We start from the raw sequence: 57,335 nt of genomic DNA, 5'->3' as shown, positions 1-57,335 counted from the left end.
GCCGTACGGACCACCGCCGCCTGCTGCTCCATCGCGTCCCGGAGCTTCTTCGGGGTGATGTACACGACCGTGATGCCCAGGCGCTCCAGGTGCTCGCGCTTGCGGGCGTACTCGGACCACAGGGCGTCCTCGTCCTGGCGGGGTGCCCGGGTGTCCAGCTCCAACGCCACCGCCTGCTCCGGCCAGTACGCGTCCAGGCCGCCGAGGTGGGGGCCGCCGGGCAGGCGCAGGTCGACGTTCCAGACGGGGTCGGGCAGGCCGTGGACGTGGACCATCTCGTACAGGCGGTCCTCCGCGATCGCGCGGCCCTCGGCGAGCAGCGAGTCCACGGCGTCCACGACGTGCGGGCGGTTCAGCAGCTTCGCCTGGTTCAACTCCCGTACCACCGCCGCCGGTTCGCAGTGCCCGCCGCGGACCGCTTCCGTCAGCAGCCGGCGTACGGCGCCCGCGTCCGTCAGTTCGGCCACCGCGTCGGCCAGTGCGCGGGGGACCGGGGCCACCGGGAGTCCCGTCACCTGCTGCGGGGCGGGGAGCGCGGAGGTGCGCAGGATGCGGACACAGCCCGTGGAGCGCAGCCGGCGCAGCCGGGGGACCAGGACGTCGATCGTGTCCAGGGCGGTGAGCGGCGGCGTGGCCGAGAAGCCGTGCAGGGTCAGCGCCGCGAGGCCCGTGATCACCGCCTCCGGGTAGGCGGGGGCGTGCCCTTCGCCCGCGCCGGGCTGCGCCGGCACGCCCGGAGATCGTTCCCGCGCCGCGTACATCAGCACCGCGTGCAGGCGCTCCTCGCTGGTCGGGGGGCCGGGGTGGAGCAGGAAGACGCCGGGGAGGATCTGCTGCCAGGGGCCGCCGGGGCGGCACTGGTCGTTCATCTCGGCGGCCGGGATGCCGTGCGACTTCAACTGCGCGGCCGTCATGACACGCCGGTGCACCTCGGAGAGATGGCGCAGGGGGCGGGGGGAGAGCGGGGGGACCGGGGTGTTGTGGTTCATGACCCGGAGGTTCCCGCGTCTCGTCCGCCGATTAACCGCTGTTACACGCTCGTCGACAAAAGCGGACAACCCGGCACTAAAGGACGGGTGTTCGGATGCCGAGTAGGCATGGAAAACCCCTGGTCCGTTCGGGTTGGACCAGGGGTTACGGCTGCTATTGCCTGAATTCCGTAACGGTCACGCAGTGCCCAGACCGTTGGCCAAAGGTCTCATTCGGTTGACGCCGTCGACGCCGTGGAACGCCGTTCAGGACGCCTCGCTCGCCGAGTCGCACGCCTGCCCCCGCAGCCCCCGCGCCAGATCGTCCCGCGCCTCCAGCACCAGACGGCGCAGGGCCGGCGCCGCGTCCTCATGGGCGGCGAGCCACGCGTCCGTCGCGTCCAAGGTGGCCTGCGACTGCTGGAGCGACGGGAACAGGCCCCGGACCACGTCCATCCCGATCTGGATCGACCGCTCCGCCCACACCCGCTCGATGGCCGCGAAGTACTTCTCGGTGTACGGCACGAGCAGCTCGCGCTGCGACGGCTGACCGAACCCCGCGATGGTCGCCTCCACCAGGGCGTTGGACAGCGCGTCGGACTCCACGACCTGCGCCCACGCCTGCGCCTTCACCGCCGCCGACGGCCGCGCGGCGAGGCAGCGCACCTGGTGGCGCTTGCCGGACGCGGTGTCGTCCCGGGCCAGTTCGGCCGCCAGAACCGACTCGTCCGCGACGCCGTGCGCGGCCAGCGGCTCCAGGAACGCCCACCGCAGCTCCTGGTCGACGTCCAGCCCCTCGACCTTCTCCGTGCCCTCCAGCAGGCCCCGCAGCAACGCCAGATCCTCCGGGCCCGACGCCACCGACGCGAAGAACCGCGCCCACGCCAGCTGCTGCTCGCTGCCCGCCTCCGCGGCCCGCAGTTCCCGCAGCGCGCCCTCGGCCACCAGCCGCTCGCCGGCCGGACGCCACTCGGGCGCCACATAGTGGACCAGCGACGAGTTCGCCCACGCGTGCAGCATCTGCAGCACGCCGATGTCGGACTCGCGCCCCGCGAACCGCAGCACCAGAGCCACGAAGTCCCGCGCCGGCAGCAGCGCGTCCCGCGTCATGTTCCACAGCGCCGACCAGCACAGGGCACGGGCGAGCGGGTCGGTCAGCGCACCCAGGTGCTCCCGCAGGGTCGCCAGGGACGTCTCGTCGAAGCGGGTCTTGCAGTACGTCAGGTCCTCGTCGTTGACCAGCACCAGCTCCGGCGCCTCGGCGCCCGCCAGCTCCGCCACGACCGTCCGCGGCCCGTCGACGTCCACCTCGGCCTGCGAGTACCGCTCCAGCGCCCCGTTGGCGCCCCGCCGGTACAGGCCCACCGCCACCCGGTGCGGACGCAGCTCCGGGTGCGACTCCGCGGCCTCCTGCACCACCGCCAGCTCGTCGACCCGGCCCTCCGCGTCCAGCAGCACCTGCGGCGTCAGCGAGTTCACGCCCGCCGTCTGCAGCCAGGACCGCGACCACGCCCCCATGTCCCGGCCACTGGTCTCCTCCAGCACCGACAGCAGATCACCGAGGCGCGTGTTGCCGTACGCGTGCCGCTTGAAGTAGCGCCGCGCGCCCTCCAGGAACGCGTCCTGGCCGACGTACGCCACGAGCTGCTTCAGTACGGAAGCCCCCTTGGCGTAGGTGATGCCGTCGAAGTTGAGCTTCGCGTCCTGCAGGTCACGGATGTCCGCCGTGATCGGGTGCGTGGAGGGCAACTGGTCGGCGCGGTACGCCCACGCCTTGCGGCGGTTGGCGAAGGTGATCCAGGCGTCCGTGAAGCGGGTCGCGCCCACGTTCGCGAAGGTACCCATGAAGTCCGCGAAGGACTCCTTCAGCCACAGGTCGTCCCACCACACCATGGTGACCAGGTCACCGAACCACATGTGCGCCATCTCGTGCAGGATGACGTTCGCCCGGCCCTCGTACGACGCCCGTGTCACCTTGCCGCGGAAGATGTACTCCTCCCGGAAGGTCACCATCCCCGGGTTCTCCATCGCGCCGAGGTTGTACTCGGGCACGAACGCCTGGTCGTACTTCCCGAAGGGGTACGGGTAGTCGAAGTGGTCGTGGAAGAAGTCCAGGCCCTGCTTGGTGACCAGGAAGACGTCGTCGGCGTCGAAGTACGGGGCGAGGCCCTTGCGGCACATCGCGCCGAGGGGGATCTCCAGCGTCGTGCCGTCGGCGAACGTACGCGAGTAGGAGTCCGTGACGTAGTGGTACGGGCCCGCCACGACGCACGTGATGTACGTCGAGATCGGCTTCGTCTCCGCGAACCGCCAGACGCCGTCGGCGAGTTCACCGACGCCGTTGCTCCACACCGTCCACCCCTCGGGTGCCCGCACCTCGAAGCGGAACGGGGCCTTGAGGTCCGGCTGCTCGAAGTTCGCGAAGACGCGGCGGGAGTCGGCCGGCTCGTACTGGGTGTAGAGGTAGACCTCGCCGTCCTCGGGGTCGACGAAGCGGTGCAGGCCCTCGCCGGTGCGGGAGTAGGCGCACTGGGCGTCGACGACGAGCTCGTTGTCGGCGGCCAGGTCCTCCAGGGTGATCCGCGAGCCGTCGAAGACCTCGCTCGGATCCAGGTCCTTGCCGTTGAGGGAGACGGCCGTCACACTCGGCGCGATCAGGTCCGCGAAGCTGGTGGCGCCGGGCTCGGCGCACCGGAAGCGGATCGTCGTGACCGAACGGAAGGTGCGCGGCGCCCCGCTCTCGGAGTCCCCGTCGCCGATGGCGGAACGCACGTCGAGGGACACGTCGTACCCGTCGACGGACAGCAGGGCGGCCCGCTCCCGGGCCTCGTCGCGGGACAGATTCTCACCGGGCACGGGCGGCACTCCCTTGAAGTGGTGTTCAGTATGCGGACAGCCCCGATCCTGCCATGCGCACCTGACACACAGCAGCTGGGAATGGGCGGACCGACCAGCAGTGTTTCCCGGGGAAACGCTTCCCCTTGAGGAGAGACATGTCGGACAAGACCCCCGTCGACTTCTGGTTCGACCCCCTGTGCCCCTGGGCCTGGATGACCTCGCGCTGGGTGCTGGAGGTCGAGAAGGTCCGCGACATAGAGGTCCGCTGGCACCTGATGAGCCTGGCCGTCCTCAACGAGGACAAGCTCGACGAACTCCCCGAGGAGTACCGCGAGCTGCTGGAGACCAAGGCGTGGGGTCCCGTCCGGGTCGTCATCGCGGCACAGGAGGAGCACGGCGCCGAGGTGCTCGGCGACCTCTACACCGCGCTCGGCACCCGCATCCACAACAAGGAGGAGGGCCCCGGCAAGGAGACCGTCGCCGCCGCCCTGAAGGACGTCGGCCTGCCGGACTCCCTCCTGGAGCACTGGGACGGCACCCCCTACGAACCGCAGCTGCGCGCCTCCCACAAGGAGGGCATCGACAAGGTCGGCCAGGAGGTCGGCACCCCGGTCATCGCCGTCCCCGGCCCCGACGGCGAGCAGATCGCCTTCTTCGGCCCGGTCGTCACCCCGGCGCCCAGGGGCGAGGACGCCGCCAAGCTGTGGGACGGCACCCTCGCCGTGGCCTCCGTGCCGGGCTTCTACGAGATCAAGCGCACCCGGACCAAGGGACCGGACTTCAGCAACCTGTAGACGTCACGGGTCACTGCGAGTCGTCGGCTCCCGGATTCTGCAGATCCTCCGGGAGCCGGCCCCCGCCGCCCTGATGGCTCCAGGGCTGATACCACCGGCAGCCAGGAGCGGTACAGCGCCACAGGTCCGTGCGGTCCGTCCCGAGTGCCTTCCTTTCCTCGGGCTTCAACGGCGTGAACCTCTGCGTGCCGCCGCCGCCACAGGTCGGGCAGTGCTTGTCCCTGAAGAACATCAGCCCCTCCTCGCCATCACCGCCAGATCCGGGAAGTCGGTCACCACCGCGTCGACCCCCAGCCCGTAGTACAGCGCGTACTCCGCGAACGCGTCCCCGAAATCGTTCGCTCCGTCACCCCGGCGGAAGTCCGCCGGCAGGAACTGGTTCTCCGCCCGGAAGGTGTACGGCCCGATCCGCAGCCCCGCCGCATGCGCGTCCGCGACGAGGGACGTACCGGCGACCGACGACTTGTCCGGCCCTATCCAGTCCGCGTACGCGGCGATCCGCGCCAGGCCCGCCGGGGTCATCATGTCCTTGTACGTCGTCGGATCGCCGGACGAGACCAGGTCGTACGGCCCACCGGTGGTGCCCAGTGCCTGCCACAGCGGCACCTTCAACCGATACGCCGCCATCCGCTGCAGGCTCGTCGGCTCGAAGGACTGCACGACGCATTCGCGCGGGCCGAGGCGGTTACGGCGGACCGCCTCCGCGAGCTTCGGCTCCAAGGGGAGGCCGATCGAGCGGAAGTACGTCGGATGCTTGGTCTCCGGGAAGACGGCGATCGTACGGCCGTAGGCCTTGGACAGCCCGCGCGCCAGGTCCACCACCTCCTGGAAGGTGAGCACCTCCTCGCGGCCGTCGAACACGGTGTTGCGGTTGCGGACCAGCGGGAGGCGTTCGACCGCCCGTAACGTCTTGAGCTCGGCGAGCGTGAAGTCCTCCGTGAACCAGCCGGTGACCTGCCGGCCGTCCACCGTCTTCGTGGTGCGGCGGCCGGTGACCTGCCGGCCGTCCACCGTCTTCGTGGTGCGGCGGCCGGCGAACTCCGGGTGCCGGGCCACGTCCGTCGTCTGCGAGATCTCGTTCTCGTGCCGGACGACGAGGACGTGGTCCCTCGTCGGCACCAGGTCCGGTTCGATCCAGTCGGCGCCGGTCTGCACGGCGTACGTGTACGAGGCCGCCGTGTGCTCCGGGCGCCAGCCGGCCGCGCCGCGATGGCCGATGACGAGCGGACGACGCGGCCCGCCGGCCGCCTCAGCGGCAGCCGCGGGCAGGGCAGCGGTCGCGGGCACGGCAGCGGCCGCCGGGGTGGCGGCGGCCGCGAGCAGGAGGGCTCTACGTCTCGGGTTCATACAACTCCCTTTCCTCATACGGCCGTTCACGTGCGGGTCCGGGCGCGCGCCTCCCTCAGACGGGCCAGGTGTTCCTCGTACCCCTTCGCGTAGTACGCCGCCCGCCCCGCGTCCGGCTCGACGACCGCCGTCGGCCTCGTCCACGCCTCCACGTCCAGCGACACTCCGTACCGCTCGGCCGCCGCCAGCACCGCGCCCCGCGCGCCCACCTCGCCCTCGACGACACGCAGAGAACGCCCCAGGACGTCGGCGAGCAGCCGCATCCAGGCCGGGCTGCGGGTGCCGCCGCCGCAGACGGCCAGCGTCCCGGTCAGCCCCGCCGCCTGAAGACAGTGCCGGGCCGCGTAGCCGATGCCCTCGCAGGTCGCCCGGATCAGATCGGCCGGGGTCGACTCCAGGGAGACACCGGTGAGTTCGGCGCGCAGACGGGGCTCGACGAAGGGGGCACGCTCGCCGGACGGTGCGAAGTACGGGAGGACGCGTACGCCGTTGGCTCCCGGTGGGGTCTCCGCCAGCAGGCCGTCCACCTGGCCGTGCTGGACGCCCGTCGTCGACAGCACCCAGTCCAGCGCCGCCGTACCGACCATCGCGGGCATCGCACGCAGCCAGTGGCCGGGGCGGTCCGTGTTGATGTAGAGGCCGGCGGGTTCGCCGGTGAGGTCGAGGTCGGTGGTCGCGACCAGACTGGCCAGACAGGTGCCGACGATGAGGAGACCGTCGCCGGGTCGCGTGACCCCCGCGCCCAGGGCGCAGGCCGGGAGGTCGTACGGGCCGTTCGCGATACGGGTGCCGGGCGGAAGGCCCTCGCCCTCGTCCTCGCCCGCGGCGCGGATCCGTGCCGTTGCGATCGGGTCGCTGACGGGGGCGAGCAGGCCCCGGCGGTGGGTCAGGCCGAGCAGCTCGACGACCCGGTTGTCGTACGTCCGGGTGCGGGGGTCCAGGAACGGCATCGACGCGTCCGAGACGTCGGTCGTCGGGCCCGCTCCGGTGAGCCGCTGGAACACCATGTCCTTGCAGTAGACCGCCGCGCTCGCCTCGTTCAGCGCCTTCGGCTCATGGCTGTCCAGCCAGGCGAGAAGCGGGCCCGGACAGCCCGGGAACATGGCGCTGCCCGTGCGCCGGAACACCGCCTCGAACGTGCCGTCCGCCAGCCAGCGGTCGACCAGTTCATGCGCCCGGCCGTCCATCCAGGAGGCGGCGGGGCGTAGGGGGCGGCCGGCTGTGTCGACGAGCCATACGCCGTCGCCCTGGCCGGTGAGGCCGGCCAGGTCGACCGGGTCGGGGACGCGCGCGGTCACTTCTTGCAGTACGGCTACTACCGCCCCGTACACCTCGTCCATGTCCTGCTCGACGACGCCGCCGTGCAGGGCGAGGCCCACTGGGCGGGAGGCGACGGTCAGTTCGTCGCCCTCGGCGTTGAAGGCGGCGGCCTTCACCGTGGACGTGCCTACATCGATGCCGACGTACATTCCGCACCTACCTCTTTGGCTCGGTCGGCTGTGTGGTGCTTTTTGCGGCTGGTGTGCCGAATTTCTGGCTCGGTCGCCTTCGGGGCGCCACATGCCGGTGTCGAGACGGCGATCGTGCTCGGCCCTTCGGGCCTCCGCGCGTTCGCCGTCTCGACACCGGCGCGCCCCTGCGGCTCCCTCGCGGCCGGTGTCGTCGGCCCAGTGAGGTTGGTGGGCCGTCACCCGGCGTTGGTGGGAGCCACCGGCGTTGGTGGGCCGTCACCTGGCGTTGGTGGGGGTCACCGGCGTTGGTGGGCTCTCGCCCGGACCGGCTGGTGGCAACGGGCCTCACGTCAGGCAGTGTGCGAGGGGCTCACCCCGGACCCAGCGGCCCACCTCCGCCGCGGCGATCGCCGCCGCCTTCTCCGCCACCGCGCGGGACGCGCCGCCCAGGTGGGGGGTCAGGACCACCCGGTCGGCGAGGGCGTGCAGGCGGGAGTCCGGGGGCAGGGGCTCCTGTACGTAGGTGTCGAGCGCCGCCGCCGACACCTGCCCGCTCTCCAGCGCGTCGCACAGCGCCCCCTCGTCCAGCAGGGGGCCGCGCGCCACGTTCACCACTACAGCGCCGGGTGGCAGCAGGGCCAGCTCACGGGCGCCGATCAGGCCCCGTGTCTCGGCGGTGAGGCGGGCGTGCAGCGTGATAAGCCTTGATTCGCGGAGGAGTTGGTCCAGCGACCGCACCCGCAGGCCGTGGATCTCATGGTGGTGGACGTACGGGTCGTAGACCATCACCCGTGCACCGAAGGCGCACAGCACGCGGGCCACCCGGCTGCCGACCGCCCCGTAGCCGACCAGGCCGACGGGCAGGTCCTCCAGTTCCAGGCCGCTGTGCTCGTAGGTGTAGTACGTCGCGCCCTCCCAACTCCCTTGCCGGGCCAGGAGCTCGTGGGCCTGAGGGATGCGGCGCAGGGCCGCCAGCATGAGGCCGACGGTGAACTCGGCGGTGGCGGCGGCGTTGCGGCCGGGGGCGTAGCAGACGCGGACGTCGTGCCGCTTGGCCGCGTCCAGGTTGACGTTCACCGGGCCGCCCCGGCAGACGACGACCAGGCGGAGGTCGGGGCAGGCGGCCAGGACGCGTTCCGTCACCGGACCCATCTGCGTGACGAGCACCTGCGCCCCGGTGAGCGCGTCGATCAGCTCGTCCTCGGCGTCGCTCGCCTCCGTCACCTCGGCCACCGGGCCGAAGGGCTGCAGGGGCCAGCCCAGGGTCAATTCGTAGACCTGGCCGGTGAGTTCGGGAGCGAGTGCCTCTCTGATGAGCGACGGCAGGATGAAGTGGTCGCCCGCGGCCACCACACGCACAGCGTTCCCGTTGGTCATCGGAGTGAGTCTCCCGTCTCGGCGTCGAAGACATGGGTGAGGTGGGGGTCGGCGGTGACGTGGACGTGGTCGTCGTGGGCGAGGCGTACCTCGGGGTCGGTGAGGACGACCAGGGGGCGTTCGACGCCGGGCAGGGCGAGGGTCGCGATGCCCGATTCGAGGAGGGGCTCGTGGGCCACCACGCGGGCGGGCAGGCCGCCTTCGCCGGTCAGGGTCAGGTCCTCGGGGCGGATTCCGACCGTCACCTGACGGCCGGCGGCCACCGGCACCGGCAGGGGGACGTGTGCCGTGTCCGACAGGCGGGCGTGGCCGTCGTCGGTCGTCACGCCGGGGAGGAGGTTGATCGCGGGTTCGCCCACGAAGTCCGCCACGAAGACGTTGGCCGGGCTGTCGTAGATCTCGTACGGGGTGCCGAGCTGCTGGATCACGCCGTCCTTCATCACGGCGATCCGGTCGGCGAGGGAGAGGGCCTCCTCCTGGTCGTGGGTGACCAGGATGGTGGTGTGGCCGAGGTCGCGCTGGATGCGTTTGAGCTCGCGGCGGGTCGTGTCGCGCTGGGCCGCGTCCAGGTGGGAGAGGGGCTCGTCGAGGAGGAGGACGTCCGGCTCGCGGATCAGGGCTCGGGCCAGGGAGACCCGTTGTTTCTGGCCGCTGGAGAGGGCGGCTGGGCGGGCGTCGAGGATGGTGGTCAGGTCCACGCGTTCGGCGATGTCCTTGACCTTGCGGTCGACGTCCCCGCGGGCGGCCCGGTTCCGTGCCTTCAGGCCGAACGCCAGGTTCTCCGCCACCGTCAGGGGTGGGTAGAGGGCGTAGTTCTCGAACGCGACCCCGATGTTGCGCTGCTGGGCCGGGCGGGCGATCACTGATGTCCCGTCGACCAGGATGTCGCCGCCGGTCACCGTCTCCAGGCCGGCGATCATCCGGAGGGTCGTGGACTTTCCGCAGCCCGACGGGCCGAGGAGGCCCAGCAGTTCGCCGGAGCGCAGGGCCAGGTCGATGCCGCGTACGGCGTCCACCGCCGGGCGGCCCCGCGCACGATACGTCTTGCGCAGATCACGTAGCTCCAGCTCGGTCATCGCTGCCCTTCGTCACGGTCGGTGCCTTCGCGCAGACTTCGTAGGTGACCTTGTGCTCGTCCAGGTCCCGCAGTGCCTCCGCCGACGCCCCGTCGTCCACGAGGAGCAGGTCGAAGCGGGAGAGGGGGACCACCCGGTGCAGGGCGACCCGGGCGAGCTTGGTGTGGTCGATCAGCAGGACGTTGCGGGCGGCCGCGTCGAGCATGGCCCGCTTCACCGACACGATGTGCTGTTCCTGGTGGTAGGCGTAACCCCCGTGCACGGCCGACGTGGACGCGAAGCAGACGTCCACGCGCAGTTGCTCTATCGCCTCCACGCAGGACACCCCGAGGAAGGAGGAGTGCAGGGGGTCGTAGTCGCCGCCGAGGGCCATGAGGTGGATGCCGCGCTGGTCGGAGAGGACGTTGATCGCTTCCAGGAAATTGGTGACGACCGTGAGCGGGGTGACCTCGCCGAGGCGCAGCCTGCGGGCTATCTCCAGGGTGGAGGTGGAGTCGTCCAGCATGATCGCCATGCCGGGCTCGATGAGTTCGACGGCGCGGTCGGCGACGGCGGCCTTCTCCGCGCGCATCGTCTTCAGCCGGTACTGGACGTTGGACTCGAAGACACCGGAGGGCTGGGCCGTCACCCCGCCCCGGAACTTCCTCACGATGCCCTGACGTTCGAGCTCGTCGAGGTCCCGGTGGATGGTCATCAGGCTCACCCCGAACCGCTCGGCCAGCTCGGCGGCCGTCGCCGAACCGTCGGCGAGGACCTGCTCGGCCATGGCGGCCTGACGGGCGGCGGGGCCCTGTTGCGGGGTGCTGTTGCCGGCGTTCATGGTGTCTCGATCCGTCGTCCTGGGCGCTGCGGCCGGTCGGCCTCGAACAGCAGCAGGTTCTCAGGCCGGACCCGCAGGCGCACCGGATCGTCGGGCCGAAGACCGGTCGCGTCGCCGCGCGGGGCGACCAGCGACACGTGCTGCTCGCCGAGCCGGACGGTGACCTCCACGGACCGGCCGAGCACCTCGGTGACGTAGACCGTGCCGGTGAGCTCGTGTCCGGGGCCGCCCTCGCCGAGGCTGAGATCGCGGGGGCGGACGCCGATCAGGACGTCGGTGCCGGGCGCCGCCCCGGCTCTGATCGGCAGGTCGACCTTGCCGTCCGCCGAGCGGAAGCCGCCGTCCTGCGTCACCGTCCCCGGCAGCAGGTTGATCCGGGGGCGTCCGAAGGCCCGCGCCACCTCCGTGTCGTGGGGGCGGTACCAGATCTCCTCCCGGGTCCCCGTCTGCACGATCCGTCCGTTTCGGATGACGCCGATCCGGTCGCCGAGCGCGAGGGCCTCGACGGAGTCGTGGGTGACGTAGAGCGTGGTGGTGCGCTGGACCGCTCCGATCGCCTTCAGCTCGGCCCGCATCTGCTGGCGCAGCTTGGCGTCGAGGTGGGAGAGCGGCTCGTCGAGGAGGAAGGCGCGGGCGGGGCGGACCAGGACGCGGCCGAGGGCGACGCGCTGGCGCTGGCCGTTGGAGAGCCGGCCGACGGGGCGGTCCAGCAGGCCGGAGATGCCGAGGAGTTCGGCGATCTCGCCGATCCGCTCCCGGGCCTGTGCGGCGGGGAGGCGGTGGCGTGGGGAGCGGAGCGGCGAGGCGAGGTTGTCGTAGGCCGACTTGTGCGGGTACAGGGCGTAGCTCTCGAAGCACATCGCCACGCCGCGGTCGTACGGCTCGACGCCGCGCATGTCCCTGCCGTCGAGTTCGACCGTGCCGGCGTCGGGCTGTTCGAGCCCGGCGACGGTCTTGAGGGTGGTCGTCTTGCCCGCACCGGACGGGCCCAGCAGGCAGAAGAACTCTCCCTCGGACACGTCCAGTTCGAGACCGTCGAGGGCCGTGGTCCTGCCGTACGTCTTCCGGATCCCGCGCAGTGCGATGGCCGTGCTCATGACTTCACCGCCCCGAACGACAGGCCCCGCACCAGATACCGCTGGATGGTGAGGGCGAGCAGCAGGGGCGGTACGACGGAGACGAGGGCCGCCGCGGCCGTGAGGTTGTACTTGGGGCGGTCGCCGCCGAGGAAGGACAGGGCGCCGACGGTCACGGTCTGGGCCTCGTTGGAGGTGAGGATGAGGGGGAAGACGAAGTTGTTCCAGGCGAAGATGAAGGCCAGCAGGGACACGGCCGCCACGCCCGGTTTCACGAGGGGGAGCGCCACCTTCACGAAGGCCTGCTTGCGGGTGTAGCCGTCCAGCAGGGCCGCCTGCTCCAGCTCGGGGGTGAGGTCGGCGAAGTACGAGCGCATGATCCACACGATGAGGGGGAGCGTGACGAGCTGGAGCACCCAGATCATGCCGACGTACGTGTCGAACAGGCCCAGCTTCTGGTAGAGCACGAACAGCGGGATGATCACGGTCAGTTCGGGTGCGAACCGGAACGACAGCAGCGTGAACATCAGGTTCTCGGAGCCCTTGAACCGCCAGCGTGCCGACGCGTACGCCGCCGGGAGGCCGACGAGCAGGGACAGCGCGACCGCGCCCAGTGACACGACCAGGCTGTTGACGAAGAAGCGGACGAAGGGGATGCCCTCGCTGTCACCGAGGACCGTGCGGTAGCCGTCGAGGGTGGGGGAGAAGGAGAAGTAGGTGGAGAAGAGTTCGTTCGCCGGCTTCAGCGACAGGATCACCATCCAGGCGATCGGGAACAGCGCGAAGACGAAGTAGAGGATGAGGGCGGCGTCCGCCAGCCACCCCAACAGGCCTTTCCGCCAGGTCATTTGGCACTCACCTCCGCGGCCTTCCGCTGGATCTTGCCGAGGTGATTCACCAGCACCATCGCGGCCAGGTACACCACGGCCCACAGCACGATCGTGTAGCTGATCCCGAAGGAGTAGCGCTGGAAGCGGATGGCCTCCAGATACGCCCGGATCTGCAGGACCACGGTCGAGTCGCCCGGGCCGCCCTCCGTCAGGGCGTAGATGATGTCGAACACCTTCAGTGAGTCCATGAACCGGAAGATCACCGCGACGAGGACGTACGGCCACAGCATCGGCAGCGTCAGCCGCCGGAAGGTGTACCACCAGCCCGCCCCGTCGACGGCCGCCGCCTCGAAGGGGGACGTGGGCAGTGAGCGCAGCCCGGCCAGGGCGAGGATCGCCACGAACGGCGTGTACACCCACACGTCCACGGCGATGGACGACAGCAGCGCGCCGGTCGGGGTGTCGGTCCACTGGACCCCGCCCAGCCCGAAGGGTCTCAGCAGGTAGTTGACCACTCCGACCGACGGCTGGAGCATCAGCTTCCAGATGATCGCCGCGATCACCGGCGCGATCATCAGCGGCAGGATGAGGATCTTCTCCAGCACGCGCCCGACCAGCGTCGACCGGTGCAGCAGCAGTGCGACGGCCACGCCCAGCACCATCTCGACCATGGCCGCGCCCACCGCGTACAGCACCGTCACCCACGCCGAGTTCCAGAAGGCCTCCTGCGTGAAGACGGTCTCGTAGTTCTCGAACCGCACCATGTCCGGCTGCGGTTTGCTCGCCGAGAAGTCGAACAGCGTGTAGTACAGGCCGAGCCCGAAGGGGTAGAGGATCCCGCAGGTCAGCAGCAGGGCGGGGACGATCAGGACGTACGGGCGAAGCGCGAGCCGCCATCCCATCGGGCTAGCCCACCTTGCCGGCCAGGTCGCCCGCCAGCCCGTCCAGGACCGACTTGGCGCCCTTGCCGCCGTAGATCTCCTGGAGGGCCGCCGCCCAGCTGGTGGTCGCGTCGAAGAACTGCGCCTGCGGGGTGAACTGGATCTTCGTCTGGTCGACGACGGTCTCGAAGGTCTCGATGAAACCGGGCAGGTGCCTCATCTTGTCCTTGTAGGCGCCGTCGTCGGCGATCGACTTCCTCACCGGGTCGATGTGGTTGTGCGTGATCGCGCTCTTGCGCAGGTGCTCCTTGCCGGTCGCCCACTGCAGGAACAGCCAACTGGCGCTCTTCTTCTTGCTCTTGGCGTTCATGCCGAGCGACCAGATCCACATGTTGGTGGCGAGGGACCCGTCCGGTCCCTTCGGCCCGGGATGGAAGGCGATCTTCCCGGAGGCGGGACTCGCCCCCTCGACGGCCTGGAAGTACGCGGCCGTGTCCGCGTCGAACAGCATCCCGGCCTTCTTCGCGCCGAGGTCGCTGGAGCACTGGTACCAGGTGTACGACGTCCAGGACGGCGGCCCGCCCTGCTTGACCATGCCGGCCCAGTCCTCGGTGAAGGCGACGGCCTCCGGGGTGTTCATGGCGGGTGTGAGCTTCCCGCCCTCGACTGTGAAGTCCTTGAGTCCGTTGCGGGCGTACATGGTCATGAAGCCCGGGTGGATCGTCGCCCAGCTCCTCGATCCCCGTACGGCGATCCCGTACATGCCGTCGAAACCGGCGCCGGGGGCTTTGCGCTTGATCGTCCCCGCGAGTTCGCGCAGCTCGTCGAAGGTCTCGGCGGGTTTCAGCCCGAGCCGCTTGAAGACGTCCGTGTTGTAGGCGACGACGTTCGTCTCCCAGCCCCACGGCAGTGCGTACTGGCCGCCCTGGCCGAGCGGTGCGCCGGCCTTCAGGGACCACTGGTCGGCCTGGAGGAGGTTCGGGAAGAAGTCGGCCTGGTCCCATTCGGCGCCGGTGGCGGAGGAGTTGCGCATCCAGGGGCCGAGGTCCTCCAGCCAGCCGGGCGGACCGTACTGCCAGACCATGTAGGCGCCCAGCATGAAGACGTCGTAGGAGGCGCGTCCGCTGGACAGGTCGACGGTGAGCTTGTCGAAGTAGTTGTCCTCGGGGAAGACGTCGTACTCGACCTTGATGCCGGTCTTCTCGGTGAACGACTTCAGGTCGGCGACCAGCGCGTCCGTGTACGGGTGCTTGTTCAGCAGCGCCTTGACGGTCGTGCCCTTCTCCCGCTTCCAGTCGAAGGAGCCGGTGACGTCGTCCGCCGCCGAGCCGTCGCTCTTGTCGTCGTCACCGCCGAACCCGGCACCGCAGGCCGCGAGCAGCGGGGTCGCGGCGGCCGCGGCGGCGAGGGCGAGGAAGCGGCGGCGGTCGTGCACGTGCGTGTCCATCCGTGACCTCCACGTGGGGTTCGGCCATACGGGTGCTCCGGTTAACACGGCGAGTCGACTCGTTAACAGAGGGTGGAACGGCGGAAGTTGGCCGTCAATCCCTCGCGCACGCGAAAATCTCAGTGCAGAGTGAGAAGTTCACGGATCGGATCGCGATATGCGGGAGGTTCCGGATGGCGGATGAGCGAATTGAGGACGAAGCCTGGCTCGGGATCGACCTGGGCACCCAGAGCGTCCGCGTGCTGCTGGTGACGGGCGACGGCACGGTCCTCGGCAGCGGCTCGGCCCCACTGGCCGGGCGGCGGGACGGGGTGCGGCACGAGCAGGATCCGGCGGAGTGGTGGGACGCGCTGTGCTCGGCGTCCCGGGCCGCGCTGCACGGGCGTTCGCGGGTGCGGGTCGGCGGGCTCGCGGTGTGCGGGACGTCCGGCACCGTGCTGCTGACGGACGGGGCGGGGCGGCCGATGAGCCCCGCGCTGATGTACGACGACGGCCGGGCGACGGCGGAGGCGGCGCGGGCACGGATGGCGGGCCTCGCGGTGCAGGACACCTGGGCACTGCCGAAGGCCGTGTGGCTGACCGAGGCCTACGGGCAGGGGCGGATCACCCACCAGCCGGACCTGATCGTGGCCCTCCTCACCGGCGAGCTGCCCCCGGCCGACTCCAGCCACGCCCTCAAGACCGGCTACGACCTCGAGCGCGACGCCTGGCCGTCCATGCTGCCCCGACTGGGCCTGCCCGACACGGCGATCCCCGACGTCGTACGGCCCGGCAGCCGGCTCGGCGAGGTCTCCCCGACCGCCGCCGAGACCACCGGCATCCCCACCGGCACCCCCGTCATCGCCGGGATGACCGACGGCTGCGCGGCCCAGATCGCCTCCGCCGCCCTGCGCCCGGGTTCCTGGAACTCGGTGCTCGGCACCACGCTGGTCCTCAAGGGGGCGTCCCCGACCCCGGTCCGGGACCCGACCGGCGTGGTCTACAACCATCGGGCGCCGGACGGGAGTTGGCTGCCAGGGGGTGCGTCGAGTGTGGGGGCGGGTGTGCTGACGGCGGCGTTCGCGGGCGCGGATGCGGCGGCCATGGACGAGCTCGCCGCCGCGTACGAGCCGTCCGGCGCGATCACGTACCCCCTCGTGTCACCCGGCGAGCGCTTCCCGTTCCTGGCCCCGGACGCCTCCGCGCTCCTGCTGGGCGAACCGGAGTCGGACGCCGACCTGTGGGCCGCGCTCCTCCAGGGCGTCGCCTTCACGGAACGCCTGTGCCTGGACTATCTGCACCACCTCGGCGCCCCCCTCGACGGCCCCCTCACCTTCACGGGCGGCGCCGCCCGCAGCCCGTACTGGAACCAACTGCGCGCCGACATTTTGGGCCGCCCGGCCCGCGTTCCGCGGCAGACGGAACCGGCCCTGGGGATGGCGGCATTGGCGGCGTACGGCGCGGGCGCGGCGCAGCACCTCTCGGACGCCGCGGAAGGCATGGTCCGCCTCGGCCCGACCATCGAACCCCGCCCCGACCGCACGACCCGCTTCGCGTCATCGTACGCCCGACTGATCGACGAGCTGGCGGCCCGGGGCTGGCTCCCACCCCCGGTCGCGGCGCACGCGCACGCTCGCCTGGACGTGGATACTTCGGCTTCATGAACCCACCTCCGCTGCGGGCCCCGGCCTGCGATCGGTCGGCCGACGTAGCCCACGAGCTCGGGGCCTTGGGTTCGATGGCGGCTGCGGGTTGTCGGTGGCTGGTCGCGCAGTTCCCCGCGCCCCCAAGGGCGTTGCAGCACCGTCGGCTGCTCAGCCCGCGCAGCCTGCGGCCAGCCGCCCCACCCAGCCTGCGGGCAGCTGACGGTCCCGGCCTGCGGTCAGCCGTCCCGCCCAGCCTGCGGGCAGTCGTGCCGCTGGGGCGGCTCCCGACCCAAAGAGAGGCGGCACCCGGCAAGCGCGGGCGAGCGTCCCCACCCCTGCCCCAGCCCCACGCCGGTTGCCAGGCCAGCACCCAGCACCGCAGCCACCCCTCACACCCCACCGGACCACCCATGACCACTGCCACAACCCTCCTCCTCGCCCGCCACGGCCAGACCATCTGGCACGCCGAGAACCGCTACGCCGGCGTCAGGGACGTCCCCCTCACCGACACGGGTCGTGCCCAGGCCGAGGCGCTCGGGCGCTGGGCCGCCGGCCACCCGGTGGACGCGATCTGGACCTCGCCCCTCTCCCGTGCCGTCGCCACCGCCGACCCCGCCTGCCGGGCCCTCGGCATCACCCCGCGCCGCGAAAACGACCTGCGTGAATGCGACTTCGGTGTGCTGGAGGGCCGTACGCTCGCGGAGTTCGCGGCGGAGGACCCGGCGGCCGCGGAAGCGTTCCGCACCGACCCGGTGGCCCACCCGTTCCCGCAGGCGGAGAACCCTGCCGCCGCCGCCGAACGCGGTGCCGCCGCCCTGCGCCGCATCGCCGCGGCCCACCCCGGCGGGCGCGTCCTCGTCGTCGCCCACAACACCCTGTTCCGGCTGGTGCTGTGCACCCTGCTGTCGATCCCGGCGGGGGAGTACCGCAGAGTGTTCCCGAGGTTGCGCAACGTGGCGATCAGCGAACTCCGCATGAACACCGACGGATCCGCCGCACTTCTCTCCCTCAATGTGCCCTGCGAGCCCGATGTGCCGTAGCACCATGGGCGCATGACGGAGATCGACACCTCGGTACCGCACTCGGCCCGCATCTGGAACTACTGGCTGGGCGGCAAGGACAACTACCCCGTGGACGAGGCGGCCGGAGACGCCTACACCGCCGTCTTCCCCGGCATCGTCACCATCGCCCGCAGCAGCCGCGCCTTCCTGGGCCGCAGCATCCGGTACCTGGTCACGGAGGCGGGCGTACGCCAGTTCCTCGACGTCGGCACCGGACTCCCGACCGTCGACAACACCCACGAGGTCGCCCAGCGCCTCGCGCCCGAGTCGAGGATCGTCTACGTCGACAACGACCCGCTGGTCCTGGCCCACGCCCGCGCCCTGCTGACATCGACCCCGGAGGGCGTCACGGCGTACGAGGACCTCTCCCTCTACGACCCGGACAAGATCCTGGCCGCGGCCGCGAAGACGCTGGACCTCACCCGCCCCACGGCCCTGATCCTCAGCGGCATCCTCGGCCACGTCGCCGACTACGACCAGGCCCGCGACCTCGTCCGCGGCCTGCTGGCCGGGCTGCCCTCCGGCAGCTACCTCTCCCTCAACGAGGGCTCCCGCGGCACCGACCCGGCCTACGAGCAGGCCCAGGACGCCTACAACGAGACCGGCGCCGTCCCGTACTTCCTGCGCCCGGTCGACCAGATCGCCGCGTTCTTCGAGGGCCTGGACCTGGTGGAGCCCGGCATCGTCTCCGTCCCCCTGTGGCACCCCGAGCCGGGCGACGAGGCGCCGCAGCCCATCGGCCAGCACGGCGGGGTGGGCCGCAAACCCTGACGCCCGCCCGGCAACGGGAAGCCCCCGCGAGTCACGTCCTCGCGGGGGCTTCCTTCCTTCCGCCTGCCGTTCGTGAAGGGTGAGAAGACGATCACGAGGCAGGGCGCCTTGTTGCAAGTATTTCGCAATAACAAGCTAGCAGCAAAAAGCCCCCCGTGTGGATCACACGGGGGGCTTCGGTTTCGCCGCGAGGGCATCAGCTCTTGGCGCGGTTCTTCTGCCACCCGTACCCGACCACCGCCAGGAACAGCGTCATCCCGCCCGTCGAGTACAGCTGCACGCGCGTGTCCGGCTCCCGGGCCATCAGGACGAAGATCGCCGCCATGCCCGCCAGCGCGACCCAGGTCAGCACCGGGAACGCCCACATCCGCACGACCAGCTTCTGAGGCGCCTCACGCTCCAGCCGCCTGCGCAGCCGCAGCTGGGAGACCGCGATGAAGATCCAGACGACGAGGATCACCGCGCCGATCATGTTCAGCAGCCAGGGGAAGACGTCGTCCGGCCGCCAGTAGCTGAGCACCACGCACACGAAGCCGAACACCGAGGACGCCAGCACGGCGATGCGCGGGACGCCGCCCGCCACCCGGCCGAGGGCCTTCGGGCCCTGTCCACGCTGGACGAGCGAGTAGGCGATGCGCGAGGAGCCGTAGATGTTGGCGTTCATGGCGGAGAGCAGGGCCACCAGCACGACCACGTTCATCAGCTGACCGGCGCCGGGGATGCCCAGGTGGTCGAGGGTGGCGACGTACGGGCCCTTCTCGACGATCTCCTTGGAGTCCCAGGGGACGAGGGTGACGACGACCGCCATCGAGCCGATGTAGAAGAGGGCGATGCGCCACATGGCCGTGCGGACGGCGCTCGCCACGCCGCTGACCGGGTTCTCCGACTCGGCCGCCGCGATGGTGACGGTCTCCATGCCTCCGTAGGCGAAGACCGAGGCCAGTAGGCCGATGATCAGGCCCTCGCTGCCGTGGGGGAGGAAACCGCCCGCACCGGTGAGGTTCGCGGTGCCCGGCGCGTCCGTGCCCGGCAGGACACCGGCGATCGCCAGGCCGCCCAGGACGAGGAACAGGCTGATCGCGCCGACCTTCAGCGCCGCGAACCAGAACTCGAACTCGCCGAAGTTCTTCACGGCGGCCAGGTTCGCGCCGCAGAACACGACCATGAACAGGGCCACCCACGCCCACTCCGGCGTGTGCGGCAGCCACGTCGTGACGATCTTCGCGGCGCCGATGCCCTCCAGGCCGACGGCCGTGCAGAGCAGCACCCAGAAGGACCAGCCCGCCGTGAAGCCCGCCCAGGGGCCGATCGCCCGCTCGGCGTGCGCGGAGAAGGAGCCGGAGGAGGGGTACGCGGCCGACATCTCGCCCAGCATCCGCATCACCAGCATCACGAGGAGGCCGGAGAGGACGTAGGCGACGACGATCGAGGGGCCGGCGGCGGCGATACCGGCGCCGGACCCGACGAACAGGCCCGCGCCGATGACACCGCCGAGGGCGATCATCGACAGATGGCGCTGCTTGAGGCTGTGGGACAGGGTGGCGTCGTCCGCTTGTGGCGGCGTCTCGACCGTGGGGGTGCTGGGCATGGGCGCGGCTCGTCCAATGCGTGAGATGGGCAAAAACGCCCACAGTCTGGGCAGCCTCTCCGCTCATAAGGAGAGGCTGCCCACTATTCGGACGCCCCCGGTACGGGCCGTGACTATGCGGCTACGGATGTGTAGTGCGAGGCGTCGCCCTCGATCGAGTAGCTCTCCTTGCCCTCGATGCCGACCGGCACGTCACCGGCGACGGTCACCCGGTGCAGGCGGCGCGGCAGACCGTCGTAGTTGTCGATGGCGTAGTGCTGGGTGATGCGGTTGTCGAAGAGGACCAGCTGGTTCTCCGACCAGCGGTGCCGCAGGACGTTCTCCGGCCGGGTCACGTATGCCTGGAGCAGGTCGAGGATCTTGCGGGACTCGCCCGGCGACAGCCCCACGATCCGCTGCGCGAAGCCGCCGATGAACAGCCCGCGCTCTCCGGTCAGCGGGTGGACGCGGACCACCGGGTGGACCGTGCGGTACTTGATCGATGTGAACTCGGCACGCTGCGCGGCCTGTTCCTCGTCGACCTCCTCGTCCGGTACGGCGTAGTCGTAGTCGTTGGTGTGCTCCGCCCACAGCGTGTCGGCGAACTGCCGCAGCGGCTCGGGCAGGCTGCGGTAGGCGGCCGCCGAGCTGGCGATCAGGGTCTCGCCGCCGTACGGCGGGACGGTGATGCTGCGCAGGCTGGTGGCCTGCGGCGGGCTGAGGACGAACGTGACGTCGGTGTGCCAGTGGTTGGCGGCGCGGCCCCGCTCGCTGTCGACGGGGAGGACGTTCGGGACGCCGTCGACGGAGGACACCGTGGGGTGGGCGGTGGTGAGGTCGCCGAAGTGACGGACGAAGGCCTGCTGGCCCTCGTCGTCCAGGCGCACGTCGTCGAAGACCAGGGCCTTGTGGACGTCGAGGGCCTCGCGGAGTGCGGCGACGGTGTCCTCGTCCAGGGGCTGGGAGAGGTCGACGCCCGAGACGCGGGCGCCGATGTGCGCGGTGACCTTGTGGATCTCGATACCGGACATGTGCGGTTCCTTTCAGGCGAGGGCGGGTGCGGGTGCGGGGCTGAGGTACTGGTTGGCGGGGCGGGGTAGGCCGTAGCGCTCCCGGAGGGTCCGGTGGCGGGAGCCGTATTCGCTGCGGAGCAGACCGCGGGCGCGCAGGATCGGGACGACGTGGTCGACGAAGGCGTCGAGGCCGGAGGGCAGGACCGGGGGCATGATGTTGAAGCCGTCGGCGGCGCCCTGCGTGAACCAGGTCTCGATCGCGTCGGCGACCTGCTCGGGCGTCCCCGCGAAGGTGAGATGACCTCGCCCGCCGCCGAGCCGGCCGATCAGCTGCCGGACGGTGAGGCGCTCGCGCCGGGCGAGTTCGACGATGAGCGTGTAGCGGCTCCTGGCGCCCTCGATGGCGTCCTCGGGCGGCAGGTCGGCGGGCAGTCCGGCGTCCAGTTCCAGGGATCCGGCGGGCAGTTGGAGCAGCCGTTCGAGGTTGGCCACGCCGTGCGCGTGCACGATGTGGTCCTCCAGGACCTGCTCGGCCGCCCGCGCCTCGGCCTCCGTCGACCCGATCACCGGGACGATGCCGGGCAGCACCTTGATGTGCTCGGGATCGCGGCCGGTCGCCGCCGTACGGGCCTTGAGGTCGGCGTAGAAGGCCCGCGCGTCCTCGATCGTCTGCTGAGCGGTGAACACCGCCTCCGCGTACCGGGCGGCGAAGTGCTTCCCGTCCTCGCTGGACCCCGCCTGCACCAGCAGCGGGTAACCCTGCGGGGTGCGAGGCACATTGAGGGCGCCCTCGACACTGAAGTACGTCCCCTTGTGCCGCGGCGGATGGATCTTGGCGTCGTCGCCCCACACTCCGGCCGCCTTGTCGGCGACGATCGCGTCGTCCTCCCAGCTGTCCCAGAGCTTCAGGGCGACGTCCAGGAACTCGGCGGCACGGGCGTACCGCTCGGCGTGCGCGGGCTCGGCGTCCAGGCCGAAGTTCCGGGCGGCCTCGGCACCGGCGGTGGTGACGATGTTCCAGCCCGCCCGGCCGCCGCTGATGATGTCCAGCGAGGCGAACTTGCGGGCCAGGTTGTAGGGAGAGTTGTACGAGGTGGAGGCGGTGGCGATGAGGCCGATGTGCTCGGTGGCCGTCGCCAGCGCGGTGAGCAGCGTGAGCGGCTCCAGGGCGCCGGCGGGGCGCTGGCCCAGGTTGCCCCACAGCTGCGGCCCGTCGGCGAGGAAGAGCGAGTCGAATGTGCCGCGCTCGGCGACACGGGCCAGGTGGACGTAGTGGGCCAGGTCCACATGCGCGTACGGATCGCTCTCGGGGAGCCGCCAGGAGGCCTCGTGGTGGCCGGTGTTCATGAGGAAGGTGTTGAGGTGGAGTTGGCGGGGCATGGGGGTGTCCTTTGCTGACGAGTGCCGGTGCGGAAAATCAGCCCGTCTGGGGGTGCCCCCTCTGGGGGAGTTTGAGGACGAGGCCCTTTCAGGGCCGAAGCGGGGGTCTGGGGGCGGCAGCCCCCAGGAACGGGGTCGAAGGGGCAGAGCCCCTGGAGGATGGGACGGGTAGGGGCGGCGGGGGCGAAAGCCGCCTGACCGCACGACAGCCGCCGGTCACCGGACGTCTTCCGTCACCCCCAGCGCCGCAAGCAGCCGCAACCGGTACTCGCCGCGCGCCCCCGCATCGCGATCGTCGATGGCCAGATCGAGCCCGATCCGCCCCCGCTCCAGCACGAGCACCCGGTCGGCCAGCACGATCGCCTCGTCGACGTCGTGGGTGACGAGCAGCACCGACGGCCGATGGCGTTCCCACAGCTCACGAAGCAGGTTGTGCATCTTGATGCGGGTCAGCGCGTCCAGCGCCCCGAACGGCTCGTCGGCCAGCAGAAGTTCGGGCTCCCGGACAAGCGACCGCGCCAGCGCGGCCCGCTGCGCCTCCCCACCGGACAACTCACTCGGCCACGCCCGCTCACGCCCCTCCAGCCCCACCTCGGCGAGCGCCTCACGCCCCTTGCGCGCCGCCTCCTTGCCGTCGAGACCGAGGAGCACGTTGTCCAGGACCCGGCGCCATGGCAGCAGCCGCGAGTCCTGGAAGACGACAGACACCCGCTCCGGCGCGCTGAGCTGCCCGCTGCCGGCCACCTCGTGGTCGAGACCCGCGACGGCCCGCAACAGGGTGCTCTTGCCGGAGCCGCTGTGCCCGAGCAGAGCCGTGAACTGCCCGGCCGGGATGTCGAGGTCGATGCCGTCGAGGACCGTGCGTCCCTCGAACGACCTGGTCAGGCCACGGATCTGGACCGCGGGCCGGGTCAGCTGCTCAGTGTGCGGCGCCACGACAGCACCCTCCGTTCGATGATGCGGACCGTGCTGTCGGAGACGAGGCCGAAGACGCCGTAGACGACGAGGCCGACGAGGATGACGTCCGTCTGGCCGTAGTTCTGCGCCTGGAACATCATGTAGCCGAGGCCGCTGGTGGCGTTGATCTGCTCCAGGACCACCAGGCCCAGCCAGGACCCGGTCACCCCGAGCCGCAGCCCGACGAAGAAGCCGGGCAGCGCGCCGGGGACGACGATCTGCCGGATGAACTGCCACCGGTTCAGCCCCTGCACCTCGGCGAGTTCGACGAAGCGGCTGTCGATGCCGGACAGTGCGGCATGTGTGTTGAGGTAGATCGGGATGTAGACGACGATGGCGATGATCGCGATCTTGAAGGTCTCGCCGATGCCCAGCCAGAGGATGAACAGCGGGATCAGACCGAGGGTCGGGATCGCCCGGTTGAGGTTCACCGTCCCGTCGATCAGCGCCTCCCCGGTCCGGCTCAGCCCCGACGCCAGCGCGAGGGCGATCCCGGCCGTGAGGCCGAGGGCGAACCCGCTCCCGGCACGTTGCAGCGAGGTCAGGATGTCGTCGGGGAGGGTCCCCCCGGTCCACAGGTGGGTGCCGGTCTCCAGCACGGTCCAGGGCGCGGGGATCGCGCCGGGGTCCAGCGCTCCGGCGGCGGAGGCGGCGGCCCACAGGACGACGAGGAGGGCGGGCCCGGCGAGGCGGGCGGCGGGGATGCGTTTGCCGGGAGCGAGGGAGCGGCGCCGGCGGACGCGGTGGTCCGGCACCGGCTCCGGGTTCTGCTCCGGCTTCGCGAGGGGCGCTGCCGTACTGACACTCGTCGTGGTCATGGTCGTCACCTCCGGTATTCCGCGGGTACGGACTTCGCCGCGATGCCCTCGAAGCGGTGGTCGAAGAGCTCACCGACGTCGAACTTCTTCACGAACCCGCCCTCCGCGAGCAGATCCGCGGTCTCCTGCTCCCACTGGACGGCCTCGTCCCAACTCGGCGGGAACAGGGGCTTGTTGGCGAGCTCGGTGATGGACTTCGCCTGCGCGAGGGTCAGGTTCTGGGTCTTGACGTAGAACTCCTCGTTCCAGATGTCGGGGTGCTCGTACGTCCACACCTGGCCCTTGGCCCAGTAGGGGATGTACGCGGCGACCGCGGCGGCCTTCGCGGGGTCGTTCAGCACGGAGACCGGCGCCCACAGCAGGTTGAGCAGGTCGACGACATCGGTGGTGATGGTGCGGGCGCCCTTGGCCCCGTACTGGGCCAGATAGGCGGGCGCCTGGGTGTTGCCCAGCGGGGCGATGTCGACCTGGCCGGACTGCAGGGCGGTGAGGAACTGGTTGCTGGTCAGCGGGACCAGCTCCACCTCGTCGTACTTCAGGCCCGCCTTCTTCAGCGCCCGCAGCAGCACGACGCCTTGCGCCTGGCCCTGCGAGAAGGCGAGCCGCCTGCCCTTGAAGTCCTCGACCGACCGGATGTCGCTGCCGGGCTTGGTGGCGAAGAGGTAGTTGGGCTTGCGGGTGATGTTGATCGCGACGATCTTCGCGTCGAAGCCCTGGTAGTGCGCCTGGATCGGCGGGATGCCCGCGTTGTTGGCCAGGTCCAGGGACCCCGCGCGGAAGGCGTTGATGACATCGGGCCCGGCACCGATGTTGAGCCAGCCGCCGACCTCGAAGGGCAGCCTGCCCAACTCGGCCAGCTTGAACTGGAGTTGCTGGGTGTTCTGGAACGAGGCGATCTTCAGGCTGGTGCCGGCGGGAACCTTCTTGGCGAGCGGGGCGGTGGAGACCCCCTCGGCCGCGTCGGCGGCACTGCTCTCGGCGCAGCCGGTCAGGCCGGCGGCAGCGGCGGTGACGCCCAGCAGTGAGGTCAGGAACAGACGGCGATCGATGCCCGGGGCAGGCAGAGACGGCATGGCAGGACTCCGTAAGCCAAAGTGATGGGAACGCATGCGGAATTCCGGGCAGGGAAAAGCCAGGGCGGGGGAAATTCACGCAGGAGGAAATGAGCGCTTCAGGCGACGCTTCACGCGCGGCGACGTGTCAGCAACAAAGGGTGCGACAGCTCACGAACAGGCTCATGAGCAGGATGTTCCTGGTCGTCGGTGGCCCCTGTCAACATTCCGAGTTTCTGAATTAAATAGCCTCAGGTGAAGCGGCCAGCGGATCCCGGTAGAGCACGTCGAGCGCCACCGATCCACCGGCTACGGCGAGCACGGAATGCGGGAAACCCGTCGGCACGACGGCTGCCGCGCGTTCGTCCCCGACCCCCGCGCGCAACGCGGCGAGGCAGTCCTCCCGGTGCACGACTCCCACCTCGGTCACCACCACCGTCTCCGGGTTGAGCACGTCGAGCAGCAGCCCCACCGCCCGCCCGGTCATCCGCGCCCGCTCGGTCAGCAGCCGTACCGCCACCGGATCGCCGTCCGCCGCCGCGCGCACGACGTGCATCGGGTTCGCCCCGTCGATGACGCCGGCAGCGCGCGCCCTGCGGCACAACGTCCGCTCGCTCAGCTCGGCCTGCAGACAGCCGACGCGCCCGCAGTCGCACGTCTGCGTACCGCCCGGCACCGGCAGATGGGCGATGGCACCGGCCTGGGAGCGGGGGCCGTGGTGCACCTCGTCGTTGGTGGCGAACGCCGCGTCGACCACGTTGCCGACGAACAGGTGCAGCACGCTCCGGCTGCCGCGCGCCCGCCCGAACAGCCGCTCCGCGTTCACCAACGCCCGCGCGTGCCCGTCCACATGGACCGGCAGCCCGGTACGCGCGCCGAGCACCTCCCGCACCGGCACCTCGCGCCAGCCCAGCAGCGGATGCTCGACGACGCTCCCGGAGTCCCGGTCCACCCAGCCGCCCGCGGCGAAGCCGACGCCGAGCGGCCGGGACCCCGGCGCCCCGTCCAGCAGCGCGGCGAGCCCGTCGGCGGCGCGAGCCAGGAGGCCGTAGGGATCGGTGTCCCCCGAGTGCTTCAACTCCCGCTCGGCGACGACCCGTCCGCGCAGATCGAGCAGCGCCACCGTGGTGTACGGCACCGCCACATGGACCCCGCCCACCACGAACCGCGAGTCGTCCAGGTCGACAGGCACATGTGGCCGCCCCACACCTCCGGACTGCCGGGGTACGGCGGCCTCGCGGATGAGCCCGAGTGCGGTGAAGCGGGCGCAGTAGTCCGTCACCGAGGCCGGTGACAGCCCGGTCAGCCGGGCGATGGTGCTGCGCGCGACCGGCCCGTGTTCGAGCACGGACCGCAGGACGACGCTGGCGCTGGTCCGGCGCCGGTCGCGGTCGGCGATCCGGGGGATCGGGGACGACAGGGTGGGTGCCGCTGTATGGGGCATGGGGAACTTCCTCGGGAGCCGGTCCGACACTGCGCCGTCTGGAGCGGGCGAGCCGTACCGACAGGCCGGCTCACCCCGGGTGGCGACAGGCGGCCGCGCCCACGCGCCGCAGGTCGACATGGCGACGCGACGAGAAGTTCCGGGACTGGGCGACCATGCGCTCGAAGCTAGCAAAACGGCCCACCCGCTGCCCAGACGGCGACCGACGGGCGAGACGGCCCTTCACACGAGGGCAACATGAGGGCAGGGCGTCAGCCCGATTGGCGAAACCCCACAGTCGGCTCTTCGTGCCCGTATGTGAGCTCGGCGTCCCTGCCTCAGTGACCGGCATCACCCCGCATCCGGTGTAACCACCACCTTTTGTCCGGAGCCCACCAAGCCCGCGAACGCCCCTTTGTCGACCACTGACGGTGAGCGACCGCAACGCCCTGGGATAGCGTCACAAGGTCCCGTACAGCCCTCACCCCGCGGAGTCCCCATGAGCACCGCTGCCGCCGCCCCCGCCAGCACCGGACAGGTCCTCGCCGACCTGCTCCCGGCCTCCCGCGTCCGCGACATCGCGCTCGTCGTCGGCGGCGCCGCGCTCACCGGCCTCGCGGCCCAGATCTCCGTGCCCGTGCCGGGCTCCCCGGTGCCGGTGACCGGCCAGACCCTGGCCGTCCTGCTCGTCGGCACGGCCCTCGGCGCCGGCCGGGGCTTCCTCTCCCTCGCGCTGTACGCGCTGGCGGGCATCGCGGGCGTGCCGTGGTTCGCGGAGGGCACCTCCGGCGCCGCGGCCCCGTCCTTCGGCTACGTCCTCGGCATGATCCTCGCCTCGACGGTCGTCGGCGCCCTGGCCCGCCGCGGTGCCGACCGCAACGCGTGGCGCATGGCCGGCACGATGGTGCTGGGTGAGGCGATCATCTACGCCGTCGGGGTCCCCTACCTGGCTCTGTCCTTCGACCTCTCGGCGTCCGACGCGATCGCGCTCGGCCTCACCCCGTTCCTGATCGGTGACGCCCTGAAGGCGGCCCTGGCGATGGGCGCCCTGCCCACCACCTGGAAGTTCATCAACCGCTGACGCTTTTCGCGAAGTGCGGGGTGCGATGCGGCGACCGCACCGCACCCCTATCGGTGGTGCTCAGCCTTCCTGCGACCGCCGCGGCCGCCGCAGTTGCGACCACCACAGCCCTGCCGCGCCCGCCGCGATCAGCGTCGCGCCGGCCACGCCCAGCGGCAGGACGTCCCGGCCGACACCGGTCTTGGGCAGCTCGTCGGCGCCCGGTGCGACCGGCTTGTTGTCGGTGCCGAGAAGCAGCGGGGTGGCCGGAGCGTCGGGCGACGGGTTCGTCGTACCGAACGGCACCGGGCCCTGCTGCCAGTACGTCTTCTTGCCGTCACCGGTCTGGACGGGAAGGCAGATCTTGCCGGTCTTGCTCAGGTCGTAGGTCGCGTCGACGGCGTACGACTTCGACTCACCGGCCGGCAGATTGTCGATGGGGCAGGAGAAACCACTGTTCGAGCCCTCCGGAAGATTGTTTTTCGCAATCGCGGAGCAGCCCTCGACGTTTTTGACCGTGAGGCCGTCGAAACCGACGACCAGAAGCTGGATCTTCCCGCTGTCCTTGGTCCCTTCGTTCTTGACGGTGGCGGTGATGTCGGCCTGTTCCGAACTGTTGTCCACCGAGATTTTTTCGGGCAGCTCGGTGGTCATTTTCACCCCGGCCGGCGCCTCGTCGATGACCTTTCCCCCCTTGCTGCTGCCGGGTCCCTGGTCGTCCGCACTGGCAGTGAAGGAAAGGATCAGCACTGCCGAGAAAGATGTCGCGACCAGCGATCCCGCGATGGCCGTCGTGCGACGAGAACTCATGTTCGTCCCCCTTGCCTGCGCCTGAATTCGCAGTACTTGAAGAGCTACCACAAGATTTCTCCGCACTATGCTGGTACGGCCCGAAGTGTGACCATTGTGTTTCACTCGGGGATGTCCGAGGCGCGGCGGAGGGGGTGCAGCGGTTTGCCGGGGAACGCGGAGAACACGGGAAATGCGGGAGCCGCGGGAAACACGAGGAGCGGCGGGCTTCCGGGTTTACTGGTGACGGAACGCTACAGACTGGTCGAGAGTATCGGCCAGGGGGGAATGGGGCGTGTGTGGCGAGCCGTCGACGAAATGCTCGACCGCCTCGTTGCCGTCAAGGAAATGCGCATCGACGGCCTCGACCCGGAGGACACCCGCACGCGCCGCGAACGCACCCTGCGCGAGGCGCGCGCGACGGCGCGGATCGACCACCCCAACGTCGTCCGGGTCTACGACGTGGTCGACGAGGGCGAACGCCTGTGGATCGTCATGGAGTTGGTGGCCGGCAGCTCCCTGGAACGCATCATGGCGGAGGAGGGCCCCCTGGGCCCGTGCGAAGCGGCCCGGATCGGCATGGGCCTGGTGGCGGCACTGCGCCAGGTCCACGCCCGCGGTGTCCTGCACCGCGACATCAAGCCGGGCAACGTCCTGGTGGAGTCGCAGGGGACCGGCGGGCGCGGCCGGGTGGTCCTGACGGACTTCGGCATCGCGGCGATCCAGGACGCGAAGGCCCTCACCATGGTCGGCATGCTGGTCGGCTCGCCCGACTACATGGCCCCCGAGCGCATCTCCGGCCGCCCCCAGGGCCCGCCGTCCGACATCTGGTCCCTGGGCGCCACCCTGAGCGCGGCCCTGGCCGGCCGCTCCCCGTTCTCCCGCGACACCACCCTGGCGACCCTGCACGCCGTCCTGTACGAGGAGCCCGAACTCCCGCCGACGGCAGGCCCGTTGCGGGAGCTCCTCGCCGCCCTCCTGGAGAAGGACCCGTCGACCCGCCCCACCCTGGACGATGTGGAGACGGCCCTGCAGCCGGTGGCGTACCCGGAGCCCACACCGACGATGCCGGTGGCCGGGCACGGGATCGGGGGGTCCTCGGGGCAGGGGGAGCGGCGGGAGCAGTCGATGCCGGGGGCCAGGGAAGCGACCCCGACCCCGACGCAGGGGCGGGCTCAGGCGCAGGAGCCTGAGCCTGACGCGCAGCCCGAACCGGGGCCGTCGCCCGCGCTCGAACCGGCAGGCAGCTCCCTGCGCGAGCCCGAGCCGACCCCGGAACCGACAACGGCACCTGCCCCCGTCCCCGAACCCCAGCCGGAGCCGGCCCCGGACCCCACACATCCGGGGGAGAGGCCCACCCCCGCTCTCCTGGAGGCGCCCCCCACCGCACGCGACCCCCGCCGACCGGACCCGGTACAGGACGCGATACCGCCCCACACCCCACCGGCCCTCGCACCTGCTCCCACCCCCACTCCTCCCTCCTCCACCGAACTCGCCTCCGATCCCCGCCCGGAGCCCCGCTCGGAAACCCCGGCCGCCCCGTCCTCCGGCTCCTCCGGCTCCCACAGCACCGCACACCGCCGCCCCGGCGTCTCCCTGTCCCGTGCCGAAGCGGTGACCGAGCGGCGGCCGACCCCGGAGCCGGAGCTCGTGCCCAGCGGCTCCGGGTCGTACGGTGCCATGCCGCCCGGCGAGCTCCCCGGCCCCGCGGTCCCGGCCGAACCCCGCCGGGGACGTCGTCGCACGGGACGTATCGCGGCCGCCGTCGGTGTGGTCGCCGCGTGCGCTGTCGTGGCGGTCGTCCTGGCGACCAACTTCGGGGCACCGGAGGACAGTCAGGCTGGTTCCTCGCCGTCACCGTCCTCCTCGGCCGCGTCCTCCCCGGGCACCGGCCCGTCCTCGACGGTCGAGGGCACGTCGAGGCCGCAGAGCCTGCCGCCCGGATCGCGCCGGGAGGCGGGCGGGTTCGCGTGGGTGCCGCCCCAGGACTGGCGGCGGGACGTCAAAACGGGGTCGGAGGTGCACTACACCTCACCGGACGCCGCGCAGGAACTCGCCGCCAAGTCGTCATTGGCCCGCGACGACCTGATGGACTCATGGCAGAAGTCGGAGGAGAACGCCCGGCAGGGGCAGCAGTACCGCAAGATCCGTCTGGAGCGGACGACGTTCCGCGGTCACCCCGCGGTCGTGTGGGAGTACACCTTCACGCTCCAGGGCGAGCCCTGGCACGCCCGGCTGCTGGGCTTCACCGTGGACGGCACGTCGTACCAGATCAACACGTGGTACCGGCCGGAGATCGAGGAGCAGGCCCTCGGCACCTACGAGAAGGTGAAGGACACGTTCACAGTGCTGTGACGGGATGGCGGGATGGCGGGACGAAAGAAAAGGAGCGGGGCGGCGGGGTGCACACCCCACCGCCCCTCTGCAGTGATCGACGGGGTCAGCCGGTCTTGACCTCGTCACGCGCCGCGGTGGGAGCGGCCGCTTCCACCGCCGCCGCGCGCCCGCCGCGGACCTTCTCCTTCACGAAGGCGATGACCAGCACGATCGCCGCCACCAGCAGCGACAGCAGCACGGTCGAGCGGCCGTCGTGCTCGGTGTCGGTGAGCATGTAGCCGAGGACGAACACGATCAGCGCGGCCGTCGCCCAGGTCAGGTACGGGTACAGCCACATCTTCACGACGAGCTTCTCGGGGGCCTCGGCCTTGATGATCTTCCGCATGCGCAGCTGGGAGAAGCAGATCACCAGCCACACGAACAGGGCGACCGCGCCGGAGGAGTTGACGAGGAAGAGGAAGACGGAGTCCGGGAACTTGTAGTTGAAGAACACCGCCACGAAGCCGAACACGACGGACGCGAGGATCGCCGTCCGCGGCACACCACGGCCGGTCGTCCGGGCGAAGGCCTTCGGCGCGTCGCCGCGCTGGCCGAGGGAGAAGGCCATGCGGGAGGCGGTGTAGAGGCCGGAGTTCAGGCAGGACAGCACCGAGGTCAGCACGATGAAATTCATGATCTGACCGGCGTGCGGGATGCCGAGGGAGTCGAGCGCGGCGACGTAGGAGCCGTCGTCGGCGATGGCCTTGCTGTCCCACGGGAGCAGGGAGACCACGACGAGGATGGAGCCGAGGTAGAACACGGCGACACGCCAGATGATGCTGTTGGTGGCCTTGGTGACGGCGCGCTGCGGGTCCTCGGACTCACCGGCGGCCAGGGTGGCGATCTCGCTGCCCATGAAGGAGAAGACGACGAGCAGCACACCGGTGAGGATGGCGCCGGGCCCGTGGGGCAGGAAGCCGCCGTGGTCGGTGAGGTTGCTCAGCCCGGCCTGCTCACTGTCGACACCGGGCAGCAGCCCGAACACGGCCAGCCCGCCGATGACGATGAACGCCGCGATGGCCACGACCTTGATCCCGGCGAACCAGAACTCGAATTCCCCGTACGACCCGACGGAGACGAGGTTGGTGGCGGTCAGCACCAGCATGACGATCAGGGCCCAGCCCCACTGCGGGACCTGCGGTATCCAGCCCTCCAGGATCTCCGCGCCGGCGGTCGCCTCGACCGCCAGCACGACGACCCAGAAGAACCAGTACAGCCAGCCGATGGAGAACCCGGCCCAGCTTCCGAGGGCCCGGTCGGCGTGGGCGGAGAACGAGCCGGAGGTCGGGTTGGCCGCGGACATCTCGCCGAGCATCCGCATCACCAGCACCACGAGCGTGCCGACGAGGGCGTAGGACAGCAGAATGCCGGGGCCTGCGGTGGCGATACCGGAGCTGGACCCGACGAAGAGGCCGGCGCCGATGACACCACCGATGGCGATCATGGACAGATGGCGGTTCTTGAGCCCGGCCTGTAGGCCGTGGCCGCCTGCGGCCGGTCCGGCCGTCTTCTGGGTCGGCTGCGAAGTCATGGAACGGATTTCCTTTGCGCCGTTGGGGAGGGGTTTTCCCGTACCAGCGGTGTACGAGTCGCACGAGCGGTGTACGAGTCGGACCAGTGAATCGGAGGAGAACGGATTCGGGAACCTTTGATTCGGGATTGTTACTTGAGGTTTCCTTGAGGTTCTATAGCCTGCGTCACAATCAACCCGATCGACACCCGGCGCTGCTGCCCCGAAACACCCGTGTCACACTCGTTCCATGCGCGTGTATCTCGGCTCCGACCATGCGGGCTTCGAACTCAAGAACCACCTCGTCGAGTGGCTCAAGGCGGCGGGCCACGACCCGGTCGACTGCGGCCCCCACATCTACGACGCCCAGGACGACTACCCGCCCTTCTGCCTCCGCGCGGCGGAGAAGACGGCCGCGGACCCCGACTCCCTCGGCATCGTGATCGGCGGCTCCGGCAACGGCGAGCAGATCGCCGCGAACAAGGTGAAGGGCGTCCGTGCGGCGCTGGCCTGGAGCGAGGAGACGGCTGCGCTGGGCCGCCAGCACAACAACGCCAACGTCGTCGCGGTGGGTGCGCGCATGCACACGCAGGAGGAGGCGACGAAGTTCGTCGAGGTCTTCCTGAACACCCCGTACTCGGGCGACGACCGCCACACCCGCCGCATCACCATGCTGGCCGACTACGAAACAACGGGCGACCTCCCCCCGATCCCGCCCCACCACCCCCAGCAGTAACCACCGACGCCCCGGCCGCTTCTCAGCGCCGGTCAGCATCATCCAGCCCGTCTGGGGGTGCCCCCTCCGGGGGAGTTTGAGGACAAGGCACCACCGTCCCGAACCCCCACCCACCCGCAGGGGCCCGCACCTCTCGGCGCCGGTCCCTGTCTTTCAGCCCGTCCGGCGTTTGAGGACGAGGCCCGTTCAGGGCCGACGGGGGTCCAGGGGGCGGAGCCCCCTGGCGGGGTCGAAGGGGCGGAGCCCTTCAGGATGGGAATGGGCAGGGGCGGCGGGGGCGAAAAAAACCGGCCGCCCACCCACCCGCACACGAACAAGGAGCCACCGTGCCCGAGGGCCACACCATCCACCGTCTGGCCCAGGACTACGCCGCCGCATTCCTCGGCACGACTCCCCACGTCACCAGCCCCCAGGGCAAGTTCTCGGACGCCGCAGAACTCCTCAACGGCTCAGAACTCACCCACACCGAGGCCCACGGCAAACACCTCTTCCTCGGCTTCCGGCACGCCGACTGGATCCACATCCACCTCGGCCTCTTCGGCAAGGTCGCCTTCGGCGCCACCCCCGCACCCCCACCCACCGACACCGTCCGCCTCCGCCTGGCGAACAGCACGTCGTACGTCGACCTCCGCGGCCCCACCACCTGCGCCCTGATCACCCCCACCGAGAAACAGGCGATACACGACCGCCTCGGCCCCGACCCCCTCCGCGACGACGCCGACCCGCACCTGGCCTACCGCCGGATCTCCCGCAGCCGCACGACCATCGCCGCCCTGCTCATGGACCAGAAGGTCATCGCCGGCGTCGGCAACGTCTACCGCGCCGAGGTCCTCTTCCGCCACCGCATCGACCCGTACCGCGCGGGCAAGGACATCACCCCCACCCAGTGGGACGCGATCTGGACCGACCTCGTCGAGCTGATGCACGAAGGCGTCCGCAACAACCGCATCGACACCGTCCGCCCCGAACACACCCCGGAGGCGATGGACCGCCCACCCCGCGTCGACGACCACGGCGGCGAGGTGTACGTCTACCGCAGGGCCAACCTCCCCTGCCACATCTGTGGCGGCGAGATCCGCACCGCCGACCTCGCCGCCCGCAACCTCTTCTGGTGCCCGGCCTGCCAGACGCCGTAGAGGGATCCGGCGCCGTGCGTCAGAACCCGTGCGGCAGCCACGGCGCCACGGCCGACGCGAACCCCACCGACGCCTCGGCGAGCGCCCCCTGCCGCAGCTCCCGCACCCGCCCGGCACCGCCCAGCGCCCCCAGGCTCACGCCGCCGAGATACGCCGCCCCCAACTCCCGTACGGACAGGGCGAGATCGGCCGCGTCCGTCGTACGCTCGCACGAGGCACCCTTGCCGTCCCCGGACAGCCGCCAACGCCCCGAGTTCCAGGGGCAGAAGGCGTCCTCCACCTCGAACACCACATCCACCGGCGCCTGATAGGTCCGGGCCTCCAGCGCGGCCCCGACGTCCACCAGCCGTACGTGCAACGAGTCCCGTACCCGCAGCGCACACCGCCGGATGTCGGACACCTGGTACTGCCACGCCTCGTCCACGGGCCGCCCGTACGCCCGCACGGTCGACGTCAGGTCGATGCCGAAAAGGAACCGCCACAGCGCGGCCTGCGCCGCCGGATCGAGGGCCTGCGCGTCCCGCAGACGCACAGTGCCCTTGGGGCCACTGGCATCCCAGTCCGGCTTGACGTGGAAGCGCGCGTACCCGACCACCTCCCCGTCCCGCTCCGCCAGCACGCACTGCAGCGGCGAGGCGCCCTCCCGCTCGCTCTCCGGGTCGAGCAGCCCGAGCCGCTCCCAGCCGGGCAGCCGCGCGAGCATCCCCGGCCGGCCGGACACCTTGCGTGCGTACACGGCCTCGCACGCGTCGAGGACGTCGGCGGGTACGGCGTACCGCACACGTACGTCATCGGTGCCGGGCGGCACGGACAGCCGGACGAGGGTCGTGTCGATCTCGGTGTTCACACTGAAGGTGCCGACGCCGTACCCGAACCGGCCGTAGATCTCCGGCTCGGAGGCGGTCAGTACGGCGAGCGGCCAGCCCCATTCGCGCACATCGTCCAGCTGCCGCCGCATCATCGAGGTCAGGACGCCGCGCCGGCGGTGCGTGGCGGCCACGCTGACCATCGTGACGCCCGCGGCGGGCACGGAGGCACCGCCGGGCACGGTCAGCCGGAAGCTGAAGGCCCCGGCCGTTCCCACGCACGCGTCCCCGTCCCAGGCGCCGAGGGAGCGGTCGAGCTCGGTGAGCGAGTCCCACAACTCCCGCTCCTCGGCCGCCTCCGGCACCCCGCCGAAGGCGCGGATCAGGGTGTCGTACCAGATGTCCCACTCGTCCTGCCGAAGCACCCGCAGCTCCGGACGGCCTGGCTGACCGGGCTGACCGGGTTGACCGAGGTGGCTCGCACTCTCATTCGCCATGAACCATGCGTACCAGGGCATTGCGGGACGAGCGAGGGAATTTCTCGTTGACGGCGGCGAGACCGCTTTCCGTGAAGTTCACTGTGAAGTTGAACCTCGGACGGGGGACAAGTGGGACCTCCCGTGCCAAGCAGCGGGTCCGATGGATAGGGTCCCGAACTAATGGCAGCAGGACGAGAGCGGCGCACGGCGGCCGAGACGTTCGCGGCCCGGTTGAAGATGCAGTGGCACCGGGCCCGCGTCGGCGTGCGCAGAAGCGCGGTGGACTACTTCCGCGGCGACGGCTCGGACTGGATCGCGCTGGCCGGCCTGCTCCTGACCGTGCCGCTGATCTGCGCCCTGACGATGGCCAACCCGGTGTGGTTCTCCCCGGCCGCGCTGGTCCTGCCGATCGTGGCGGGCGGGCTGCTGCTGCGCCCGGCGAGCCTGCTGGGCCTGTACGCGGCGGCGGCGACGGCACTGATCGTGGAGTCGGTGCAGCTGGGCCCGTACACCGAGGGCCCGTCCCGCGTGACCCCGGGCGTGGTCCTCGTCGTCGCGGCCTGCGGCTTCTTCGGCCTGTTGATCGCGCAGTTCCGCAGCCGCGTCGGCGTGCCCTGGCGGCGCGGCGGCACGATGCTCTTCGACCTGCGTGAACGCATCCGCGTGCAGAGCAAGCTGCCGAGCCTGCCGCACGGTTGGCATCGCGAGATGGCGCTGCGCCCGGCGGGCGGCCAGTCGTTCTCCGGCGACTTCGTCGTCGCGGCCCGCACGAACGGCGGCCGCACACTGGAGGTCGTCCTGACGGACGTGTCCGGCAAGGGCATGGACGCGGGCTCACGGGCGTTGCTGCTGTCGGGCGCGTTCGGCGGCCTCCTGGGCAGCCTGCCCCCGCACGCGTTCCTCCCGGCGGCGAACGGCTATCTCCTCCGCCAGGACTGGGACGAGGGCTTCGCGACCTCGATCCACCTGGTCCTGGACCTGGACTCGGGCGACTACGAGCTGTACTCGGCGGGCCACCCACCGGGCCTGCAACTGAGCGCGGGCACCGGTCGCTGGGAGGAAAAAGCGGCAGAAGGCCCGCTGCTCGGCGTCTACGACGGCGCCCAGTTCGACCCGGTCAAGGGCTCTCTCCGCCCGGGCGACGTGCTGATGCTCTTCACGGACGGCCTGGTCGAAACGTCCGACCGCGACATCGTCGAGGGCATAGACCGCCTCACCGGCGAGGCCGACCGCTACGTCGCCGGCGGCTTCCACGGCGCCGCCTGGCACCTCATCGAGGCGGTGGCGAAGGACGTCAACGACGACAGGGCCCTGCTCCTGATCTGCCGAGAGGGCCCGACGGCCACGGCGGCGCGCTGAGCCGCGACACTGGAGGGGTGACCGAGACACCGCAGCAGAGGCTGTCCCTGGCCGAGGTGGAGGCCATCGCCCGCGCCGCCCACGCGCGCCAGACCGACAAGGCCGGACGGCCCTACGCCGAGCACCTGAGGGCCGTCGCCGAGGGCGTACGCGCGCGTGGCGGCGACGACGACCAGATCGCCGCGGCATGGCTGCACGACGCCGTCGAGGACGACGCGCTGACCGAGCAGTGGCTGGCGGAGGCCGCGCTGAGCCGTCGTACGAAGGACGTCGTCCGCGCGGTCACCAAGCGGCCCGGGGAGCCTCCCGAGGCGTACGCGGCGCGCATCCTCGCCACCGACGGCGCGCTCCTGGTGAAGGAGGCGGACCTGGCGCACAACGCGGACCCGGCCCGCCTCGCGGTCCTCGACGAGGAGACCCGGAAACGACTGACCGAGAAGTACGCGCGGATGCGCGCACTTCTCGGTCTCAGGTCGTCCTGATTGTTCAGAGATGTCCTGGGTCAGGCGTTGACCTTCTCGCGCGCGGCCGCGCCCTCGCGCTTCTCGCGCTCCCGGGCCACTTCCGCGGCGTCCCGCTTGAACGCCCAGTCCATCTTGGGCTCCATCGCGAACCGGAACATCCGCTGCACCGGCTTGGTGCACAGCAGCGTGACACCGATCGCCGCACACACGGTGACGAAGATCTCGCCGAGCGGGCGGTGCAGCCAGGCGGCCTCGAACCAGCCCTGGTAGTCCCCGGCCTTCACGAAGAAGCCGTGCAGCAGATAGCCGTACAGCGTCCCCGCGCCGAGCGCCGTGAACCACATGTGCCGGCGCGGCACCCACGCGAAGAAGCACGCCGTCAGCAGCAGCGAGCAGCCGAACATCGCCAGCACCATGACCGGCCCGCTCCACCACGGCGCGTGCAGTTCCTGCGCGGCGTCACGGTGGTAGAACCACGCGGTGTTCATCCGCGGCACCGCCCACCAGCCGAAGGCCAGCGCGACCGCGCCCACCGGCACCGACAGGATCCGCACCGTGCGCGTGCGCACCATGTGGAAGTGCTCGGGCTTCATGATCAGGCCCAGCACGAAGTACGGCAGGAACTGCAGGACCCGCTGCAGGTCCAGGTCGTCGCCGATCTCGGGGGTGACCGTCGCCGCCATGGCGAGGCCGAGCGCGAGCGGCAGCGGCCAGCGGACCATCTTCCAGATGGGGGTGGTCATCCGCCAGATGAACAGCGCGCACAGGAACCAGGTCAGGTACCACGGGTCCAGGAGGCTGATGTCCTGGCCCGGGTCCTCGTCGATCCAGCGCTTGAAGAGCGGATACGCCGTCTCGAACACGATGTACGGCACGGCGACGCCGGTGATCAGCCGCTTCAGCCGGCTGGGGCTGGCGTCGAAACTGCGCGAGAAGAAGCCGGAGATGATGATGAACGCCGGCATGTGGAAGGTGTACACGACGGTGTACACGGCCTCCAGGATCCGGCTGTCGCCCTTGATCGGCTCCCAGGCGTGGCCTATGGCGACGAGAACGATCGCCAGGTACTTGGCGTTGTCGAAGAACGCGTCGCGCTGCTTGGCACCGCTGGACGCGGCTCTGCTGTTCGCCTGAGCCTGCTGGTTCTGGTTCTGCTTCTGCGGCGAGCGCGGACTCGGCACTCCGTCCGCCGACGACTGTGCCGGGGGGAGTGGCGCTCTGTTGTGGCCGTGCGGTCGCAGCGAGTTCGTCACAGACCCTCCCACCGGAAGCCGGGGGAGCCGATCCAGGACCTCGCTGCGCATGCGGGGGACGAGGCAGCGTGGAACATCTGAGGCACCCTAGCGTTGCCTGTGTGATTTCGTAAAACCCCCGAGGTCATTCGTGGTTATTGCGCTTGACGACGCGTGTACAACGAACATGCACCTGTCGGACACCTGTTGGTCGCCCTCCTTGTCCTGATTCATCCTGACTAAAAGGTGCATATGGTCAGGAGATGTCCGCGTGATGACTCCGGTCCAATGATCGGAATGCCAAGAATTCGAAATGCCTGCGAACACGTTGTGTGGCAATGGAAACGATCCCGTCGAATTCCCTGTGCGGGTGTCCGGTCGAAAAGCCGTACGGGCACAACGGGAGAGGTCCGTGCGCGCAACGGACCCGCACAGATCCGGCACAGGTGTGGCGAACGAAACGTCACGTGCCGCATAGCGGGGCCCGGTTGGTGGCACGATGGTTCTGGCGGGGGTGCGCGGGGTCGCGTCCCCGGGCCGGGAGAGCGGACCGACCGAGGGTGTGATCTGTTGTGGCCATTTCGCTGTCAGTGGTACTGCTGTTGGCGATCATCTTGGTGGTGCTGATCCGTGGCGGATCCCTGAAGGCCGGCCCTGCCGTCGTCGCCGTGCTGTTCGGCTTCTTCCTCGCCTCGACCGGCATGGCCGACGACATCCAGCGGTTCCTCAACTCGATAGCCGAAACCATCAACTCCATCCAGTTCTAGGGCCCGTCGGGCGGCCCGGAAGGGTACGGATACCCTCGTTCGTGATCGTCGAACGGTCCGGAACGGGGGAACGTACGGGATGGCGCTGCGCGAGACGGACCCGGCGGAGGTGGGCGGCTACCGCATCGAGGACCGCCTCGGCTCCGGCGGTATGGGCGTGGTCTACCTGGCCCGCTCCGCCTCCGGCCGCCGCCTGGCCCTCAAGGTCGTCCACGCGCAGTACGCCGACGACGACGAGTTCCGCACCCGCTTCCGCCGCGAGGTGGCCGCCGCCCGCCAGGTCAGCGGCGCCTTCACCGCCCCCGTCGTGGACGCGGACGCCGACGCGCCGCGCCCCTGGATGGCCACGCTCTACATCCCCGGCGAGGACCTCGGCACCCACGTCCGCCGCCACGGCCCCCTCCCACTGCCGAAGTTGCGCGAACTCGCCGCCGGTCTGGCCGAGGCGCTGCGCGACATCCACCGCGCCGGCATGGTCCACCGGGACCTGAAACCGGCCAATGTGATGCTCGCCGAGGACGGCCCCCGTGTCATCGACTTCGGTATCTCCCGCGCCGCCGAGTTCGCGCCGTCCGACGTCCTCACCCAGACCGGCCGCGTGATGGGCACCCCGCCCTTCATGTCCCCCGAGCAGTTCTCCTCCCCGCAGGACGTGGGCCCGGCCGCCGACGTCTTCTCCCTCGGCTCCGTCCTCGCGTACGCCGCCACCGGCCACGGCCCGTTCGACAGTCCGAGCCCCTACGAGACGGCCGTACGGGTCGTCGACGGCGACGCGGAACTCGATGGCGTACCGGACGAGTTGCTCCCTTTCATCCAGCTCTGCCTGGAAAAGCACCCCAAGTCCCGCCCCACCACAGGGGAACTCCTCACCCTCCTGCGCGACGGCCGCCTGCCCGACCCGCGCCCCGAACCCGAGGACAGAACCGCCGCCGACGAGCCGCCCAGGCCCCGCCGACGCCGCCGACGGCTGCTGATCGCCTCCGCGGTGAGCGCCCTGCTGCTGGCCACCGCGACCACCGTGACCGTCGTCGCGGTCAACGCCGAGCCGACCCCGGTCGAGCGAGACCTCCCCGCCGGCTGGCACGCCTGGCAGGCCAAGGACACCGACAATCCCGACGGCCTCGCCGGAGGCTCCTTCACGAACTGCGCCGTCGCGGGCGGCGGCCTCGTCTGCGCGGGCGACGACGTCAAGGCGGCACGCTTCGAGCTCGCCACCGGCAAGGTCGCCTGGAGCCTCCCCGTGGATCCCACCCCGGACGACACGGGCAACTCCGACGGTGAGGTGCTCGGCACGAAGGGGGGCCGCGTCTACGTCTACGAGAACAACGAGGTCCCGGACAAGGACAACGCCGACTCCACGCTCTCCGACTACTCGGTGCAGGCCCTCGACGCCCGCACCGGCTCCGTCGTCTGGTCCCGGCGCGTGTGGCGCGGCGCCGATGTGGGCGCCCCCAGCACCGGCAGGGGCGGCGGCCAGGCGAATGCCGGCGTCGTGCCGCAGGGAGTTCTGGCCCTGGACCAGGTCAAGTCGTCGTCGTACACCCTCCTCGGCGCCGGCACGGGCAAGCCGCTCTGGCGGCGCCCGATGCCCGACGCCGACATGTGCGACCTGCGCGCCGTCGGCGGGAACGGCTACCTCCTGTGCTCCGACGCCGGGGGCGGGAAGGCCAGGGTCATCCGTATCGACCCCGCCACCGGCGCGCCTCGCTGGACGGTCGGCGTGTCCGGCTCGCTGACGCTGGTGGGGCAGGCCGACGGCCGCCTGCTGTTCATCGACGACGGCACCGAGAACTACCGCACCCTCACCACGATCGACGTCACCGACCACACCAAGCGCACCGTGCGCCTGACCCACCCCGTGTCCGGCGACAGCACCGGCACCGTCAGCGACGGCACGGTCTTCTTCGCCGGCCCCAGCGGACGCGTCCAGGCGGTGGATCCCCGCACCGGCCGCCGCCTGTGGGACTCCCGCACCTCCGTCGAGAGCCCCGGCCCTCCGCTCGCCTTCGGGGGACACGTCTTCATCGCCTCGCCCGGCGGCCGCCTGGCCGCCCTGGACCGCACCACCGGCACGGAACGCGACGCCCGCCCCGGCCCGGGCGGCCTCGCCGTCACCGGCAACGGCGTACCCATCACCCGCTCCGGCGACGCCCTCTACGTCCTCTACGGCGTGCGCTCCGTCTACTCGGTGGACGCGCGCAATCTCTAGCCGCGGCACATGCGCCGAGGAACATGCGCCGAGGAGCATGCGAAGGGCCCGGTTCCGCAGAACCGGGCCCTCGGCCGTACAGAGCGGGCGACGGGAATCGAACCCGCGTAGCTAGTTTGGAAGACTAGGGCTCTACCATTGAGCTACGCCCGCACAGGACGCGCCGCAGGTCAGGTGACCGCGGCACTGCAGGCATCGTAGCGGGTCGGGCCCCCTCGACGCACACCCGATTGCCGCACGCGCCGCCCTTCGGCCGGTGCCGGAGAAATGCGGCGGCCCCACTGCCTGCGGGCATGTACCCTACGTGTCGCACCAGCACGGGGTGTGGCGCAGCTTGGTAGCGCGTCCGCTTTGGGAGCGGAAGGCCGTGGGTTCAAATCCCGCCACCCCGACCACGACGACCGGTCGACACCGGCCACATGCGCGACGACCTCGTGTGATCGCGTCGAGTGATCGCCTTTGGGGCGTGTCGCCGCTGCCGTTACTATGCAAGCTGCACGCCCGTGTGTCTCTCCGTACGAAGTCACGAAGTCCTCCGGGCGGCGAATCCGCCGGACCAGTCTGGCTCCGGCAGAACCCAAGAAGTCAGCCACAAGGAGACCGAACCGTGAAGAGCGCCGTGGAGACCCTGAACCCGACCCGGGTTCGGCTCACTGTCGAGGTGCCCTTCGAGGAGCTCAAGGACAGCCTCGACGCGGCGTACAAGAAGATCAACCAGCAGGTCACGGTGAAGGGCTTCCGCAAGGGCAAGATCCCGGCCCGCGTCATCGACCAGCGGTTCGGCCGCGGTGCGGTCCTGGAGGAGGCGGTCAACGACGCGCTTCCGAAGTTCTACACCGAGGCGGTCAACGAGGCCGAGCTCAACGTCCTGGGCCAGCCCGAGGTCGACATCACCGAGCTGAAGGACGGCGAGACGCTGAACTTCACCGCCGAGGTCGACGTCCGCCCGGCCATCGAGATCCCGGACTACTCCGGCATCGAGGTCGAGGTCGACGCCGTCGAGGTCACCGACGAGGACGTCGAGAAGTCGGTCGAGCAGCTCCGCGAGCGCTTCGCCTCCACCTCCCCGGTGGAGCGTGCCGCCGAGGACGGCGACGTCGTCACGATCGACCTCGAGGCCAAGGTCGACGGCGAGGTCCTCGAGGACGGCGTCGCGAACGGCGTCTCCTACACGATCGGCTCCGGCGAGCTGCTGGACGGCATCGACGACGCCGTGAAGGGCCTGGAGGCCGGTGGCGAGGCCACCTTCACCTCCGAGCTCAAGGGCGGCTCGGCGGCCGGCAAGGAGGCCGAGGTCACCGTCAAGGTCACCCAGGTCGCCGCCCGCGAACTGCCCGAGCTGGACGACGACTTCGCGCAGCTCGCGTCCGAGTTCGACACCCTCGAGGAGCTCAAGGCCGACAGCCGCAAGCGCCTGGAGAACATGAAGCAGTACGACCAGGCCACGCAGGCCCAGGAGCGCGTCCTGGAGAAGCTGCTGGAGCTCGTCGAGGTGCCCGTCCCCGAGAAGCTGCTCGAGGACGAGATCAACACCCGTAAGCACAACCTCGAGCACCACCAGCTCGGCCAGATGGGCCTCACCCTCGACAAGTACCTGGAGATCCAGGGCAAGAGCGCCGAGGAGTTCGAGACCGAGACCCGCGAGGCCGCGGTCAAGGGCATCAAGACCCAGTTCGTGCTCGACGAGCTCGTCAAGCAGGAGAAGCTGAACGTCAACCAGGAGGAGCTCACCGAGCACCTCATGCGCCGCGCTGCTTCCTCCGGCATGTCCCCCGACCAGTTCGCCCAGGCGGTCGTCGAGGGCGGCCAGGTTCCGCTCCTGGTCGGCGAGGTCGCCCGCGGCAAGGCCCTGGCCGTCGTGGTCGAGAAGGCCGTGGTCAAGGACACCAACGGCGAGATCATCGACCTGGACGACGAGGACGAGGTCGAGCAGGCCACGGAGACGGTGGAGGCCGCCGAGGGCACCGCCGACGCCGCCGACGAGGAGAAGGCCGAGGGCTGAGCCCACGGTGCCGTCTAGGCCGTACAGCTCGTAGGAAGGGCCCTGGGGACGCACAGTCTCCGGGGCCCTTCTCGCGTACGGCTGTGCCGCGCCGCCAGGGGCGCGGGGAACTGCGCGAACGGCCACGACGGACCCGCGCCCGCCGGCGAACCGACGCCCCACGGCGCTACGCCCCCGGCGAACACTCACGGAACCGGGATGGCACTGCCCAGCCACCGCGTTAGGGTCCATGAGTATGAGGGCAGGGGAGCCCCCGTTGCCCGCAGAAGACGTAAGACGGCCCGGCGCCGTCGTAAGACGAGCAGGTGGATACGTGACGAATCTGATGCCCTCCGCCGCCGGCGAGCCTTCCATCGGCGGTGGCCTCGGCGACCATGTCTACAACCGGCTGCTCAACGAGCGGATCATCTTCCTCGGCCAGCCGGTCGACGACGACATCGCGAACCGGATCACCGCACAGCTGCTGCTCCTTGCCGCCGACCCGGACAAGGACATCTACCTCTACATCAACAGCCCCGGCGGCTCGATCACGGCCGGCATGGCGATCTACGACACCATGCAGTACATCAAGAACGACGTGGTGACCATCGCCATGGGCATGGCGGCCTCGATGGGGCAGTTCCTGCTCAGCGCCGGCACCCCCGGCAAGCGCTTCGCGCTGCCCAACGCCGAGATCCTGATCCACCAGCCCTCCGCGGGCCTCGCGGGTTCCGCCTCGGACATCAAGATCCACGCGGAGCGGCTGCTGCACACCAAGAAGCGCATGGCCGAGCTGACCGCCTTCCACACCGGCCAGTCGGTCGAGCAGATCACCCGCGACTCGGACCGCGACCGCTGGTTCGACCCGATCGAGGCCAAGGAGTACGGCCTGATCGACGACATCATGCCCACGGCCGCCGGTATGCCGGGCGGCGGCGGCACCGGGGCCTGAGGCCCCACAGCGCCCCCAGCCGACCGCCTGAGCCCCTAGGAGACAGACAGTGAACGACTTCCCCGGCAGCGGCCTGTACGACCGCACGCGCGCCGAGTACGCGGGCCCCGTCGCCGAGTCCCGCTACGTGATCCCCCGCTTCGTCGAGCGCACCTCGCAGGGCATCCGCGAGTACGACCCGTACGCGAAGCTCTTCGAGGAGCGCGTGATCTTCCTCGGCGTGCAGATCGACGACGCCTCCGCCAACGACGTCATGGCGCAGCTGCTGTGCCTGGAGTCGATGGACCCCGACCGGGACATCTCGGTCTACATCAACAGCCCCGGCGGCTCCTTCACCGCGCTCACGGCCATCTACGACACGATGCAGTTCGTGAAGCCGGACATCCAGACGGTCTGCATGGGCCAGGCGGCCTCCGCCGCCGCCGTCCTGCTGGCCGCCGGTACGCCCGGCAAGCGCATGGCGCTGCCGAACGCCCGTGTGCTGATCCACCAGCCGTACAGCGAGACGGGCCGCGGCCAGGTCTCCGACCTGGAGATCGCCGCCAACGAGATCCTGCGGATGCGCTCGCAGCTGGAGGAGATGCTGGCCAAGCACTCCACCACGCCGATCGAGAAGATCCGCGAGGACATCGAGCGCGACAAGATCCTCACGGCCGAGGACGCGCTGACGTACGGGCTGATCGACCAGATCATCTCCACGCGAAAGATGAACAACGCCGAGGTTCGCTGACGCGGACCCGGTATTGTCTGCTGCCCCTTGGCACGGTTTGGGACGGTGCACGTCAAAGTGAACCGCGCCAAGGGGGGCCCGAACGGGGGGCCAGGCAAGGTACCGTCGGACATAAGGCAGCACCAGGAGCCGCTGGATTCGAAACGTCCAGTCGTCTCCCAGGCGAAGGGGAAGCACACCGTGGCACGCATCGGTGACGGCGGCGATCTGCTCAAGTGCTCGTTCTGCGGCAAGAGCCAGAAGCAGGTCAAGAAGCTCATCGCAGGCCCTGGTGTGTACATCTGCGACGAGTGCATCGATCTCTGCAACGAGATCATCGAGGAAGAGCTCGCGGAGACCAGTGAGGTCCGCTGGGAGGAGCTCCCCAAGCCGCGCGAGATCTACGAGTTCCTCGAGGGCTACGTGGTCGGCCAGGAAGCAGCCAAGAAGGCGCTCTCCGTCGCCGTCTACAACCACTACAAGCGCGTCCAGGCCGGCGAGAACGGCGGCGCCCAAGGCCGCGACGACGCCATCGAGTTGGCGAAGTCCAACATCCTGCTCCTGGGCCCGACGGGCTCCGGCAAGACGCTGCTCGCCCAGACCCTGGCCCGCATGCTGAACGTCCCGTTCGCCATCGCCGACGCGACGGCGCTGACGGAGGCGGGGTACGTCGGCGAGGACGTCGAGAACATCCTGCTGAAGCTGATCCAGGCGGCCGACTACGACGTCAAGAAGGCCGAGACCGGGATCATCTACATCGACGAGATCGACAAGGTCGCGCGCAAGAGTGAGAACCCGTCGATCACACGCGACGTGAGCGGCGAGGGCGTCCAGCAGGCCCTGCTCAAGATCCTCGAGGGCACAACGGCCTCGGTCCCGCCGCAGGGCGGGCGTAAGCACCCGCACCAGGAGTTCATCCAGATCGACACGACGAACGTCCTGTTCATCGTGGGCGGCGCTTTCGCGGGCCTGGAGAAGATCATCGAGTCCCGGGCCGGCGCCAAGGGCATCGGCTTCGGCGCGACGATCCGCTCCAAGCGCGAACTGGAGGCCAAGGACCAGTTCGAGGACGTCATGCCCGAGGACCTGGTCAAGTTCGGCATGATCCCCGAGTTCATCGGCCGCCTGCCCGTCATCACCTCGGTCCACAACCTCGACCGCGAGGCCCTCCTCCAGATCCTGGTCGAGCCCCGCAACGCACTGGTGAAGCAGTACCAGCGCCTCTTCGAACTCGACGGCGTGGAACTCGACTTCGAGCGCGAGGCCCTGGAGGCCATCGCCGACCAGGCCATCCTCCGCCAGACGGGCGCGCGAGGCCTGCGCGCCATCATGGAAGAGGTCCTGATGTCCGTGATGTACGAGGTGCCTTCGCGGAAGGACGTCGCCCGGGTCGTCATCACGGCCGACGTCGTCCACTCGAACGTGAACCCGACGCTGATTCCGCGGGATGCGCGGGGGCGGGGGTCGGGGGAGCAGAAGACGGCGTAGCCGTACCCCAGACGTACGAAGGGGCCCCGGTCGAGCGACCGGGGCCCCTTCGTGGTTGAGGCGTACGGCGTCAGGCCTTTTCGCGGACTTCCGCGCGCAGCTTGGTGGTGAGGTCGATCGTGGTGTCCTTGCCGACACCCGTGCCGGTGTTGTCGCCGGGCGAGACCATGGCGACCGTGCTGTAGTCGGCCCAGGCGCAGAACCAGTTCGTCGACTCCTTCTTGGTAAGCGCGTTGGTGCCCTTGGTCGACTGACACTTGGCGACCGTGCCGTCGATCTCGACCTCCTCGGGCTCGCCGACCAGCTCCGCATTCTGGAAGCTGTTGGAGTCACTTGAGGAGCTCTCCTCGATCTGCTTCTGGATGGAAGCGAAGAACTTGTCCAGGGTGGACTCAGGGTCGGCGATCTCGCCGTAACCGCCCACCATCGTGATGCCCTTCGCGGCCAGCAGCTCGGAGGTGTCAGGAATCGTGGAGGGGTCCTGCGGGTCGTAACCACTGAAGTCGGCAGTGGACCACTGCCCGACGACGACCGTACCGCTCTTGACGCCGCTCTTCTCCATGTCCTTCGCGGTGTCGGAGTCGCTGACCTGGTTGCCTTCGCCGACCCGCTTGTACTCGCTGAGCACCGTCGCCGGCGTCTCCAGCTTGTGCGCCCCGTCGTCCTCGAGGTTGCCCGCGCCGCCGCCGCGGCTGCCGCCGAGCGCGAAGTACGCACCGACCGCGATCGCGGCCACGACGGCCACCGCGCCGATGATCAGGCCGGTCTTCTTGCCGCCACCCCCCGGCGCCGGCGGCTGCGGCACCCCGTACGGGGCCTGGCCGTACGGCGGCTGCTGGCCGTAGCCGGGCTGCTGGCCGTACGGCTGCTGGGGCGGGACGCCCTGCGGGGGCTGCTGCGGGTAGCCGTAGCCGGGCTGGGGCTGGGCCGGAGGGGCCTGCTGGGGGTAGCCGTAGCCGGGCTGGGGCGCCTGCGGCTGCTGGCCGTACGGACCCGGCTGGCCGTACGGACCGGGCTGCTGGGGCTGCCCGCCGTACGGGCCCGGCTGGTTGTAGCTCATTTCTGGGTTCCCCTCCAGATGCTTATGCGTTCACGACATCCTGGCGCAAACACAGGGGACGCACGGCATCGGGGTGCCCACCGTTACAGAACAAACGCGTTTCGGGACACGCCCGGGACACCTCTAAACTGAGCCCGTGACCGAGAACGCTCAGCAGCAGCCACCAGCGCCCGACACCGAACTGCCGACCCAGTACGCGCCGGCCGACGTAGAGGGGCCGCTGTACGAGCGCTGGGTAGAGCGGGGTTACTTCGAGGCGGACGAGAAGAGCGACAAGCCGCCGTACACCATCGTCATCCCGCCGCCGAACGTCACCGGCAGCCTGCACCTCGGGCACGCCTTCGAGCACACCCTCATCGACGCCCTCACGCGCCGCAAGCGCATGCAGGGCCACGAGACGCTGTGGCAGCCCGGCATGGACCACGCCGGTATCGCCACGCAGAACGTCGTCGAGCGGGAGCTCGGCAAGGACGGCAAGTCCCGGCACGACCTCGGCCGTGAGGCGTTCGTCGAGCGGGTCTGGCAGTGGAAGGCCGAGTCCGGCGGGCAGATCAGCGGGCAGATGCGGCGCCTGGGTGATGGCGTCGCCTGGTCGCGTGAGCGCTTCACCATGGATGAAGGGCTTTCGCAGGCCGTTCAGACCATCTTCAAGCGGCTCTACGACGACGAGCTGATCTACCGCGCCGAGCGCATCATCAACTGGTGCCCCCGGTGTCTGACCGCCATCTCCGACATCGAGGTCGAGTACCAGGACGACGACGGCGAGCTCGTCTCCATCCGGTATGGGGAAGGGGACGACTCCATCGTCGTCGCCACGACCCGTGCCGAGACGATGCTCGGTGACACCGCCGTCGCCGTCCACCCCGAGGACGAGCGCTACCGCCACCTCGTCGGCCGTGACATCGAGCTGCCGCTCACCGGCCGCCGTATCCCGGTCGTCGCCGACGAGCACGTCGACCCCGAGTTCGGCACGGGCGCCGTCAAGGTGACCCCGGCGCACGACCCGAACGACTTCGAGATCGGCCAGCGTCACGACCTGCCGTCCCTGACCATCATGGACGAGCACGCGGTCATCACGGCCCACGGCCCGTTCCAGGGTCTGGACCGCCTGGAGGCCCGCTCGGCCATCGTCGGTGCGCTGCGTGCCGAGGGCCGGATCGTCGCGGAGAAGCGGCCGTACGTCCACTCGGTCGGCCACTGCTCGCGCTGCAAGACCACCATCGAGCCGCGCCTGTCCATGCAGTGGTGGGTCAAGGTCGGTCCGCTCGCGAAGGCCGCCGGTGACGCGGTCCGTGACGGCCGGGTCAAGATCCATCCGCAGGAGATGGAGAAGCGCTACTTCGACTGGGTCGACAACCTCCACGACTGGTGCATCTCGCGGCAGTTGTGGTGGGGGCATCGGATTCCGGTCTGGTACGGCCCGAACGGTGAAGTCGTCTGCGTCGGCCCCGACGAGGAGCCGCCGAGCGGCGAGGGCTGGCGTCAGGACACCGACGTCCTCGACACCTGGTTCTCCTCGGGCCTGTGGCCCTTCTCCACCCTGGGCTGGCCCGAACAGACCGAGTCGCTCGCGAAGTTCTACCCGAACTCCGTCCTGGTCACCGGCTACGACATCCTCTTCTTCTGGGTCGCCCGGATGATGATGTTCGGCCTGTACGCGATGGACGGCACCCCGCCGTTCCACACCATCGCCCTGCACGGCATGGTCCGCGACCAGTTCGGCAAGAAGATGTCGAAGTCCTTCGGCAACGCGGTCAACCCGCTGGACTGGATGGACAAGTACGGCAGCGACGCGCTCCGCTTCACCCTCGCCCGCGGCGCCAACCCGGGCGTCGACGTCCCGATCGGCGAGGACTGGGTCCAGGGCTCCCGTAACTTCGCCAACAAGATCTGGAACGCGACCCGCTTCGCGCTGATGAACGGCGCGACGGTGGACGGGCCCCTGCCGGACCCGTCGGCGATGTCCTCCACCGACCGCTGGATCCTCTCCCGCCTGAACTCGGTCGTCGCCGAAGTCGACGCGTTCTACGAGGACTTCCAGTTCGCCAAGCTGTCCGACGCGCTCTTCCACTTCGCGTGGGACGAGGTCTTCGACTGGTACGTCGAGCTGTCGAAGACGACGTTCGCCGCGGGCGGCGAGGCGGCCGAGGTCTCCAAGCGCGTCCTCGGCGAGGTCCTGGACGTCACGCTGAAGCTGCTGCACCCGGTGGTCCCGTTCGTCACGGAGACCCTCTGGACCACGCTCACGGGCGGCGAGTCGGTGGTCATCGCCGAGTGGCCGAAGGACAGTGGCTTTCGTGACGCGGCGGCCGAGCAGGAGATCGCGACGCTCCAGCAGGTCATCACCGAGGTCCGTCGCTTCCGCGCCGACCAGGGCCTGCAGCCGGGCCAGCGTGTCCCGGCCCGCCTGACCCTCGACGGCACCGCACTCGCCCCGCACGAGCCGGCCATCCGCCAGCTGCTGCGCCTGCAGCCGGAGGGCGATGCCTTCACGGCCACGGCGACGCTGCCGGTGGCGGGCGCGGAGGTCGCGCTGGACCTCTCGGGCGCGATCGACGTCGGGGCCGAGCGCAAGCGCCTCGCGAAGGACCTGGCGGCGGCCGAGAAGGAGAAGGCCCAGGCCACGGCCAAGCTCGGCAACGAGGCGTTCCTGGCGAAGGCGCCGGACCAGGTGGTGGAGAAGATCCGCGGCCGCCTGGCGAAGGCGGAGGAGGACATCGCGCGGATTGCTGCGCAGCTGGAGAGGCTGCCGCAGGCGTAGGCGTTTTGTTCGGCTGTCAGGGCCCTCGGTGCTGGGTAGGCGCCGGGGGCTCTGACGTCCCCAGGGGCGCGGGGCTGTGTCGATGTGCGGCTCCGCCGCGTGGGCGCGACCAGCCACAGACAGCCGTCAGCCGCCCTACGACACCAGGCACCCCCACTCCTTGGGCACTGTGTCAGTCCCCCTCCGTAGACTGGCCCCGTGAGCGACCAGAACGAGCCCGACCCCCTCGACCCCTTCGAAGAGATCATCGCGGCAGAAACCGACCGCGACCCCGATCTCGCGGTCATCGAGGCCGGCAGCCGAACCCTGCGCACCCAGGGCGGCCCGCCCAGCGCAGACGTACCCGCGCGCCCCGAGGACCCCGAGGTCGACAAGGCCCTGCGCGAGGTCGAGGCGGAGCTCGCCACCCGCTGGGGCGAGACCAAGCTGGAGCCCTCGGTCGCCCGCATCGCCGCGCTCATGGACGTCCTGGGCGAGCCGCAGCGCTCGTACCCCTCCATCCACATCACCGGCACCAACGGCAAGACGTCGACGGCCCGCATGATCGAGGCCCTCCTCGGCGCCTTCGAGCTCCGCACCGGCCGCTACACCTCCCCGCACGTCCAGTCGATCACCGAGCGGATCAGCCTCGACGGCGCCCCGATCTCCGCCGAGCGGTTCATCGAGACGTACAACGACATCAAGCCGTACGTCGAGATGGTCGACGCCTCGCAGGAGTACCGCCTGTCCTTCTTCGAGGTGCTCACGGGCATGGCGTACGCGGCCTTCGCGGACGCGCCTGTCGACGTCGCCGTCGTGGAAGTGGGCATGGGCGGCTCCTGGGACGCGACCAACGTCATCGACGGTGACGTCGCCGTCGTGACCCCCATAGACCTCGACCACACCGACCGGCTCGGCGAGACCCCCGGCGAGATCGCCGCCGAGAAGGCCGGCATCGTCAAGCAGGACGCCACCGTGATCATGGCCCAGCAGCCGGTGGACGCGGCGCAGGTGCTGCTGAAGAAGGCCGTCGAGGTCGACGCCACGGTGGCCCGCGAGGGGCTCGAGTTCGGGGTCGTGTCGCGTCAGGTCGCCGTCGGCGGACAGCTGGTCACCCTGCGCGGGCTGGGCGGTGAGTACCCGGAGGTGTATCTGCCGCTGCACGGCGCGCACCAGGCGCACAACGCCGCCGTGGCCCTGGCCGCCGTGGAGGCGTTCTTCGGCGTCGGCGCCGCCCGGGCCGAGCCGCTCGACATCGACACCGTCCGCAAGGCCTTCGCCTCCGTCGCCTCGCCGGGGCGGATGGAGGTCGTACGGCGGTCGCCGACCGTCGTGCTGGACGCCGCCCACAACCCGGCCGGCGCGCGGGTCACCGCCGAGGCGATCGGGGAGGCCTTCGACTTCAGCCGGCTGATCGGGGTCGTGGGCGCGAGCGGCGACAAGAACGTCCGTGGGCTGCTCGAGGCCTTCGAGCCCATCTTCGCCGAGATCGTCGTCACGCAGAACTCCTCCCACCGCGCCATGGACGCCGACGAACTCGCCGCGATCGCCGTCGAGGTGTTCGGTGAGGAGCGCGTGCAGGTCGAGCCGCGGCTGCCGGACGCCCTGGAGGCCGCGATCACGCTGGCCGAGGAGGAGGGCGAGTTCGCGGGCGGCGGTGTGCTGGTGACCGGGTCCGTCATCACGGTCGGCGAAGCCCGGCTGCTGCTCGGGAAGGGCTGAGTCGGAAGATGCGTACGCTCTGTTCCTCGACGCTGATCGGCGAGTTCTTCGTCATCGGCTTCGCCGGTCTGGTCGCCATGAAGGATCCCGACCTGTCCATGGCACAGGTGTGGACGGTCAGCGGCATCGCGATGTTCCTGTGCCTGCTGCTGTGCGGCCTGGTGACCCGCCCCGGCGGCGTCGCCCTCGGCTGGGCCCTCCAGATCGCCCTCGTCGCCTCCGGTTTCATCGTCCCGACCATGTTCTTCCTGGGCGTGGTCTTCGCGGCACTTTGGTGGGCTTCGGTGCACTACGGCAGGAAGGTCGACGAGGCGAAGGCAAGATTTGCAGCGCAGGGTGACAAAACCAGCCCGTCCGGCGCTTGAGAACGAGAGAGCCCCAGGGACGGCACCTCCTCAAGCTGACACTCCGTGACGGACGCCCAGCTCAGCCCTGTAACCTCATCCCACCGCACCCCGGCTGTAAGAAGGAGCCCTCCCGTGACCCAGCGCACCCTCGTCCTGCTCAAGCCCGACGCCGTCCGTCGCGGCCTGACCGGCGAGATCATCAGCCGTATCGAGCGCAAGGCCGGCTGGCAGATCACCGCGCTGGAGCTGCGCACCCTGGACCAGGAGACGCTGGAGCAGCACTACGGCGAGCACAAGGGCAAGCCCTTCTACGAGCCGCTGGTGGAGTTCATGGCCTCCGGTCCGGTCGTCGCCCTGATCGTCGAGGGCGAGCGGGTCATCGAGGGGCTGCGTCAGCTCGCCGGCCCGACCGACCCGATCGCCGCCGCGCCTGGCTCCATTCGGGGTGATTACGGCGTGATCGTCCGGGAGAATCTCATCCACGCCTCCGACTCCGAGGAGTCCGCCGAGCGCGAGGTGAAGATCTTCTTCCCGGGCCGCGCCTGAGCCCCTTTCCCCGGCCCGACCTGGGGCGGTCGTAGAAACCCGGCCGCCCTGCGGCATATGCGTGGCGATCGAGGGAACGAGTGCCCCCGATGGCCCGTCTCCACAAGCGGGGCGGTTCGCCATCTGCTGACAATGGCGAAGACCCTCCCGCAGTGTTTGCGAAGGCGCGTCTACGATAGAAGCCTTCACGTCACAGCACCCACTTCGCCGACCTGAAAAGCCGTCAAAAGCTCCCAGGAAGGCCAGACGAATCCTGATGGGGAACTCAATGTCGTTCATCGGCCGTGACATGGCTGTCGACCTCGGGACCGCCAACACGCTGGTGTACGTCAGGGGTCGCGGGATCGTACTCAACGAGCCGTCCGTCGTCGCGATCAACACCAACACCGGTGGCATCCTCGCGGTCGGCGCCGAAGCGAAGAAGATGATCGGGCGCACGCCCGGCAACATCGTTGCCGTACGTCCGCTGAAGGACGGCGTGATCGCCGACTTCGAGATCACCGAGCGGATGCTCCGCTACTTCATCCTGAAGATCCACAAGCGGCGTTATCTGGCTCGCCCGCGGGTCGTCGTCTGTGTGCCCTCGGGCATCACCGGCGTCGAGCGCCGCGCCGTCATCGAGGCGTCGTCCCAGGCCGGCGCCCGCCAGGTGCACATCATCGAGGAGCCCATGGCCGCGGCCATCGGCTCCGGCCTGCCGGTCCACGAGGCCACGGGCAACATGGTGGTCGACATCGGCGGCGGCACCACGGAGGTCGCGGTCATCTCCCTCGGCGGCATCGTCACCGCCCAGTCCATCCGTGTCGCGGGCGACGAACTGGACAATGCGATCATCCAGCACATCAAGAAGGAGTACTCCCTTCTGCTGGGTGAGCGGACGGCCGAGCAGATCAAGATCACGATCGGTTCGGCGTACGACCTCGACGCTGACGAACACACCGAAATCCGAGGCCGGGACCTCGTCTCCGGGCTGCCGAAGACCGTCGTCATCTCCGCGGCCGAAGTGCGCAAGGCCATCGAGGAACCGGTCAACGCGATCGTCGACGCCGTGAAGACGACCCTCGACAAGTGCCCGCCGGAGCTGTCCGGCGACATCATGGACCGAGGAATCGTTCTGACCGGCGGCGGCGCCCTGCTGCGCGGCCTCGACGAGCGGCTGCGCCGCGAGACCGGGATGCCGATCCACATCGCCGAGGACCCGCTGGACAGCGTGGCGCTCGGATCCGGCAAGTGTGTCGAGGAGTTCGAGGCGTTGCAGCAGGTGCTGGACGCCCAGCCGCGCAGATGACGTAACTCTTCGATTCCGCCGTACGGGATGATCTCCTCTCGTACGGCGGATCGTTGATATAGAGGCATAAGCTCACCGAAGAGCCTCGAAACCCCGAAACCTCGCAGACAACTCCGCATACAAACTTCGTGTACAGAAGCCCTCGGGTTTTCCCGGGGTTTCCCGAATTCCTATGAGGAAGGGCACGGCCGCCGCACGTGAGGGACACACGAGAGAGCCGGCTGCTCCTGGTGCTGCTGATCGCCATCGCGTTCGCGCTGATCACGGTGGACATCCGCGGCGGAGAGGACTCACCGGTCGACGGTGCCCGCCAGGCCGCGGCCGCGGTCTTCGGCCCGGTCGAGGACGGCGTGTCGGCCGCAGTGAACCCGGTCGGCAACGCGGTCGCCGCGATCCGCGACTCCGGCGAGCGCCACGACCGGCTCGCCCAGCTGGAGCAGGAGAACGCCGCCCTCAAGGCCAAGCTCGGCAGTGACGACCGCAACCGCAGCCGTCTGAAGCAGCTCGACAAGATGCTGAAGATCGCGGGCGAGGGGCAGTACGGCATCAAGGGCGCCGAGGTCATCGCCATAGGAGCGGCCCAGGGCTTCTCCTGGACGATCACCATCGACGCCGGCGCGAACGACGGCATCCAGCGCGACATGACCGTCCTGAACGGAGACGGGCTCGTCGGGCGGGTCACCACCGTCGGTCCCAACACCGCGACCGTGCTCCTCGCCAACGACCCCGACTTCACCGTCGGCACGCGCATGGAGTCCACCGACGAACTGGGCTTCGCCTCCGGCCAGGGCGACCGCCCGCTGCGCGTCGAACTCCTCAACGGCAAGGCCGAGGTGAAGAAGGGCGACCGCCTCGTCACCTTCGGCTCGCAGGCCGACAAGCCCTTCGTGCCCGGCGTCCCGGTCGGTGTCGTCTCGCGTGTCGACCCGTCCGGCGGCAACCTGACCCGGACCCTGTACGTCACGCCGTACGTCGGCTTCAGCAAGCTCGACATCGTCGGCGTCGTCGTCCAGGCCCCGAAGAAGGACCCGCGCGACACGGTGCTTCCCGACAAACCCGAGCCGACCCCCACGCCGACGGTGACGGTCACCGTCACGCCGGGCGCCGAGACCCCGGGCGACGGCGAGGACCAGCCTCAGGCGGACGGCCAGAACGAGCCTCAGGCGGACGGTCAGAACCAGCCCCAGGCCGACGGTCAGTACCAGCCTCCGGTCGACGGCCAGAATCAGTACGAGCAAGAGCAGTAGGAGCTGAAGCCCCATGCGCGTCAACCGAATCCTGCTCTCCTCCTCCCTGGTCGTCGTCGCCCTGGTGCTCCAGGTGAGCGTCCTGGCCCGGCTCCACCTGCCGGGCGCCGTCCCCGACCTGCTGCTCCTCACCGTGCTGGGCCTCGCCCTGGTCTACGGCCATGTCGGCGGCGCCCTCGTCGGCTTCGGCGCCGGCCTGCTCGCCGACCTCGCCCCGCCCGCCGACCATGCCGCCGGCCGCTATGCGCTGGTGCTGTGTGTCATCGGGTACCTCGCCGGGCTCATCAAGCCGGAGAACGGCCGGCTGAAGTCCGCCACCGGGCCGATGGTCGTCGTGGTCGTCGCCGCGATCGGCTCGACCTTGCTGTACGCCGGTGTCGGCGCCCTCGTCGGGGACACCGCCGCCCGCCATGTCGGCCTCGGCAGCCTGCTGTTCACGGCCGCGCTGTACGACCTGCTGCTCGCGCCGTTCGTCGTCCCCGGGATCATGGCGCTGGCCAGGCGCGCGGAGAACGACCCGCTCGCCGAGACCAACTCCCAGGCGAAGAAGCCCAGCATCTCCTCCGGCTGGCTCTCCGGCGGCACCGGCCTGCGCATCGGCAGTCAGCGCGGCGGGCTGGGCGGCCTGAAGGTGAAGGCGGCGAAGGCGCGAACGGCGCGCGCCGGGCGCATCAAGGGGGTCAAGCGGCTGTGACCGCAGGAGAGTTCACCGGAACGAGTGGGGGAGGAACCAGGTCTCGCGGGCCAGTCGTTCCTCACTCGTACACACACACTCGCGTTCATCGCTCGTACACAAACACTCGCGTGCCGCACGCGTACATCCGTACTCGTACGGCACGCACCCGCACGGCACGCACTCGTACACGCACTGAGAGGGGGAGGCAGCCGCAGTGACCAACATCCCCGAGACCGGCCGGACGCCGCGCGTCCAGATCCGGCTCATCGTCATCCAAGTCCTCGTCCTCTCCCTCCTGGGCACCCTCGGCGGACGCCTGTGGTACCTGCAGATCCGTGAGGGCGACGCCTACGCCAAGGAGGCGTCGGGCAACCATGTCCAGCAGGTCGTGCAGCCGGCGGTGCGTGGCTCGATCCTGGACGCGCGCGGCGTGGCGCTGGCGGACAACGAGACGCGGCTGGTGGTGTCCGCTTCGCGGACGGATCTGCTGAAGATGCCGGACGACGGTGAGGCGGTGCTGACGAAGCTGGCGGGTGTGCTGGGTATGACGCCCAAGGATGTGCGGGAGAAGGTGCGGCTGTGTGATGCGCAGACGCCGCAGCCGTGCTGGAACGGCTCGCCGTACCAGCCGATCCCGATCACGGATGAGGCCACGCCCAAGCAGGCCCTGCAGATCCGTGAGCGGGCCGAGGACTTCCCCGGCATCACCGCCGAGCCGCAGGCGGTACGTCGCTATCCCGGCCCCGGTGAGGCCAACACCGCGCAGGTGCTGGGCTACCTGTCCCCGGTCACCGACGAGGAGATCAAGCAGGCGCAGGACTCCGACTCGCCCTATCTGCGTTCGGACCAGGTGGGCCGCTCGGGTCTGGAGCGCCAGTACGACAAGGAGCTGCGCGGCAAGGCCGGGGTCACCCGCTACGAGGTGGACAACCTGGGCCGGGTGATCGGGCAGGCCCAGTCGGATGCCGCGCAGGCCGGCTCCAACCTGGTCACCAGCATCGACGCGCGGGTGCAGCGGGTGGCGGAGTACGAGCTGAACGACGCGATGAAGAAGGCCCGCCAGGAGTGGGACCGCAACACCAAC

At 70.2% G+C, this 57,335-nt stretch carries 47 protein-coding genes and 2 tRNA genes (1 of these 49 running past the window's edge); 25 read left to right on the top strand and 24 right to left on the bottom strand.

The features are described 5' to 3' along the window. A protein-coding gene (locus tag ACZ7L6_RS34850; protein WP_471930982.1) for a hypothetical protein crosses the window boundary here: on the bottom strand, positions 1–989 show its 5' portion. 58 nt of this gene lie to the left of the window's left edge; the window shows 989 of its 1,047 coding nt (coding positions 1–989); its start codon is at positions 987–989; its stop codon lies beyond the left edge, outside the window. Between the two features lie 246 nt (positions 990–1,235). After that, positions 1,236–3,824 carry an aminopeptidase N gene (gene pepN, locus ACZ7L6_RS34845; protein ID WP_471930980.1) on the bottom strand — a complete coding sequence of 863 codons (2,589 nt, stop codon included), beginning with the start codon at positions 3,822–3,824 and terminating at the stop codon, positions 1,236–1,238. 137 nt (positions 3,825–3,961) lie between these two features. On the opposite strand from pepN, the gene ACZ7L6_RS34840 reads away from it, so the two are divergent. Further along, positions 3,962–4,600 (top strand): mycothiol-dependent nitroreductase Rv2466c family protein, encoded by a 639-nt coding sequence (locus tag ACZ7L6_RS34840; RefSeq protein ID WP_471930978.1) that lies wholly within the window; start codon positions 3,962–3,964, stop codon positions 4,598–4,600. A gap of 231 nt (positions 4,601–4,831) precedes the next feature. On the opposite strand, the gene ACZ7L6_RS34835 is transcribed toward ACZ7L6_RS34840, so the two are convergent. The 9 genes from ACZ7L6_RS34835 to ACZ7L6_RS34795 all read right to left on the bottom strand — a co-directional run bounded on the left by ACZ7L6_RS34835 (position 4,832) and on the right by ACZ7L6_RS34795 (position 14,905). Next, positions 4,832–5,947: a glycerophosphodiester phosphodiesterase family protein gene (locus ACZ7L6_RS34835; protein ID WP_471930976.1), complete on the bottom strand. Its 1,116-nt coding sequence runs from the start codon at positions 5,945–5,947 to the stop codon at positions 4,832–4,834. A gap of 26 nt (positions 5,948–5,973) precedes the next feature. Continuing rightward, the gene (locus ACZ7L6_RS34830) at positions 5,974–7,416 is read right to left on the bottom strand and encodes an FGGY family carbohydrate kinase (RefSeq protein ID WP_471930974.1); all 1,443 of its coding nucleotides are present in this window, start codon (positions 7,414–7,416) and stop codon (positions 5,974–5,976) included. A gap of 327 nt (positions 7,417–7,743) precedes the next feature. Continuing rightward, a complete protein-coding gene (locus ACZ7L6_RS34825) occupies positions 7,744–8,775 on the bottom strand; it encodes a 2-hydroxyacid dehydrogenase (RefSeq protein ID WP_471930972.1) in 1,032 nt (343 codons plus the stop codon). Then, complete coding sequence (locus ACZ7L6_RS34820; protein WP_471930970.1) at positions 8,772–9,851, bottom strand: ABC transporter ATP-binding protein; 1,080 nt, start codon at positions 9,849–9,851, stop codon at positions 8,772–8,774. The genes ACZ7L6_RS34825 and ACZ7L6_RS34820 overlap by 4 nt, the downstream gene beginning before the upstream one ends. Further along, positions 9,829–10,671 carry a DeoR/GlpR family DNA-binding transcription regulator gene (locus tag ACZ7L6_RS34815; protein ID WP_471930968.1) on the bottom strand — a complete coding sequence of 281 codons (843 nt, stop codon included), beginning with the start codon at positions 10,669–10,671 and terminating at the stop codon, positions 9,829–9,831. The genes ACZ7L6_RS34820 and ACZ7L6_RS34815 overlap by 23 nt, the downstream gene beginning before the upstream one ends. After that, a complete protein-coding gene (locus ACZ7L6_RS34810) occupies positions 10,668–11,768 on the bottom strand; it encodes an ABC transporter ATP-binding protein (protein WP_471930966.1) in 1,101 nt (366 codons plus the stop codon). Before ACZ7L6_RS34810 ends, ACZ7L6_RS34815 begins: the two co-directional genes overlap by 4 nt. Continuing rightward, a complete protein-coding gene (locus ACZ7L6_RS34805; RefSeq protein WP_471930964.1) occupies positions 11,765–12,595 on the bottom strand; it encodes a carbohydrate ABC transporter permease in 831 nt (276 codons plus the stop codon). The genes ACZ7L6_RS34810 and ACZ7L6_RS34805 overlap by 4 nt, the downstream gene beginning before the upstream one ends. Continuing rightward, entirely contained in the window at positions 12,592–13,479 is an 888-nt protein-coding gene (locus tag ACZ7L6_RS34800) for a carbohydrate ABC transporter permease (RefSeq protein ID WP_471930962.1), read from the bottom strand. The genes ACZ7L6_RS34805 and ACZ7L6_RS34800 overlap by 4 nt, the downstream gene beginning before the upstream one ends. Positions 13,480–13,483: 4 nt before the next feature. Next, positions 13,484–14,905: an ABC transporter substrate-binding protein gene (locus ACZ7L6_RS34795; protein ID WP_471930960.1), complete on the bottom strand. Its 1,422-nt coding sequence runs from the start codon at positions 14,903–14,905 to the stop codon at positions 13,484–13,486. Positions 14,906–15,078: 173 nt separating this feature from the next. Here ACZ7L6_RS34795 and ACZ7L6_RS34790 point away from each other — a divergent pair, with 173 nt between their 5' ends. The 3 genes from ACZ7L6_RS34790 (at position 15,079) to ACZ7L6_RS34780 (ending at position 18,362) form a co-directional block, all read left to right on the top strand. Then, on the top strand, positions 15,079–16,548 hold the full coding sequence (locus ACZ7L6_RS34790; protein WP_471930958.1) for an FGGY-family carbohydrate kinase: 1,470 nt from the start codon (positions 15,079–15,081) through the stop codon (positions 16,546–16,548). Between the two features lie 392 nt (positions 16,549–16,940). Continuing rightward, entirely contained in the window at positions 16,941–17,570 is a 630-nt protein-coding gene (locus ACZ7L6_RS34785) for a histidine phosphatase family protein (protein WP_471930956.1), read from the top strand. A gap of 12 nt (positions 17,571–17,582) precedes the next feature. Then, positions 17,583–18,362 carry an SAM-dependent methyltransferase gene (locus tag ACZ7L6_RS34780; RefSeq protein WP_471930954.1) on the top strand — a complete coding sequence of 260 codons (780 nt, stop codon included), beginning with the start codon at positions 17,583–17,585 and terminating at the stop codon, positions 18,360–18,362. Positions 18,363–18,558: 196 nt separating this feature from the next. Here the strand turns inward: ACZ7L6_RS34780 and ACZ7L6_RS34775 are convergent, their stop codons facing one another. From ACZ7L6_RS34775 to ACZ7L6_RS34745, 7 genes are all read right to left on the bottom strand, one after another. Next, complete coding sequence (locus ACZ7L6_RS34775) at positions 18,559–19,950, bottom strand: amino acid permease (RefSeq protein WP_471930952.1); 1,392 nt, start codon at positions 19,948–19,950, stop codon at positions 18,559–18,561. A gap of 113 nt (positions 19,951–20,063) precedes the next feature. Beyond that, entirely contained in the window at positions 20,064–20,960 is an 897-nt protein-coding gene (locus ACZ7L6_RS34770; protein WP_471930950.1) for a TauD/TfdA dioxygenase family protein, read from the bottom strand. A 12-nt stretch (positions 20,961–20,972) separates the two neighbouring features. After that, on the bottom strand, positions 20,973–22,322 hold the full coding sequence (locus ACZ7L6_RS34765) for an LLM class flavin-dependent oxidoreductase (protein ID WP_471930948.1): 1,350 nt from the start codon (positions 22,320–22,322) through the stop codon (positions 20,973–20,975). 216 nt (positions 22,323–22,538) lie between these two features. Further along, a complete protein-coding gene (locus ACZ7L6_RS34760; protein ID WP_471930946.1) occupies positions 22,539–23,258 on the bottom strand; it encodes an ABC transporter ATP-binding protein in 720 nt (239 codons plus the stop codon). Next, positions 23,234–24,097, bottom strand: coding sequence for an ABC transporter permease (locus ACZ7L6_RS34755; RefSeq protein WP_471930944.1), 864 nt, complete (start codon positions 24,095–24,097; stop codon positions 23,234–23,236). The genes ACZ7L6_RS34760 and ACZ7L6_RS34755 overlap by 25 nt, the downstream gene beginning before the upstream one ends. 5 nt (positions 24,098–24,102) lie before the next feature. Further along, positions 24,103–25,170: an ABC transporter substrate-binding protein gene (locus ACZ7L6_RS34750; protein ID WP_471930942.1), complete on the bottom strand. Its 1,068-nt coding sequence runs from the start codon at positions 25,168–25,170 to the stop codon at positions 24,103–24,105. A 220-nt stretch (positions 25,171–25,390) separates the two neighbouring features. Then, positions 25,391–26,593, bottom strand: a complete 1,203-nt coding sequence (locus tag ACZ7L6_RS34745; protein WP_471930940.1) for an ROK family protein — start codon at positions 26,591–26,593, stop codon at positions 25,391–25,393. Between the two features lie 478 nt (positions 26,594–27,071). Between ACZ7L6_RS34745 and ACZ7L6_RS34740 the strand changes: the two genes are divergently transcribed. Continuing rightward, on the top strand, positions 27,072–27,653 hold the full coding sequence (locus ACZ7L6_RS34740) for a biotin transporter BioY (RefSeq protein ID WP_471930938.1): 582 nt from the start codon (positions 27,072–27,074) through the stop codon (positions 27,651–27,653). A 60-nt stretch (positions 27,654–27,713) separates the two neighbouring features. Here ACZ7L6_RS34740 and ACZ7L6_RS34735 read toward each other — a convergent pair whose 3' ends face one another. Next, positions 27,714–28,442 carry a hypothetical protein gene (locus tag ACZ7L6_RS34735; RefSeq protein WP_471930936.1) on the bottom strand — a complete coding sequence of 243 codons (729 nt, stop codon included), beginning with the start codon at positions 28,440–28,442 and terminating at the stop codon, positions 27,714–27,716. Between the two features lie 267 nt (positions 28,443–28,709). On the opposite strand from ACZ7L6_RS34735, the gene ACZ7L6_RS34730 reads away from it, so the two are divergent. After that, positions 28,710–30,776, top strand: a complete 2,067-nt coding sequence (locus ACZ7L6_RS34730; RefSeq protein ID WP_471930934.1) for a protein kinase domain-containing protein — start codon at positions 28,710–28,712, stop codon at positions 30,774–30,776. 85 nt (positions 30,777–30,861) lie between these two features. On the opposite strand, the gene ACZ7L6_RS34725 is transcribed toward ACZ7L6_RS34730, so the two are convergent. Then, complete coding sequence (locus ACZ7L6_RS34725; protein ID WP_471930932.1) at positions 30,862–32,328, bottom strand: amino acid permease; 1,467 nt, start codon at positions 32,326–32,328, stop codon at positions 30,862–30,864. 229 nt (positions 32,329–32,557) lie between these two features. Here ACZ7L6_RS34725 and ACZ7L6_RS34720 point away from each other — a divergent pair, with 229 nt between their 5' ends. After that, positions 32,558–33,043 (top strand): ribose-5-phosphate isomerase, encoded by a 486-nt coding sequence (locus tag ACZ7L6_RS34720; RefSeq protein ID WP_471930930.1) that lies wholly within the window; start codon positions 32,558–32,560, stop codon positions 33,041–33,043. 326 nt (positions 33,044–33,369) lie between these two features. Then, complete coding sequence (locus ACZ7L6_RS34715; RefSeq protein ID WP_471930928.1) at positions 33,370–34,179, top strand: Fpg/Nei family DNA glycosylase; 810 nt, start codon at positions 33,370–33,372, stop codon at positions 34,177–34,179. A gap of 19 nt (positions 34,180–34,198) precedes the next feature. Here the strand turns inward: ACZ7L6_RS34715 and ACZ7L6_RS34710 are convergent, their stop codons facing one another. Continuing rightward, the gene (locus ACZ7L6_RS34710) at positions 34,199–35,482 is read right to left on the bottom strand and encodes a GNAT family N-acetyltransferase (protein ID WP_471930926.1); all 1,284 of its coding nucleotides are present in this window, start codon (positions 35,480–35,482) and stop codon (positions 34,199–34,201) included. Positions 35,483–35,644: 162 nt separating this feature from the next. Here ACZ7L6_RS34710 and ACZ7L6_RS34705 point away from each other — a divergent pair, with 162 nt between their 5' ends. Together ACZ7L6_RS34705 and ACZ7L6_RS34700 are read left to right on the top strand one after the other, a co-directional pair. Next, a complete protein-coding gene (locus ACZ7L6_RS34705) occupies positions 35,645–36,823 on the top strand; it encodes a SpoIIE family protein phosphatase (protein WP_471930924.1) in 1,179 nt (392 codons plus the stop codon). Between the two features lie 17 nt (positions 36,824–36,840). Next, entirely contained in the window at positions 36,841–37,305 is a 465-nt protein-coding gene (locus ACZ7L6_RS34700; protein WP_471930922.1) for an HD domain-containing protein, read from the top strand. A 20-nt stretch (positions 37,306–37,325) separates the two neighbouring features. On the opposite strand, the gene ACZ7L6_RS34695 is transcribed toward ACZ7L6_RS34700, so the two are convergent. Beyond that, the gene (locus tag ACZ7L6_RS34695; protein ID WP_471930920.1) at positions 37,326–38,540 is read right to left on the bottom strand and encodes an acyltransferase family protein; all 1,215 of its coding nucleotides are present in this window, start codon (positions 38,538–38,540) and stop codon (positions 37,326–37,328) included. A 551-nt stretch (positions 38,541–39,091) separates the two neighbouring features. Between ACZ7L6_RS34695 and ACZ7L6_RS34690 the strand changes: the two genes are divergently transcribed. After that, positions 39,092–39,286: a hypothetical protein gene (locus ACZ7L6_RS34690; RefSeq protein WP_030044846.1), complete on the top strand. Its 195-nt coding sequence runs from the start codon at positions 39,092–39,094 to the stop codon at positions 39,284–39,286. A 79-nt stretch (positions 39,287–39,365) separates the two neighbouring features. Next, positions 39,366–41,495 (top strand): serine/threonine-protein kinase, encoded by a 2,130-nt coding sequence (locus ACZ7L6_RS34685; protein ID WP_471930918.1) that lies wholly within the window; start codon positions 39,366–39,368, stop codon positions 41,493–41,495. Positions 41,496–41,577: 82 nt separating this feature from the next. Here the strand turns inward: ACZ7L6_RS34685 and ACZ7L6_RS34680 are convergent. After that, positions 41,578–41,648 (bottom strand) — tRNA-Gly (locus tag ACZ7L6_RS34680). Positions 41,649–41,813: 165 nt separating this feature from the next. Here ACZ7L6_RS34680 and ACZ7L6_RS34675 point away from each other — a divergent pair. From ACZ7L6_RS34675 to clpX, 5 genes are all read left to right on the top strand, one after another. Beyond that, positions 41,814–41,890, top strand: a tRNA-Pro gene (locus tag ACZ7L6_RS34675). A gap of 212 nt (positions 41,891–42,102) precedes the next feature. After that, positions 42,103–43,497, top strand: a complete 1,395-nt coding sequence (gene tig, locus ACZ7L6_RS34670) for a trigger factor (RefSeq protein WP_471930916.1) — start codon at positions 42,103–42,105, stop codon at positions 43,495–43,497. Positions 43,498–43,822: 325 nt separating this feature from the next. Next, the gene (locus tag ACZ7L6_RS34665; protein WP_399103275.1) at positions 43,823–44,428 is read left to right on the top strand and encodes an ATP-dependent Clp protease proteolytic subunit; all 606 of its coding nucleotides are present in this window, start codon (positions 43,823–43,825) and stop codon (positions 44,426–44,428) included. Between the two features lie 49 nt (positions 44,429–44,477). After that, positions 44,478–45,158, top strand: a complete 681-nt coding sequence (locus ACZ7L6_RS34660) for an ATP-dependent Clp protease proteolytic subunit (protein WP_471930914.1) — start codon at positions 44,478–44,480, stop codon at positions 45,156–45,158. Between the two features lie 180 nt (positions 45,159–45,338). Further along, entirely contained in the window at positions 45,339–46,625 is a 1,287-nt protein-coding gene (clpX, locus tag ACZ7L6_RS34655; protein ID WP_067003552.1) for an ATP-dependent Clp protease ATP-binding subunit ClpX, read from the top strand. A 70-nt stretch (positions 46,626–46,695) separates the two neighbouring features. Here the strand turns inward: clpX and ACZ7L6_RS34650 are convergent, their stop codons facing one another. Continuing rightward, on the bottom strand, positions 46,696–47,685 hold the full coding sequence (locus ACZ7L6_RS34650; protein WP_471930912.1) for a hypothetical protein: 990 nt from the start codon (positions 47,683–47,685) through the stop codon (positions 46,696–46,698). Positions 47,686–47,821: 136 nt separating this feature from the next. Between ACZ7L6_RS34650 and ACZ7L6_RS34645 the strand changes: the two genes are divergently transcribed. From ACZ7L6_RS34645 to ACZ7L6_RS34610, 8 genes are all read left to right on the top strand, one after another. Beyond that, positions 47,822–50,446, top strand: a complete 2,625-nt coding sequence (locus ACZ7L6_RS34645) for a valine--tRNA ligase (protein WP_471930910.1) — start codon at positions 47,822–47,824, stop codon at positions 50,444–50,446. Positions 50,447–50,644: 198 nt separating this feature from the next. Beyond that, positions 50,645–52,147, top strand: coding sequence for a bifunctional tetrahydrofolate synthase/dihydrofolate synthase (gene folC / locus ACZ7L6_RS34640; RefSeq protein ID WP_471930908.1), 1,503 nt, complete (start codon positions 50,645–50,647; stop codon positions 52,145–52,147). Positions 52,148–52,155: 8 nt separating this feature from the next. Further along, a complete protein-coding gene (locus tag ACZ7L6_RS34635; RefSeq protein WP_471930906.1) occupies positions 52,156–52,512 on the top strand; it encodes a DUF4233 domain-containing protein in 357 nt (118 codons plus the stop codon). A 114-nt stretch (positions 52,513–52,626) separates the two neighbouring features. After that, positions 52,627–53,040 (top strand): nucleoside-diphosphate kinase, encoded by a 414-nt coding sequence (ndk, locus tag ACZ7L6_RS34630; protein ID WP_004001296.1) that lies wholly within the window; start codon positions 52,627–52,629, stop codon positions 53,038–53,040. 268 nt (positions 53,041–53,308) lie between these two features. Beyond that, positions 53,309–54,328: a rod shape-determining protein gene (locus tag ACZ7L6_RS34625; protein WP_004931372.1), complete on the top strand. Its 1,020-nt coding sequence runs from the start codon at positions 53,309–53,311 to the stop codon at positions 54,326–54,328. Between the two features lie 197 nt (positions 54,329–54,525). After that, positions 54,526–55,575: a rod shape-determining protein MreC gene (gene mreC, locus ACZ7L6_RS34620; protein WP_471930904.1), complete on the top strand. Its 1,050-nt coding sequence runs from the start codon at positions 54,526–54,528 to the stop codon at positions 55,573–55,575. Between the two features lie 13 nt (positions 55,576–55,588). Then, the gene (mreD, locus tag ACZ7L6_RS34615) at positions 55,589–56,269 is read left to right on the top strand and encodes a rod shape-determining protein MreD (protein WP_471930902.1); all 681 of its coding nucleotides are present in this window, start codon (positions 55,589–55,591) and stop codon (positions 56,267–56,269) included. 196 nt (positions 56,270–56,465) lie between these two features. Continuing rightward, on the top strand, positions 56,466–57,335 hold an 870-nt coding region (locus ACZ7L6_RS34610; RefSeq protein ID WP_471930900.1), incomplete at its 3' end, for a penicillin-binding protein 2.

Source organism: Streptomyces sp. NPDC107522 (genome assembly GCF_055657525.1).
The sequence above is the reverse complement of the archived record's forward strand: the minus strand, read 5'-3'. Positions and strand labels throughout refer to the sequence as shown.

Excerpts from the sequence above, each read along its gene's own strand:
- ACZ7L6_RS34840 (WP_471930978.1), top strand. The coding sequence starts at position 3,962 with ATGTCGGACAAGACCCCCGTCGACTTCTGGTTCGACCCCCTGTGCCCC.
- ACZ7L6_RS34835 (WP_471930976.1), bottom strand. The coding sequence starts at position 5,947 with ATGAACCCGAGACGTAGAGCCCTCCTGCTCGCGGCCGCCGCCACCCCG.
- ACZ7L6_RS34830 (WP_471930974.1), bottom strand. The coding sequence starts at position 7,416 with ATGTACGTCGGCATCGATGTAGGCACGTCCACGGTGAAGGCCGCCGCC.
- ACZ7L6_RS34825 (WP_471930972.1), bottom strand. The coding sequence starts at position 8,775 with ATGACCAACGGGAACGCTGTGCGTGTGGTGGCCGCGGGCGACCACTTC.
- ACZ7L6_RS34820 (WP_471930970.1), bottom strand. The coding sequence starts at position 9,851 with ATGACCGAGCTGGAGCTACGTGATCTGCGCAAGACGTATCGTGCGCGG.
- ACZ7L6_RS34815 (WP_471930968.1), bottom strand. The coding sequence starts at position 10,671 with ATGAACGCCGGCAACAGCACCCCGCAACAGGGCCCCGCCGCCCGTCAG.
- ACZ7L6_RS34810 (WP_471930966.1), bottom strand. The coding sequence starts at position 11,768 with ATGAGCACGGCCATCGCACTGCGCGGGATCCGGAAGACGTACGGCAGG.
- ACZ7L6_RS34805 (WP_471930964.1), bottom strand. The coding sequence starts at position 12,595 with ATGACCTGGCGGAAAGGCCTGTTGGGGTGGCTGGCGGACGCCGCCCTC.
- ACZ7L6_RS34800 (WP_471930962.1), bottom strand. The coding sequence starts at position 13,479 with ATGGGATGGCGGCTCGCGCTTCGCCCGTACGTCCTGATCGTCCCCGCC.
- ACZ7L6_RS34795 (WP_471930960.1), bottom strand. The coding sequence starts at position 14,905 with ATGGACACGCACGTGCACGACCGCCGCCGCTTCCTCGCCCTCGCCGCC.
- ACZ7L6_RS34790 (WP_471930958.1), top strand. The coding sequence starts at position 15,079 with ATGGCGGATGAGCGAATTGAGGACGAAGCCTGGCTCGGGATCGACCTG.
- ACZ7L6_RS34785 (WP_471930956.1), top strand. The coding sequence starts at position 16,941 with ATGACCACTGCCACAACCCTCCTCCTCGCCCGCCACGGCCAGACCATC.
- ACZ7L6_RS34780 (WP_471930954.1), top strand. The coding sequence starts at position 17,583 with ATGACGGAGATCGACACCTCGGTACCGCACTCGGCCCGCATCTGGAAC.
- ACZ7L6_RS34775 (WP_471930952.1), bottom strand. The coding sequence starts at position 19,950 with ATGCCCAGCACCCCCACGGTCGAGACGCCGCCACAAGCGGACGACGCC.
- ACZ7L6_RS34770 (WP_471930950.1), bottom strand. The coding sequence starts at position 20,960 with ATGTCCGGTATCGAGATCCACAAGGTCACCGCGCACATCGGCGCCCGC.
- ACZ7L6_RS34765 (WP_471930948.1), bottom strand. The coding sequence starts at position 22,322 with ATGCCCCGCCAACTCCACCTCAACACCTTCCTCATGAACACCGGCCAC.
- ACZ7L6_RS34755 (WP_471930944.1), bottom strand. The coding sequence starts at position 24,097 with ATGACCACGACGAGTGTCAGTACGGCAGCGCCCCTCGCGAAGCCGGAG.
- ACZ7L6_RS34750 (WP_471930942.1), bottom strand. The coding sequence starts at position 25,170 with ATGCCGTCTCTGCCTGCCCCGGGCATCGATCGCCGTCTGTTCCTGACC.
- ACZ7L6_RS34745 (WP_471930940.1), bottom strand. The coding sequence starts at position 26,593 with ATGCCCCATACAGCGGCACCCACCCTGTCGTCCCCGATCCCCCGGATC.
- ACZ7L6_RS34740 (WP_471930938.1), top strand. The coding sequence starts at position 27,072 with ATGAGCACCGCTGCCGCCGCCCCCGCCAGCACCGGACAGGTCCTCGCC.
- ACZ7L6_RS34735 (WP_471930936.1), bottom strand. The coding sequence starts at position 28,442 with ATGAGTTCTCGTCGCACGACGGCCATCGCGGGATCGCTGGTCGCGACA.
- ACZ7L6_RS34730 (WP_471930934.1), top strand. The coding sequence starts at position 28,710 with ATGGGGCGTGTGTGGCGAGCCGTCGACGAAATGCTCGACCGCCTCGTT.
- ACZ7L6_RS34725 (WP_471930932.1), bottom strand. The coding sequence starts at position 32,328 with ATGACTTCGCAGCCGACCCAGAAGACGGCCGGACCGGCCGCAGGCGGC.
- ACZ7L6_RS34720 (WP_471930930.1), top strand. The coding sequence starts at position 32,558 with ATGCGCGTGTATCTCGGCTCCGACCATGCGGGCTTCGAACTCAAGAAC.
- ACZ7L6_RS34710 (WP_471930926.1), bottom strand. The coding sequence starts at position 35,482 with ATGGCGAATGAGAGTGCGAGCCACCTCGGTCAACCCGGTCAGCCCGGT.
- ACZ7L6_RS34705 (WP_471930924.1), top strand. The coding sequence starts at position 35,645 with ATGGCAGCAGGACGAGAGCGGCGCACGGCGGCCGAGACGTTCGCGGCC.
- ACZ7L6_RS34685 (WP_471930918.1), top strand. The coding sequence starts at position 39,366 with ATGGCGCTGCGCGAGACGGACCCGGCGGAGGTGGGCGGCTACCGCATC.
- ACZ7L6_RS34665 (WP_399103275.1), top strand. The coding sequence starts at position 43,823 with ATGCCCTCCGCCGCCGGCGAGCCTTCCATCGGCGGTGGCCTCGGCGAC.
- ACZ7L6_RS34650 (WP_471930912.1), bottom strand. The coding sequence starts at position 47,685 with ATGAGCTACAACCAGCCGGGCCCGTACGGCGGGCAGCCCCAGCAGCCC.
- ACZ7L6_RS34635 (WP_471930906.1), top strand. The coding sequence starts at position 52,156 with ATGCGTACGCTCTGTTCCTCGACGCTGATCGGCGAGTTCTTCGTCATC.
- ACZ7L6_RS34625 (WP_004931372.1), top strand. The coding sequence starts at position 53,309 with ATGTCGTTCATCGGCCGTGACATGGCTGTCGACCTCGGGACCGCCAAC.
- mreD (WP_471930902.1), top strand. The coding sequence starts at position 55,589 with ATGCGCGTCAACCGAATCCTGCTCTCCTCCTCCCTGGTCGTCGTCGCC.